The organism is Klebsiella sp. JN_Kp127, from assembly GCF_040062505.1.
Classification (GTDB): Bacteria; Pseudomonadota; Gammaproteobacteria; order Enterobacterales; family Enterobacteriaceae; genus Klebsiella; species Klebsiella quasipneumoniae.
This window is the reverse complement of sequence record NZ_JBEAHS010000049.1, coordinates 1-57,442: the sequence shown is the minus strand read 5'-3', so window position 1 is coordinate 57,442 and position 57,442 is coordinate 1. Positions and strand designations below refer to the sequence as shown.

Below are 57,442 nucleotides of genomic sequence, written 5' to 3'. Positions count from 1 at the left end.
CCATTATGCTCTGCTGCCTGCCGCTGGTGTCGGCTTTCCCGCCGCGCTTTCAACCGTTGTCCGTCTCGCGCCAGCAGCCGCCGACGGCGCTGTGGCGTCAGGCGCTGGCGGTCCTCGCGGTGCTGACCTTCTATATCAGCCTTAGCGCGGTGTGGACTTTTATCGGCACCCTCGGCGCGGCGGCGGGCCTGAGCCCGACGCAGGTCGGCCTGGTGCTGGCGGCGGCGACGGTGTGCGGCATTATCGGCGCGGGGGGCGCGGCCCTGCGCGGCACCCGGCGGGCCGATCGTTTGCCGGTGTGGCTGGGCTACGGCCTGCTGATCGTCAGCGTCGGGCTGCTGATCGGCCAGCCGCTGCTGGCGCGCTACGCCATCGCGGCGCTGCTGTTTAAGTTCACCTGGACCTTCGTGCTGCCCTTTATTCTCGCCCGCGTCGCCGGGCTCGATAACAACGGCCGGCTGATGAACAGCATTAATCTGGTGATCGGCGGCGGCATGGCGGCCGGTCCGGCATTAGCCGGGGCTTTACTGCAGCATTTTGCCAGCGCCGATCCGCTGCTGCTGGCGGCAGGGGGCTGCGCGCTGCTGTCACTGATTTTGATTGCGGCGGCGTCGGCCGCCGGCAAAGGCTTAGCCAACGGGAGGATAGAGTGAAAAGAAAAACCGGTTTCTTCTTTGATGAACGTTGTTTCTGGCACAGTACCGGTCTGCACGCGGTGACGCTGCCGGTGGGCGGGTGGGTGCAACCGCCTGCCGGCGGCGGTCATGCCGAATCGCCGGAGACCAAACGGCGGATGAAAAACCTGATGGACGTCTCCGGGCTGACGCCGCAGCTGGCGCTGCGCAGCGCGGCGCCGGCAAGCCTTGCGGACCTGCGGCGGATCCATCCCGACAGCTATCTTGAGCGCTTCAAGGCGATAAGCGATAACGGCGGCGGCATGCTGGGCAAGGAGGCGCCGTTGGGGCCGGGCAGTTATGAAATCGCCTGTCTCTCCGCCGGACTGGCCTGCGCGGCGGTGGAAGCGGTGCTGAAGGGCGAGCTGGATAATGCCTATTCGCTGTCGCGACCGCCCGGACACCACTGCCTGCCGGACCAGTCGATGGGCTTCTGTTTCCTCGCCAATATTCCGATTGCCGTCGAGCGGGCGAAAGCGCTGCTGGGGCTCGGCAAGGTGGCGATCATTGACTGGGACGTTCATCACGGCAACGGCACCCAGCATATCTACCTGCAGCGCGACGACGTGCTGACCATCTCCTTGCATCAGGACGGTTGCTTCCCACCCGGTTATGCCGGTGAGGACGATCGCGGCGCTGGCGCGGGCGAAGGTTACAACATCAATATTCCGCTGCTGGCCGGGGCGGGGGACGATAGCTGGCGCTATGCGCTGGAAACCATCGTTATTCCGGCGCTGGCGCGTTTTGAGCCGGAGCTGATTATTATCGCCTGCGGCTATGATGCCAACGCCATGGACCCGCTGGCGCGGATGCAGCTGCACAGCGACAGCTTCCGGGCGATGACCGGGCTGGTGCAGCAGGCGGCGGATCGTCTGTGCGGCGGGAAACTGGTGATGGTGCACGAGGGCGGCTACGCCGAATCCTACGTGCCGTTCTGCGGCCTGGCGGTGATGGAAGCCCTGAGCGGCATTCGCACCGCGGTCCAGGATCCGCTGCTGGACTTTATTCAGCAGCAGCAGCCGCGGGCGGAGTTTGCGCAGTTCCAGAGGCAGGCCATCGATCGGCTGGCGCAACGGTTTGGCCTGCAGTAAACCGGCTCAGCTTCCCCGCTGTGATGGCGGGGAAGAAAATGCTTTCTCATCTACGATTTCACCGCGCATCCACTGACTGACTGCCTGATCGATCATCGCCAGCACGCTGAGCAGCAGCATCCGCTGCTGCGCTTCCAGCCGCAGATAGCGGCGCAGCGGCGGCATTTTACAGACCACTTCGCTGGCGGCCCAGGGTTCAATACTGCAGCGCCAGCCGTTACCGTCAAAGGTCAACGAAAAGCGGCGGTAGTCCAGCTCGCTTAGGGTCTGCTGGAGATTAGGAAACCCGTTGAGATAGCCGGCGAGTTCCTCGCTGCCTTTGCCGCCGATAAAGCGGATCGGCTGGCGTTTCCACCAGCCGGATTGATGGGCGCGAATGTGACCGCGCACGGGCCGGGTGACCGGCCCTGCGACGACAAATTCGCAGCTGTGAATGCTGGCCATAAACAGCCGCTTCTGACGCACGCTGAAGGTGACGGCGGTGGCGTCGTTCAATCGCAGCAGCGCGCTGCGCTCGCTCAGCTTTTCGCAGGGCCAGCCGGCCAGATCGCGCTGCACCGCGTTCATTAACGGCGTCTCAAACCAGGGGACGGAGGACATCTGGCGTCATCTCCCCGCGGGTCTGTTTTTCGTAGTTGCTGATGGCGCGGTCGACCACCTCTTCCACCACCAGCGGCTTGAACGGATTGACGCGCTGTACGCACACCGTCCAGAACAGGGCGTAGGCGGCGGTCAGGCCGAGCATAATGCCGAACGGCACCAGCACCTGGCGGCTGTCCATCCCCGGCGGGGTGATATTGACGATAGCGATGATAATTCCGACGCTGGAGATAATCTGCGGCAGCGGGAACCACGGCGAGCGGTAGGCGCGCGGCAGGTCCGGGCGGCGAATGCGCAGCATCACCACCGACAGAGTAACCAGCAGATAGGCGACGCCCCAGGCGCAGACCGCGGCGAGGATCAGCGGCACAATGCGGTCCAGATCGCCGTTCAGATACCAGGCGTGCAGGCAGGGGATCGCCACCCCGATGGCGATGGCGATCACCGGCGTTTTAAAGCGCGGATGCAGCCAGGTCAGGAAGCGGGGCAGCGCGCCGTCCAGCGCCATACCGTAAATAATGCGCGGTACCGCGGCCATCAGCGTATTGATGGTGGCGCAGCCCGCCAGCAGCAGCCCAACCCCCAGCCAGTACTGGCCGGCGTGGCCCATCACCCGCTCGGCGAAGGCCGGGATCGCCATCGGCGTATCCAGCAGATGGACGTTGTTGGCCGCGTCGAGCACGGTGTTCTCCACCTGGCGGTTGATCGCCGCCCCGTAGATAAACATGCAGCTGGCGACCCCCAGCAGGCCCAGCGCCATCGCTCGCGGAATGGTACGGTGAGCCTGTTTGATCTCCGGCGCCATCGGCGTCACCAGTTCGCAACCGACGAACATAAACATCGCCATGCCGATATAGCCGAACAGGCCATGGATATCGCTGACGTTCAGCGGCGTGCCGAACCAGCCGGAAAGGTGGGTGACCGGCGCCATAAAAATGCCGCACAGGCCGAAAATGGTCAGCGTGGTCCACATGCCGAAGGTCAGCACCACTTCGACCTTGCCGAAGATTTCCACGCCGATGGCGTTCAGCAGGCCGAAAACCACCACCATGCCGACGCCCACCATCCAGGTGTTCTGGTGAGCGGCCATCTGGGCGTTGATCGATTCGAAGTTCACCAGCGCCATAATGCCGGCCAGGATCGTCTCCGCCGTCCCGGCGAAAATATGCACGATCAGATAGGCGCATAGCGCGCCGGTGATGGCGAAGAAGCGTCCCATGCCGCAGGAGATATAGTCGTACACCGAACCGGTGGTAGGAATGAGCGTCGCCGCCTCGGCAAAGGTGGTGACCTGCGCCTGCATCATAATAAAGGCCAGCAGCACCGCCAGCGCGAAGGTATCACCGCCCATGCCGAAGCCGCTGGTGACCGTCAGGATCACCGGGCTGGCCATAATCAGCCCGACGGAGCTGGCGAGAGTGGTCGGGAAGCCGACGACCCCGCGCTCAAGATGGCTGGCAAGTCTGTTACTAAACATAGTCAACCTCTGCACAATAGTGGGGGAGGGCAGGGAATAGCCAGCGCCACTCCCGGATAGTCATAATTTAGGCGGGCATCCTGCTCAACGAATATCGTCCGGAAGGTGGAGGGCGGCGCATGATTCTGTGACGCCGTCGATGAATGTGAGGTTGGAAAAACAACATGACCCCGAAAACAGGGGCCATCCGTCTTGCTACATTGCGCCTGTTTCTGCCGGGTGGCGGCTGGCGCCTGACCCGGCCTGGCGACGGCATTCGTCCCCCCGGCCCGGGCAAGCGCAGTGCCGCCGGGCATGATCAGCGCATTAGCGCGTCTCGACGTTCGCCAGGTAGTGCTTCACAAAGCGCGGCGTCAGGATTTTCCACTCCACTTCGGTACCCTGTTTAACAAACCAGCTGTCGCCCGGCGCAAAGCGCTGCGGCTCGCCGCCGGCGACGGTCAGCTCCACTTCGCCTTCCAGCACGGTGGCGTGTTCGGTAAACGGATAGGTCATGGTAAAGCTCCCCTCAGTGGACGAAAACAGTCCGCAGGTAAAGGCATCCTGCGGCTCGCCGTAGATCATCGCCCCGGCCACCTGCGGGTCGCCGGCGGTCGGCGTCGCGCCGAGCAGGCTGACGCTGCCGATCGGCTGCAGGTCGGGCACCGGGTGTTTAAGTTTAAAAGCGTGCATAGCGTTCTCCTGGTTAACTCCGGCCTTTCCAGAAACCGGCGGTTTGATGCATCAGTTTTCCGGCTGTGACTAATAGCAAGCGCAGGCTGTCACGGCCGTGGATGGTCGCGTGGGGGATGCTGCTCAGCAGACGATAGCGGTCGGAACCGCCGTTGATCCCTTCGGCGAGGATTTTGCACACGATGTGCGACGGGGTGACGCCGAAGCCGGAGTACCCCTGGACGTAAAAGACGTTGTTGTGATCGCGTAGGGTACCGATCTGCGGGAACAGATTGGCGCTACAGGCCATCGGCCCGCCCCAGGCGAAATCGATCTTCACATCCTTCAAATAGGGGAAGACCTCCGCCAGCAGGGTGCGGTTCCAGGCGGCGAAATCGTTCGGCGTATACTCCACAAAACGGGTGGCGCTGCCGAACAGCAGGCGGTTTTCCCGGGTGACGCGGTAGTAGTTAATCACCGGGCGAATATCGCTGAAGGCGCCGCGCAGCGGGCTGATGCGCTCGATCAGTTCATCGGAGAGCGGCTCGGTCGATACCTGGTAGGAGTAGGTGACCAGCGTTTTGTTGTAGATCTCCGGCTCCATATTGTTGAGGAAGCTGTCGCAGGCCCACAGCAGTTTGGCGGCTTTGACGCTGCCCATCGCGGTCCGTACCCGCACCTGTTTGCCGTAATTCACCTCCACCACCGGCGAGGATTCGAAGATCTTCACCCCCAGCGAATGGGCGGCCTGCGCCGAGCCGAGGAGCATATTGAGCGAATGGATCTGCCCGCCGCCCATATGTTTCAGCGCGCCGCAGTAGACCTCGGAGCCGACCACCTGCTGCACCTCTTTCCCGGTATACAGTTCGATATCTTCATCCGGGGTGGCGGCCTTAAACTCTTTCTCCCACTGGCGCAGCGTTTTGAGCTGCCGCTGGTTATAGGCGAGGTAGCCGTAGCCGGGGACGAAATCGGCGTCGATGTTGTATTTGCGGATGCGCTCGCGAATGATGCCTGCGCCGAGGTTGGCGATTTTAAACAGCGTCTCCAGCCCCTCTTTGCCGACGTGCTTTTTTACCGCTTCGATATCGTGACCGATACCGGCCATCACCTGGCCGCCGTTGCGCCCGGTGCCGCCGTAGCCGAGATGGCGCGCTTCCAGCACCACCACGTTGGTGATGCCCTGTTCCGCCAGCTCAAGGGCGGTGTTAATGCCGGAGAAGCCGCCGCCGATAATCACCACGTCGGCTTCAATATCTTCCCGCAGCGCCGGAAAATGGAGGTGGTATTTCTTCGTCGCGCCGTAGTAGTTCAGCGCATCGATTTTGATGTTCATCGCGTTACCCTGTGGTCTTGCCTCGCTCAAGTTCCTCATCACAGCACGCCGCGCGGGCGTTGAATATCGTCCGGAAGAATGACGTTCTTTAGAACGATGGGCGGCGGCGGGAAGCCGTGCTGTGATGGGCCAACGTTGCTGAAAAAACGGGTACTGACGATGAGCGAGATAACCTTACTGGCGGAAGTGACCGCCTTTTTACGCCAGCCGCACGGGCAGTTTATCGCCGGTGAGCGAGAGGCGGGCCGCGGCGCGCCGTTTGCGGTGATCAACCCGGCCACCGGGCGGGCGATCGCCGAGGTCACCGCGGCGGATAGCGACCAGGCGGACCGCGCGGTAGAGAGCGCCCGCCAGGCGTTTAGTCAGTGGCGCGAAATGCCGACGCTGGCGCGCGGAACCTTGCTGCTGAAGCTGGCGGATGCCCTGGCTGAGCATCGCGAAGCGCTGGCGCAGCTGGAAAGTCTCTGCTCCGGTAAGACCATCACGCTGGCGCGCATGTTAGAGCTGGATCAATCGGTCGCGTTCCTGCGCTACTTCGCCGGCTGGGCGGGAAAAGTGACCGGCGAAACGCTGGATGTGTCGCTGCCGTCGATGGCCGGGGAGAAATATACCGCCTTCACCCGCCGCCAGCCGCTGGGGGTGGTGGTGGGCATCGTGCCGTGGAACTTCTCCATTATGATTGCCGTCTGGAAGCTGGCGGCGGCCCTGGTCTGCGGCTGCACCATCGTCCTCAAGCCGAGCGAGTATACGCCGCTGACGCTGCTGCGCGTGGCGGAGCTGGCGAAAGCGGTGGGTATTCCGGACGGGGTGATTAACGTGGTCAACGGCGCCGGCGGCGAGATTGCTCAGCGGCTGATTACTCATCCGGCCTGCGCCAAGGTGAGCTTCACCGGCTCGGTGGCTACCGGCGAGAAAGTCCAGCAGTCGGCTGGCGCTTTCGGTAAACGGGTCACCCTTGAGCTGGGGGGCAAAAACGCCGCGCTGTTTCTTGACGACCTGACGCCGGAGGCGATGGTCAACGGCATTCTTGAAGCCGGCTACCTGAACCAGGGGCAGATTTGCGCCGCCGCGGAGCGCTTTTATCTGCCGCAGGGCAAACTGGATGCGGTGCTGGCGCTGCTGAAAGAAAGACTCAGCGCCTTCGCGCCGGGATCGCCGCTGGATGAGCGCACGCTGATGGGGCCGCTGGCCAACCGCCAGCAGCATGAAAAAGTATTGCGGCTCATTCAGACCGCACGCGACGAGGGCGATACCATCGTCTGCGGCGGCGAAGCCCTGCCGGGGGAGGGCTATTTCCTGCAGCCGACGGCGGTCAAAGTGCGCAGTGAAGAGAGCACCCTGATGCGCGAGGAGACCTTCGGCCCGGTGTGCAGCTTTATCGGCTATCACAGTGAAGACGAGGCGCTGGCGCGGATGAATGCCTCGCCGTATGGCCTGGCGGCCAGCGTCTGGTCGGATAATATTCGCCTGGCGCTGCGCTACTCGGAGGCGATAGACGCCGGCATCGTGTGGGTCAATATGCATACCTTCCTCGACCCGGCGGTGCCGTTCGGCGGCATGAAGGGCTCGGGCATCGGTCGCGAATTCGGCAGCGCGTTTATCGATGACTACACGGAGCTGAAGTCGGTGATGGTGCGATATTAAGTTTTCCTGACCGGGATACAGGCGTCTGCGTAGGGCCGGTAAGCTCAGCGCCAGCGGGCAAAGAGAGCGGGTAGTCAGCCGCGTATGTGCCGGACGACGACGCCTTGCCCGGCCTGGGATCGTGCAAGCGTGGGGGGGAATCTAGCCGCCACCATAGCCCCACGCAACTTGCGACAATCCCCCCTAAGTGATAAAAGGTGCCCCTTCGCAAAAACACACAGGGGAACGACGTGAAAGACGCGTCAACGTCGTCGGATGCCGTAGAAGAGAGCGGCCCGACGCTTCATCGCGGTTTACAGAACCGACACATTCAACTTATCGCCCTTGGCGGCGCGATTGGCACCGGCCTGTTTCTCGGCATTGGTCCGGCGATTCAAATGGCTGGCCCGGCGGTCTTGCTGGGCTACGCGGTGGCCGGGATTGTCGCTTTTCTGATCATGCGCCAGCTGGGCGAGATGGTGGTGGAAGAGCCGGTATCCGGCTCCTTTGCCCACTTTGCCTACAAATACTGGGGCCCGTTCGCCGGCTTCCTGTCCGGCTGGAACTACTGGGTGATGTTCGTGCTGGTGGGAATGGCGGAGCTGACCGCCGCCGGGATCTACATGCAGTACTGGCTGCCCGACGTTCCGACCTGGATCTGGGCGGCGGCCTTCTTCCTCATTATTAACGCCGTCAACCTGGTCAACGTGCGCCTGTATGGCGAAGCGGAGTTCTGGTTCGCGCTGATAAAAGTGCTGGCGATTATCGGCATGATTGCCTTTGGCCTGTGGATGCTGTTTGGCGGCCACGGCGGCAGCAAGGCGGGTTTCGACAACCTGTGGAAGCACGGCGGTTTCTTCGCCACCGGCTGGCACGGTCTTATCCTGTCGCTGGCGGTGATCATGTTCTCCTTCGGCGGGCTGGAGCTTATCGGCATCACCGCCGCGGAAGCGCAAAATCCGGAAAAGAGCATTCCGAAAGCGGTCAACCAGGTGGTTTATCGTATCCTGCTGTTCTATATCGGTTCGCTGGTGGTGCTGCTGGCGCTCTACCCGTGGGTGGAGATCAAATCCGACAGCAGCCCGTTTGTGATGATTTTCCATCATCTCGACAGCAACCTGGTGGCGTCCGCGCTGAACTTCGTCATTCTGGTGGCTTCGCTGTCGGTGTATAACAGCGGCGTGTACTCCAACAGCCGGATGCTGTTCGGCCTGTCGGTGCAGGGCAATGCGCCGACCTTCCTCGCCCGCGTCAGCAAGCGCGGCGTACCGGTGAACTCTCTGCTGCTCTCGGGGATTATCACCTCGCTGGTGGTGGTGCTGAACTACCTGCTGCCGCATGAAGCGCTGGGACTGCTGATGGCCCTGGTGGTGGCGACGCTGCTGCTGAACTGGATCATGATCTGTATGGCGCATCTGAAGTTCCGCGCCGCCCAGCGCCGCAAAGGGCGTGAGTCGAAGTTTAAAGCGCTGCTGGCGCCCGCCAGCAACTACTTCTGCATTGCTTTCCTTGGGCTGATTCTGGCGCTGATGTGCACGATCGACGGGATGCGCCTGTCGGCGATCCTGCTGCCGGTGTGGATCCTGTTCCTGTTTATCGCCTTCAAACTGCTGCGCCGCCCGGCGTAAGCGAGATGCCCCGCCGTCCGGCGGGGCTGCCTGCCTTTTTATTGTGATCCTCTTCGCAGGTGGCGCATTTGCCTGGCGATCTTCTTTTTGTAATCGATTACTTTTGTTTTGAGCGATTTTGTAATCGATTACTTTTCTGAGGGCGAGCAACATGGTCACAACAACAGAAGGTCGGGAAAGTGTCCGCGTGAGCCACCGTTTTCTGGTGCCGCGGCTGTCGTTAATGATGTTTATGCAGTTCTTTATCTGGGGCAGCTGGTCGGTGACCCTGGGGCTGGTCATGACCCGCTATGAGATGTCATTGCTGATCGGCGATGCGTTCTCCGCCGGGCCGATCGCCTCCATCCTGTCTCCCTTTGTGCTGGGGATGCTGGTGGATCGCTTTTTCGCCTCGCAGAAGGTGATGGCGGTGATGCACCTGGCCGGGGCGGCGATCCTGTGGTTTGTCCCCCAGGCGCTGGTGGCGCAGAACGGCGCGCTGCTGATTGGCCTGCTGTTCGGCTATACGCTGTGCTACATGCCGACCCTGGCGCTGAGCAACAATATCGCCTTCCACAGCCTGGCTAACGTCGATAAAACCTTCCCGGTGGTCCGCGTGTTCGGCACCATCGGCTGGATTATCGCCGGGATCTGCATCGGGGTGACCGGCATCTCTGACACCACCGGCATCTTCACCCTGGCGGCGCTCTGTTCGGTGGCGCTGGCGATCTACAGCCTGACGCTGCCCCACACCCCGGCGCCGGCCAAAGGCATGCCGGTTCAGTTTCGCGATCTGCTGTGCGCGGACGCCTTCGCGCTGCTGAAAACGCGCCATTTCCTGATTTTCTCCCTCTGCGCCACCTTAATTTCCGTGCCGTTAGGTACCTATTACGCCTATACCGCGTCGTATCTGGCGGATGCCGGCGTTAAGGATGTCAGCACCGCGATGTCCTTCGGCCAGATGTCAGAGATCGTCTTTATGCTGGTGATCCCGCTGCTGTTCCGTCGCCTCGGGGTGAAATACATGCTGCTTATCGGCATGGCGGCGTGGTTTGTGCGCTATGCCTTTTTCGCCCTCGGCGTCAGCGAAGAGGGGCGCTTCCTGCTCTATCTCGGCATTTTGCTGCATGGCGTGTGCTATGACTTTTTCTTTGTCGTCGGCTTTATCTATACCGACCGCGTGGCGGGCGAGAAGGTCAAAGGCCAGGCGCAGAGCATGATTGTGATGTTCACCTACGGGATCGGCATGCTGCTGGGTTCGCAGATCTCCGGCGCGCTGTATAACCATCTGGTGGCCGGGCAGAGCGTGCCGCAGGCCTGGGTGACCTTCTGGTGGATCCCGGCGGTGGCCGCTGCGGTTATCGCGCTGATTTTCCTTTTCTCTTTCCAGTACAACGAGAAAGAGCCGCACTAATTTTTCAGGAGGGGGTATGAAAACGATTAAGGGACCGGGCATTTTTCTGGCGCAGTTTATCGGCCCGCAGGCGCCGTTCAACACGCTGGAGGGGGTGGCGCAGTGGGCCGCCGGCCTGGGGTACAAGGCATTGCAGATCCCCTGCAACCACCCGGCGATTTTCGATGTCGAGCGGGCGGCGGCGAGCCAGACCTACTGCGACGAGGTCAGCGGTGTCCTGGCGGAGCATGGGCTGGCGATCAGCGAGCTGTCCACCCACCTTGAAGGACAGCTGGTGGCGGTGCATCCGGCGTATGACGCAGCGTTTGACGCCTTTGCTCCGGCGGCGCTGCATGGCGATCCGCAGGCGCGCCAGCGCTGGGCGGTGGAGAAGGTCAAGCAGGCGGCGGTGGCCTCCGGTCGCCTGGGGCTGAAGGCCCATGCGACCTTTTCCGGGGCGCTGGCATGGCCCTTTTTTTATCCATGGCCGCCGCATAATCAGCCGCTTCTGGATGAGGCCTTTGCCGAGCTGGCCCGGCGCTGGCGGCCGCTGCTGGACCTCTTCGACGAGCAGGGCGTTGATGTCTGCTATGAGATCCACCCTGGCGAAGACCTGCATGATGGCGTGACCTTTGAGCGTTTTCTCGCGCGGGTGGATAACCATCCGCGCTGCAATATGCTCTATGACCCGAGCCACCTGCATCTGCAGCAGATGGACTACCTGACCTATATCGATATCTATCATTCGCGAATTAAAGCGTTTCACGTCAAGGACGCCGAATTTCGCCGCAACGGGCGCAATGGCGTCTACGGCGGCTATCAGCCCTGGCAGCAGCGGGCTGGCCGTTTCCGCTCTCCCGGCGACGGGCAGATCGACTTCAAAGGGGTGTTCAGTAAGCTGACCGAATATGATTTTGACGGCTGGGCGGTGCTGGAGTGGGAGTGCTGCCTGAAGGACGCCGAGACCGGCGCGCGCGAGGGCAGCGAGTTTATTCGTCGCCATATCATTCCCGTTGCCGGGCGGGCCTTCGATGACTTTGCCGCCGGCGGGAGGGAATAATATGATTCAGGTCGCGATTATTGGGGCAGGGTTTATTGGTCCGGCGCATCTGGAGGCGCTGCGGCGGCTGGGGGATATCGAGGTGGTGGCGCTGTGCGACAGCAGCCTTGAGGCGGCGCAGCGCAAGGCGCGTGCGCTGAATATAGCCCATGCCTACGACAGCGTGGAGGCGCTGCTGGCCCATCCGGGGCTGCAGGTGGTGCATAACTGTACGCCGAACCATCTGCATGCCCAGATTAACCGGCAGATCCTCGCCGCCGGGCTGCACGTCTTCTCCGAAAAACCGCTGTGTATGACGGCGGAGGAGGCGCGGGAGCTGGTGACGCTTGCCGCCCGGGCCGGCGTGGTGCATGGCGTCAGCTTTGTCTATCGCCAGTTCGCCATGGTCCAGCAGGCGGCGGCGATGATCCGCCATGGCGATGTCGGCAGAATCTTCGCGGCGCACGGCGGCTATTTACAGGACTGGATGCTGCTGGAGACCGACTACAACTGGCGGGTTGATTCGGCGCAGGGCGGCGCGTCGCGGACGGTGGCCGACATCGGCTCCCACTGGTGCGATACCGTGCAGTTTATGACCGGTCGGCGGATTGTCGAGGTGATGGCGGATCTGTCTATCGTCTGGCCGACGCGTAAAGCGCCAGTGAATGGCAAAGCGACCTTCAGCGCCGTTCACGAGGCGCAGGGATATGAAACCCGGCCTGTCGATACCGAGGACTTTGGCTCGGTGCTGTTGCGTTTTGACGATGGCAGCAAAGGCAGCTTTATGGTCTCTCAGGTGAGCGCTGGGCGGAAAAACCGTCTGGCGGTGGAGATTAACGGCAGCCGCTGTTCTCTGGCCTGGGATCAGGAAGTGCCCCAGCGGCTGTGGATTGGCCACCGCGAGCAGCCGGATCGGCGGCTCAGCGACGACCCCAGCCTGCTGCGGCCGGAGATCGCTGACAGCGCCCATTACCCCGGCGGCCATATTGAGGGCTGGCCGGACGCCTTTAAGAATATGATGGGCCATTTTTATCAGGCGGTGCGCGCCGGGAAGATGCCGGAGGCCGGGGCCCGGCGCTTCGCCGCTTTCGACGACGGCGCCGATGTGATGTACATCATCGAGGCGATCGTCAAAAGCCATCAGCAGCAGCGCTGGGTGAGCGTCGAACGCTGAATTCTGGCGGGGCGCAGGACGCGCGCCGCCGGGTTATTTCACCCCAAGATAGCCGTCGAGATAGGCCCCGGAGAGCTCATTGCCGAACAGGACGGCATCTTTATTTTCCATTGCATTATCCCATTTGTCGCTGGCGTTGCCGGTAAAGGCGTGCTCGGTGCGGGTGCCCTGCGCCGCCTGCTGTTTGATGGCCTCGGCGGTGCGGCGGGCGTCGCTTTCGCTCATGCCAGCGGCTTTATCCTGCTGGCCGCGGGCGTACATCGCCGTGAAGGTCGGCAGGTTTAAACGGTAATTTTCCTGACGGTTGACGGTGAAGTTGCCGCCGACAAAATCGGAGCGGTGGGCGACGAACGCATAGGCGTGGCGTTCCGGTGACGATTTTGACGAGGTGCAGCCGGTGATCGTTACCAGGGCACAGCTGAGGGCGAGAATCGCGGTGGAGAGCCTCATGGGGATATCATCCTTAATCATAAAAGCACAAATGGGGCGCAGGCGGTCTGTTGCGCCTCCTGCGCTTATAAGCATATGAAACGGCAAAAGGATGCGCGTTAACGGGGCGGGAGAGAAGCCCTGATTATTAATAGTTTCCCGAGACACCGTCTTACTGAGTCGCGCTTGCGCGCCAGGCTGGCAGGCCAACCAGAGGTCATTTATGATAGCCTGCAGGATCCACCTCTATCGCAGGAAGTGCAGGGTTTATGTCTATTCAGAAAATTGCTCGTCTGGCCGGCGTTTCGGTGGCCACGGTGTCGCGGGTGCTGAACAACAGCGATACGGTAAAAGCCAAAAACCGTGAGCGCGTGCTGCAGGCGATCAAAGAGAGCAACTATCAGCCGAACCTGCTGGCGCGACAGCTGCGAACCGCCCGCAGCAATATGATCCTGGTGATGGTCTCCAATATCGCTAACCCCTTTTGCGCCGAGGTGGTGAAAGGGATAGAAGAAGAGGCGGAAAAGAACGGCTACCGCATTCTGCTGTGTAACTCCGGGTCGGATCTGGCCCGCTCGACCTCCGGCCTGCAGCTGCTCTCCGGCAAAATGGTCGATGGCATTATCACCATGAACGCGCTCTCCAGCCTGCCGGAACTGACCACCATGATTGGCGATGCGCCCTGGGTACAGTGTGCGGAGTATGCCGACACCGGCAGCATCTCCTGCGTCGGGATTAACGACGTCGAGGCGGCCCAGGGGGCGGTGTCCCGGCTGGCCGACGGCGGCCGCCGGCGCATCGCGCTCATTAATCACGACCTCAGCTATCGCTACGCTCGTCTGCGCGAGCGCGGCTATAAAAGCGTGCTGCACGTGCACGGTCTGGCGTATCAGCAGGTAACCTACGCGCAGGATCTTAGCGCGGCGGCCGGTAAACGGGCGATGGAGCAGTTGCTGTCGCAAGACGAGAAGCCCGACGCGGTATTTGCCGTATCGGACTCCCTTGCCGCCGGGGCGCTGCGGGCGATTGACCAGGCCGGGCTGCGGGTGCCGGAGGATATCGCGGTGATCGGCTTCGACGGCACCGAGCTGGCGGAAGTGGTCTCCCCGCAGCTGACCACCGTTGAACAGCCCTCCCGGGCGATCGGCCGCACGGCGGTGGATCTGTTAATGAAACGCATCGACGATCCCGACGCCGCCGTCGAGCGGGTGATGATGGACTGGCGCGTGATCGCCCGCGCCAGCGCCTGAGGTTAGCGGGAGAAGGCCCCCGCCAGCGCGCGAATGTCGTTGCCGGTGGGCGTTTGATGAATGCGTAAGCCAAACTCCTCCACCACGGCGAAGACATGGTCGAAAATATCCGCCTGGATCCCCTCATATTCCGCCCACACCACGGTGTTGGTGAAGCAGTAGATCTCGATCGGCAAGCCGTTGGCATCCGGCGCCAGCTGGCGCACCATCAGGGTCATATCCTGGCGGATGCGCGGATGATGACGTAAATACTCCTGCAGATAGGCGCGGAAGGTGCCGACATTGGTCATTCGGCGCTCGTTGAGGACCGATTGCTCCCCGGCATACTGCTGGTTCCAGGCGCTAATCTCCTCGTGGCGCGAATCCATATAGGGTTTAAGCAACTTCGCCCGGATCAAGCGCTGCTGCTCCTGTTCATCGAGGAAATGAATGCTGGTGGTGTCGATGTTGAGGCTGCGCTTAATGCGGCGGCCGCCGGAGGCCGACATCCCGCTCCAGTTTTTAAATGAGTCGGAGACCAGCGACCAGGTCGGAATGGTGGTGATGGTGTTATCCCAGTTGCGTACCTTGACCGTGGTGAGGCCGATATCGATCACCGCGCCGTCGGCGCCGTACTTCGGCATCTCCAGCCAGTCGCCAAGCTTGAGCATATCGTTGGCCGAGAGCTGAATACCGGCCACCAGACCAAGGATCGGATCTTTAAATACCAGCATCAGTACCGCGGCCATCGCGCCGAGCCCGCTAATCAGGATCGCTGGCGACTGGCCTATCAGCAGGGAAATAATCAGGATGCCGATAATAATCGCCGTCACCAGCTTAATTCCCTGGAATATCCCCTTCAGCGGTAGCTGAGAGGCGGCGGGAAATTTCTGCGCCAGCTTTAAGATCACATCCAGCAGCGAGAAGAAGGACAGCATGGCATATATCATCACCCATAGCTGAGCCACGGTGGTTAATATTTCCGCGGCCTCGCTGCCTTTTTGCAGCCACAGCACCGCCTGCACGTTAACGATGATCCCCTGCAGGGTAAAGGCCAGTCGGTGAAAGAGTTTATTCTGCGTGATGATTTGCAACCACAGATGGCTGCTGGCCAACGCCCGTTTTTCAAAAGCGCGCAGGACCACTTTGTGCAATATCAGATGCACGACGACGGCGGTGAACAAGATAATGCCGAAGATAATCATCAGCGAGCGGGTGGGGGTTATTTCGATTCCTAAGGCGGCAATTTGCGATATTAATTCCTGCATAACGTCTCCTGAATATCCAGCGGGTATGATGACCGCTGGATAACGATTATGCAAATTACCGCCGCCGGTATTACGACGCCGCCGTCGCCGGCTGTCGGTTGAGATGATGGCGCAGCCACAGCGCGATGGCCCCCAGCAACAGCATCATGGCCACCTCGACCAGCAGAAAATCAATCAGCGCCTGCGGATAGTTTCCGCCGCCGCGGCGGGCCAGCGCCAGAAACAGCGAACCGAGGATAGCCGGCCCGAGACCGAGGGTCGCCTGCTGCAGGGTGCTGAGGATGGCGCTCCCGGCCCCGGCGTCGCTGGCGCTGATATCGCGCATGCCAATCCGGTAAAAGCTGTTAACGATCAGCGCCTGACCGTAGCCGATCAGCGCCGTGGCGGGGACCAGCGTCAGGGCGGTGGTGGCGATGCCGAAGCGGGAGAAGGTGGCGCACAGCAGCAGTAGCCCGGCGATCTGCACCGTCAGACCGGTCAACAGGATCCGCCCCATGCTGTAGCGGGCGATAAGCCGCGGGGCATACAGCGCCGAAATAAAATAGGCCACGCCGAGGGCGATAAAGCTATTGCCGGACTGCCACGGCGCCATCCCCAGCCCCTCCTGCATGGTCAGCGCCATGCAGAACATAAAGCCGGACCAGGCGCTGAAGAACAGCAGGGCGATGGCCATCCCGAAGCGGATGCTGGTCAACTGCAGCAGACGCGGCGGCAGCAGGGGATGGTCGCCGCGCTGCTGCTGGCGCAGGGCGCTCTGACGCATGGCGAACAGCAGCGGCAGGACCGCCACCAGCATCAGCTGCAGCCACAGCGGCCAGTGCAGCTCCGGACCGAGGGCCATCGGGAACAGCAGGCAGCAGAGAATGAGGGCGAGGTACAGGGTACCCTGCCAGTCAATCCGCGACGGCGTCTCACGACGGGTTTCCGGCACATAGCGGCGGCTCAGGGCCAGCACCAGCAGGCAGATCGGCACATTGATAAAAAAGGCGTTGCGCCAGCCCAGCCCGGCGATATCCGCCGATACCAGCCAGCCGCCGCCCATCTGACCGACGATAAACGCGATCCCGCCGATCCCGCCATACAGGCTGATGGCCCGGGCGTGGGCCGGGCCTTTGAGGGTGACGTGCAGGGTGGCGAGGATCTGCGGCACAATCAGCGCCGCCCCGGCGCCCTGCAGGGTGCGGGCGGCCAGCAGGGCGCTGATGCTGTTCGCCATGCCGCACAACAGGGAAGCGATGCCAAAGAGAGCGACGCCCCACATAAACAGACGACGGCGGCCATAGTTATCGCCAAGCTTACTGCCCATCGCCAGGCAGACGGCAAAGGCGACGCCGTAGAGCGCGACGATAAGCTCCAGCTGCGTGGCGCTGGCCGCCAGGGTGTGGGTGATGGCGTCCAGCGCCACATTAGTGATCGAGGTATCAATAAGCGGCAGCATCTGGCCGCCCAGCAGCAGCCACAGACCGGCGCGGCCGGGTGAAACAGCAGACGTTTTCATGGGGTTCTCCATTGCGTCATTCAGCAGACCGACGTAGCATTACCGATAAATTAAACGGGTACCAGTTCCTGTCTATACTGGTACTGGAACTACCATGCTGGAGGGGTGATGACCACGATGCCGCAACGAGAGTCGACGTTCGCCGTGCCGGACGATCGGCGCAAACAGCTGGGGGCGTTTCTGCGCGCCCGGCGTGAGAGCCTCGATCCGCAGCGCCTGGGGTTGCCCCGGGTGGGCCGCCGGCGCACGCCGGGTCTGCGCCGGGAGGAGGTGGCGATGCTCGCCGATGTCGGCGTCACCTGGTACACCTGGCTGGAGCAGGGGCGGGAGGTGAATCCGTCGGAAGCGGTGCTGGTGGGGGTAGCGAATGCCCTGCAGTGCAGCCCGCTGGAGACCCGGCACCTGTTCGTACTCGCCGGGCTGACCCCGCCGGAAGCGACCCAGGTGACGGTATGTGAAGGCATCAGCCCCGGCACCCGGCGAATGCTCGACAGCCTGATGCCGCAGCCGGCCAGTATTCAAAAACCGAACTTTGATATTGTGGCCTGGAACGACAGCTTCTGCCGCCTGATGGGCATCGATTTCGCCACCCTCCCGGAAGAAGATCGCAACTGCATTTATCTGTATCTGACCCATGAGACCTGGCGCAGCCGGATCGAAAATCGCGATGTGCTGCCGACCTTCGTCTCCTATTTCCGCGCCGCGATGGCCGAGCACCGCGGCGATCCGGCATGGGAAAACAAACTGGCGCGCTTTTTCGCCGCCTCGTCGGAGTTTGAAGCGCTGTGGCATCAGCGCTACGAGGTGCGCGGCGTGGAAAACCAGATTAAACATTTTAACCACCCGCAGCTCGGGCGATTCAGCCTGCAGCAGATGTACTGGTATTCGGCGCCGCGCAACGGTTCGCGCCTGCTGGTCTACCTGCCGATGGACGAGGCGGGCGAGCAGGCGCTGGCGTGGCTGGACCAACATTAATCACAAGGAATCAGATGGCTGGCAATGTGCCATCTTCGGGTATTGCCCGGCCGGCCGGGAACGTCTCAGCGATGTTGAGGCCGCAACACCGGCAGTTTCAGCAGCCCCAGGCCCGGCGGTGATTTGGGACCGTAGGCCGGGTCAGGCGCAGCCGCCACCCGGCAATATGACGGGTATCGAGCCTGATATCATGCCCGGCGGCGCTGCGCTTACGCGGGCCTAAGTTGCGGGGTAACAATCTGATATATAAATGGTTAGGTAGGCCGGGTCAGGCGCAACTGCCACCCGCAGAAAGGCGAGTACATTAGCGAAAACAGGTTTGTCATCAGTCTCAAGGAATGCCTATGAACGTAACCCGAAAAGAGCAGCGCATTATTCAGCGCGCGCTGAACGCCTGGCAGGCCAGCGGGGAGTTAACCCCGGCAGACAGCCAGCGGCTGGCGCAAACGCTGCGCGTCTCCCCCTTCGACTGGCGGCGTCTGAGCCGCTATGCCTTCTGGACCGCGCTGGCCTGCGTGCTGATTGCTCTGGGCAGTCTGTTCGCCGACAATGAACTGGTGGCGTGGCTGCTGAGCCTGTTCAGCCGCTCGGCGCTGACGCGGATCCTGCTGCCTGCGCTGCTGGCTGTCGCCTGCTACGCCTGGGGTTTTCGCCGCCAGCGGCGGGAAACGCAGTGGCACTACAGCACCGAGGCGATTTTGTTTCTGGGCGTTGTCTTTACCGCGGTGGCGCTATGGCAGCTTGGCGAACGGCTGGATAACGGCAGCGGCCATATCGCGCCGCTGTTTCTGGCCGGATGCGTGATTTACGGCGCTATCGGCTATGCTGCCCGCTCCGGGCTGGTGTGGCTCTTTTTCCTGCTGGCGCTGGGCAACTGGTTTGGCGCGGAAACCGGCTACGTCTCGGGGTGGGGCGCCTACTGGCTGGGCATGAACTACCCGATTCGCTTCGTCCTGTTCGGCGGCGCGCTGCTGGCGCTCTGCTACGGCGCGCAGTCCCTGCTTCGCCAGCGGCAGCTGTTTACCGTCAGCAAGGCGATGGGCCTCACGTATCTGTTTATTGCGCTGTGGATCCTGTCGATTTTCGGCAATTACGACGCTGACAGCTGGTACAACGTAAGCCAGGCGCGACTCCTGCCGTGGGGGCTGCTGTTTGCCGCGGCGGCCGGCGTCTGCATTTTTATCAGTCTGAAAACCGATGACGCAATGCTGCGCGGCTTCGGGTTAACCTTCCTGGCGATCAATCTCTATACCCGCTTCTTTGAGTTTTTCTGGAACGGGATGCACAAGGTGCTGTTTTTCCTGATCCTTGCCGTCTCGCTGGCGGTGATTGGCCGTTATGCCGAGCGCATCTGGCATGCGGGGAACGTTAAACCATGAAAAATTAAGCGCTTTTAAAGAAGTGTGGCTGGCGGCAGCGACGTCCTGCGCGAATTGTCGTATAAGCGAATTTTACGCTTTTGACAGGGGAGCGAGATGAACAAGGAGTCGATTTTTCGCCAGCTAGAACAACGGATCGCCGGGCGAGCGCTGACGGCGGAAGCGCTGGGCGAGTTTAACGCTATGGCCATCGCCGATAGCTTGAAGCAAAAACGCAGCATCATCAGCCATCATCTGAATAATCTTCATCGCGAGCAGCGGGTGGTCAAAGTGAACGGTCGCCCGGTGCTGTTTTTACCCGTTACCGTTCTGCGCGATCATCACCGGCTGGCGGTTCGGCACGGCGAATACGCCTCCATTCAGGCGCTGTGCGCGGAGCGTCAGGATAGTCTGGCGCAGCTGATTGGCGCGCAGGGCAGCCTGCAGGAAGCATTGCGCCAGTGCAAGGCTGCCATCAGCTACCCTGGCGCAGGTCTGCCGCTTCTGCTGCGCGGTCCCACCGGCACCGGGAAAAGTTTTCTAGCTCGCCAGCTCTGGCACTACGCAATAGATGAAGGTATTTTACCTGCCGATGCGCCTTTTACCGTATTTAACTGCGCCGAGTACGCGAATAATCCAGAACTACTGACCTCGAAGTTATTTGGTCATGCGAAGGGGGCCTTTACCGGCGCCGATAAAGCCGTTCCTGGTCTTATCGAGACCAGCAACGGCGGGGTGTTGTTTATCGATGAGGTTCATCGGCTGCCGCCCGAAGGTCAGGAAAAGCTGTTTCATTTTATGGATAACGGTAGCTGGCGCCGGCTGGGGGAGAGCACCGACGAGCGCAGCGCGACGGTGCGGCTAATTTTTGCTTCAACCGAGGATCTGGAAAAACACTTCCTGGCGACCTTTATTCGCCGTATTCCGGTGATTGTAAAAATTCTGCCGATCGCTGAACGCGGCCAATTCGAGCGGCTGGCGTTTATCCACCACTTTTTCCGCCGTGAAGCCCAGCGTTTGAACCACGATCTTGCGCTGGATGGCGAAATCGTCAGCCAGCTAATGCGTGAAACGCTTGAAGGAAATGTCGGTGGGCTGGAAAATTTGATTCGCAATATTTGCGCCAGCGCCTGGACATTCGGCGAACGTGATAACGGTCTTTTACACATAAAAGCGGGTTTGCTGCCCGACCGATTACTGGCGGATGCGCCTTTTTCCCTTCAGCAAAATAGCGAGCGGGTGATGATTTACCGCGATGGCGATGCGCAGCCTCTTTTTTCTGGTCGTCACCATGAATACCAACGGCTAACGGAAAATATTTGTAGCCTGTGCGAGGAGTTGGCTCAGGATAATATTAGCGTGCGGACCTTTGAAAAGCTCATTTATCAAAACGTGACGCTCTATCTCGATGCGTTGATGAATCAGGAGAGCGCGGTCTCTCTTCAGGACAAGCGGCTGCGCTTTATTGAGGATGTGGGCAAGGCGATCGCCGCCAATTACGATCTCCAGCTGAATGCCGAATTCGCCTATCTTACTGGCCGCTACCTGACCAGCCTTCCTCTGGCGCCGCGCAGCGTTGCCGAGCCCGCGCGTCTGGTGATGCAGCGCTGGCTGGAGTCCTCAGCGGGGCTGGCGCAGCGTATCGCGGGGAAACTACTGGATGTCGTCAATAACAAATACGATCTGCTCATCGATACGCTTGACCGTCTGGCGATTACCGCCATTGTCAGTAATGCTATCGATGCGACCAGCGGCGGAAAAGTGAAAGCGCTGATAATCGCCCACGGTTATTCGACCGCCAGCAGCATTGCCGGCGTTGCCAACCGCCTGATTGGCGAGAAGATCTACCAGGCCATGGATATGCCGATGGAGGTGGCGTTCAGCGACGTCAGTCGCGCCGTGGTTGATTATCTCCAGCATACGGACACGCGTGCGGGTGTGATGGTGCTTATTGATATGGGCTACACAAAGGAGATTGCCGATGCGCTTTTGTCGGTGATTAACGGCCCGCTGGTGGTGGTGGATAACGTCACGACCCGCATGGCGCTGAATGTTGCCAGCGAGATCGCGCTGGAAAAAAACATCGAACAAATCGCCGAAGAGATCGTGCCGCTTAATCAGTCGCGTTGGGATGTGTTCTGGCCCGCAGAAAAAAAAGAGCGTGCGCTGCTGGTGACCTGTATTACAGGTATCGGTACCGCATTTAAATTTAAAAATCTGATGGAGAAGAGCCTGCTCAACGATTTTGATATTAACATCATCGCCTGCGAGTATACGCGCTTAAAAAACAGTCGTACGGCGGTATCGTTGCTCCACCAGTATGAAGTTATTGCGGTCGTGGGTACCCACGACCCGCAGCTGGCCGGAGTGCCCTGGGTTGGCATTGAGGAACTACTTGGCGAGCAGGGGCATCGACATCTGAGTCAGCTCTTAAGCGGCTATCTTAATGAAAAGCAAATTGCGCTGATTAATAAAAATATGGTTCGTGAGTTTTCGCTGCATAACGTTGTCAACTCTCTGACGATACTGAATGCCGGAAAAACCATGGGTCATATCGAAACCATTATCGCTGAGTGGCAAAATACGCTTGGTTTTCATTTTAATAATAACTTAATTATCAGTTTATATGTGCATCTCAGCTGTATGATTGAGCGTCTGGTAATGCGTAATGAAATTAGCCATTATAAAGATCTTGAGCAATTTACCCGCCAGCATGGCGAATTTATTGCCATGGTCAATCACTCGTTCCAGCGCCTGAAAATACTCTATAACGTGGCGCTGCCGGTAGCGGAAATTGGCTATATTCACGATATTTTTGAATTACGTATTGAAGGTTTTAGCTGGTAATCCTCAACGCAGCCCCGGAGAATTACGCCGGGGCTGGCAGGCGGTTAGCGAATCAATATTCGACTTTCCACATATAGCGGCGGGTGGTCAGCGGGTGGTTGCGGGCGGTGGCCAGCGCCAGGTTGTAAACATCCAGTACGCAGTTGTGCAGCAGGCCGCAGAAATATTCGCGCACGCTGGCGTGCAGTGTGTCGATTCCCACCTTTTCCACGTCAATAATCTGCAGTTTTCCCTGGTAACGTTCGATAAAGCGGATCGCGCGGTCATCCAGCGGGCGGGTGCGGCCGCTGCTTTTTAATAAAATAAACGGCGTTCCCGCTTCGGTAATCTCAAAGGGGCCGTGGAAATACTCGCCGCTGTGGATGCTGGCGGAGTTAATCCACTGCATCTCCAGCAGAATACAGATGGATTCCTGATGCGCGGCGCCGAATGAGGGGCCGCTGCCCATCATGTAGATGACCTTTTCGCTCTTCCAGGCTTCGGCAAAATGGCGCGCATCCGCTTGCACCTGCTGCTGAGCGCCGCGTACCACGGATTCAAAACTGGCAAAGGCGCTGACCATCTCATCGTAATGGGCGTATCCCTCAGTTTGCGCAAGCACTTCCAGCGCCAGCCACAGGCTGTATGCCGCTTTTTGCTGCGTCGGATCGACGGTTTCGGGATAGCGCGCCCAGCAGTATTCAATAGTGTAATCGCTGTGTTCGCACAGCGGCGTGCCGGGGGTATATACCAGTCCAATAGTGGCGGCGCCTTTCTGACGCGCGATGCGGGCGGCTTCCACCGTTTCAGCGGTGTTGCCCTGCTGCGAGGCTAGGATCACTACGCTGTTTTTACCTAACGCGTTCGGCGTCGCGTGGACAAATTCATTACTGGTCACATAGCCGACGGCCAGCTTTTTCGCTTCACAATCGAGAAAATATTTCCCCGGCCAGAAACCGGTTAATGAACCACCGCAGCCGACAAACCATACCCGCTCAATGTGCTGCTTAGATAAAATATCGCGAATAATAGTATGTGCGTTTTTATGAGCTATAGACATATTGGTCTCCTTGGGATGTAACGGGTCCTCCGCTGAATAGCGGATAACTTTTACTATGCGTCAATTAATTGGGTTGTTTACTTTTCATTTTCTGGTGGAACTGCGGATCCTTCGGTATTGCGGGATCGATGCCCTTCACTGGCGGCAGTCGGGCACAAACCATTTGTAACGGAATAATATATTCAAAGATCGCAAAGTCGGGATCGTTAATAAATGCGAAGGGCATATTTTTGCCGTTATTTTCGACTTGTGGACCAATGCGATAAATATGCTGGGTCCAGCCGCCAAGTATTTCCGCCAGGCGATCCTGACGCTCATCGGGAAACGGATCGAGCATGATCAGGGTAGAGCGTTCGTCGAAGGCGTTATAGATCCCGTGGATGAACTCCTCAAATTCGTAACCGGCAACCGGACAGCGTAGCGTTTCAAGCATCTTTAGCGCACCTTCCTGAACGGTGCCAAACAGCCCTGCCGGACCGGTCAGGCGAATGTCCGCGCTGTCGATAAGCGGCCGGGCGTGATTGAGAACCCACGCCTGCGAGGCCTCAATGAGCGTCGGCAAATGATTGAACGTCCTCTCCATGCGGACGAGTAGCGCCTTGCGCTCCTCATCGCTCAGGCGCTGCTGGCGACTGGCGACGGCAAGCGCAAGCAGTATCAGGTTGAGTATGGTGCAGTGATACCCTTTGGTTTTGGCGCCGGCGCGCTCTTCTCCACAGGGGACCGTCAGGATCAAATCTGCCGCCTGGTCGATGGCAGCTGGTGCTTCCCCGGCCATGGAAGCGGTAAGGTGCCCGGCTGCCCGGGCGCGCTCCATTGCGGCGAGAGTAGAGAGGCTACCGCCTCCCTGAGAAATGCCGATGACCAGCGCTTTGTCGCTGAGGGATAGAGCCGTCTCGTCCAGCAGGAAGGGCCAGTACACATCGACCGGGATGCCGCACCACTGCTGCATAAACGACCGCGCGGTCAGCGCGCCGTGGTAAGACGTACCGGAACCGGTCAGGATGATTCGAGAGATCCCGCGATCCGCCAGCGCTTTCGCCGCTTGCCAGAGATCTTCCCGCGTCTGCGTTAGCATAGCGAGCAGGCGAGCGGGGGTTTCATTCATATAGTCTTCTACGTGCATGGGTAATATTCCTCTTTTTAAAGCAGGCCTAACGCGCTGGCCGCCATGCCAAACGCGATGGTGCCTAACAGGATCCAGTTGATGTTGACTCCCTTACGGATCAGCTTGTACATCCCAAGGGTGAAAAGCAGAGGCAGCAGAGAAGGAAGTATTTTGTCGATAAACTCCTGCGCCTTCATGGTCGTCTGCCCGGCAGTGAAGCTGAGCGGGGTGGTGATATCTATCATACTGGCGGTCATCGCGCCGACGACCATCAGGCCAACGATTGACGCGATATAGGTGACCCGATCCATGAGTCCGCTTTGGTAAATCCGCATCAGCCAGGTGGTGCCAGCCCGATAGCCGAGCTTCAGCCCATACCAGCGGCACAACAGATGCGGTAGGTTATAAACTAACAACGCCATTATCGGTCCCAGGAGGCTGCCCTGCTGGGCGAAATAAATCCCCATCCCGGCGGCAATCACCTTCAATGACCCCCAGAATATGGAGTCACCGATACCCGCCAGCGGCCCCATCAGGCTGGTTTTAATCGCGTTTATTGATTCTTCATTAAATTCCGGATTGCGCTGATTCTCCTCTTCCATAGCGATCGACAAGCCGAAGATAAAGGTGGAGAGGTGCGGCGTGGTGTTAAACAGCACCAGATGGCGCTGCAGGGCGCGCCCCAGTTCCGTCGGGTCCTGATAGATACGCTTCAGGGCCGGCGACATTGCGAAGGCGTAGCCCATATGCTGCTGGCGCTCGTAGTTCCACGAGCCCTGCAGCGTAAAGGAGCGCCAGAACACGCTGCGTAAATCCCGAGCGGTGACCCGGCTTGCGTCATCGCTTTGCGGCTGGGCGGCGCCTGACAGGGTCTGCGTCATTTCACTCATGATTAGCTCTCCTGCTGCTTAAGATTAAGAAACTGGCTGATGATAAAAGCCAACACCACGGCGAATAGCGCGATGGCGATGATATCCAGTTTGGTATATGCCGCTATCAGAAATCCCAGACCGAGGTACGGCATCAGTTTGCTGCTGAGCATCATGCTGATCAGCAGGGCGAAGCCGAGCGCCGGCAGGATCTTACTGGCGACGATCAATCCGTTGGTGATCACCGGCGGAATCGCCTCCAGGAACCAGCTTACCGCCGAAGAGCCAAGCAGGATGGCGAAAAAAACCGGTAGAAATCCGTTTAAAAAATAGAGTAGCGTCGGACCGGCGAGGTGCATCAGGCCGACCATTCGGGTATTGCCCTGTGCCGCATAGCGATCCGCCAGATGACCGAAGCGGGCGTTCACCACGCGCACCAGGATGCCCAGCGTCTGCGCCAGCATTGAAACAGGAATGGCGATGGTGAGCGCAGCCTCCGGACCGCGGCCGGACATGATCGAAAACGCGGTCGCCAGTACGGAGCCGGTCACGATATCTGGCGGGTGCGCGGCGCCGATGGCGACGTTGCCGAGGAAAATAAGCTCCAGCGTAGCGCCAATCAGAATCCCCTCATGCAGATTGCCGCAGACCAGACCGGTGAGGGCGCACATCACCAGCGGCCGGTCGATCATCGATACCCCAAGCAGGCGGCCATCGAGGATCCCCAGGGCGGCAATCAGTCCGAGTAACGTTGCGGTGAGCAACATAGTGACCTCCGAAGTTAAAGTTGGTCGTTAAGGAGTTCAGCCGAGTGGGCGGGTACCTGACGCATCTCCAGCCGAATGCCTTTTTCTTTTAGCGCTCTGCTATGGGCGATTTCCTCTTCGGTCAGATAGATGGCCTTGCCGAATTGCCTTGCCCCTTCCTTCTGTGGCAGACCGCCGTAATTAATTGCGCTAATTCCCGGGACTTTTTCTACCAGCGCGAGGGTTTCAGCAGTATTGCCAAGGACCACCATGACTTTTTTATGATCCAACTTGCCGCCGTTAAGCTTTTCCGCCGCCTGTTCAACGGTGGCGATGTCCAGCGTGACGCCCGCCGGCTTGGCCAGGTTAAGCGACATCGTAATGAAGGCATCCGCCGCGGCTTTGGCGTTAGCGACGATGATATGATCGATATCCAGCGCTCGGGTCCAGGCAAAAACCACCTGGCCGTGCAGCAGCCGATAATCAATGCGCACGAGTTTAATCATGAGATTCTCCCTGTGGGTCAGAGGATGGTTGTGTTAGTAGAGGGTTGATGAAAACAATGGATTCACGCGCCGCGCTGGTGGCGTAGACAATCGCGGCCTCGGTAGTGGCTTCTTCGCACAGCAGAAACTCCAGCAGCAGAGTCAGATTGATGCCGGCGACCACGAAAACGTTACGATGACGCATCAAGACGCTCACGGCGCTATTGTTGATACTGCCGCCAAGCAGGTCGGTAAAGATCACCACTTCATCACCATTCGCCTGGACGATGAGATGCTCCAGGGTTTGCTCCAGCTGTTCGGTGGTCACGATATCTTCGTCATAGGCGCAGACCGGGATAACGCCATGTTCGTCGCCAATCAGCAGCGACAAACTGTTCACCAGTCCGCGAGCAAAATGGCCGTGGCTGGCCACATAGATATGTTTCACCCGGTTTCTCCTTCATCCAGATAGCGGTATCTGTTAAGAGCAAAGGGCGTGCCAGAAATAAAAAATATTATTTATCAATTAATTAAAGCGGCTGGTTCACACTAAAGGCGTTATTCCTGGCACAAGCGGGCTTATTAGCGCCAGAAACCTGGCACAAACGGCAGAAAAAGAAGGGGAAAGAGTGGGGGAAGAAAGTCCCGGGCGAGACGCTGCTGCGCCATGGCCCGGGCGTTCCCGGCAGAAGGGAATTAAATCTCGGTAATCGTCGTCGACTGCGGCAGACGCGACTTCGGCAGGGAGGCGTTAAAGTCTTCAACGCTATGATGGCCGACCGGGACCACCACCAGGCTGGTGTAGCCCTGGGCTTTCAGGTCAAATTCCTCATCGAGGATCGCAAAATCAACCCCTTCAATCGGCACGGCGTCGAGACCCATCGCCGCTACGCCCAGCAGGAAATTGCCGACGTTGAGATACACCTGCTTCGCCATCCACTGATCGTCATCCTTCAGCTCTTTGCGGTGCATATCGGCAAAGAAAGTGCGACCCTTGTGGTTAGCGGCTTTTGCGTCCGGGGTGGCGAAACGGCCATCGGCCTCTTCCTGATCCACGACGCGCTGCAGCCAAGCGTCGTCCATCGCGGTTTTCGCGCAGAACACCACCACGTGCGAGGCGTCGAGAATTTTACGTTCGTTGAACACGTAGGTACCGCTGGCGGCTTTCGCCACGCGGGCTTTCCCTTCATCGGTGCTGGCGACGATAAAGTGCCACGGCTGGGAGTTGGTGCTAGACGGGCTGTACTGCAGCAGCGTTTTCAGCTGTTCCGCTTCCCCGGCAGTCAGCTTTTTCGTGGCGTCAAAGGCCTTGGTGGAATAGCGCTTCAAAGCGACCGATACGATATCCATAACTCTTCCTCACAGTTTACAGCACCTTACCGGTGCGTTCAGGAGAGGAAGAGTACAGCGAAGATCGCCAAATGATAAGGGTGAAAAATGCGATAACACTTATCGCGTTTGGCTGAAAATCAGCGCGGACGCAGGCGCTGCTGGGCCTTTTTGCTCAGCTTGTTCACCACCTGATGCCATGAGTCGTCAATCAGCTCGGCCAGCAGATCCTCGCTGATATCGTCCCCCGGCACCACCGTGATCCAGTGTTTCTTGTTCATATGGTAGCCCGGTTCGATACTGCGATAAATTTCCTGATTGAGCAGCGACTTCTGCGGCTCGGCCTTGAGGTTGACCAGCGCCCGGCCGCGAATGGTCATGGTGATCATAAAGATGCGGCCGTCGACCTTAAACACGTCGTACTCCGGCCCAAAGGGCCAGCAGTGCTCGGTAAACGGGTAGGTCAGGGCGATACGGTGGGCGCAGGGGTGCAGCGTTTCCGGCGTCATTTGGCGTCCGCCTCATGCAGGGCGTTCCACATGGCTTCAAAACCGAGGGCGATAATCTCCCGGGCGCGCTGCGGATCGTGGCTGGCGAATTCGATAGTGGTTTCCGCCAGCGACAGAAACAGGGCATCGCCAAAGGCGCGATACGCTTCGCTGAGGAATATCTCTTTCACCGACAGCTGGCACATTTCGTTGAGCTCCGGAAAACTCTCTTTCACCTGGCGGCGGGTTTCGTCCGTGATGCGCTCGCTGAGCGCCATCCGGCGGATCGCCTTGTGCTCCATCGGGTTGCGCACGCCCCAGTCGATATAGCTGTTCCAGATATTGCGCGCGTTCTCTTTCGGGCGCTTTTCGTCCGGATCCAGCCCGGCGATCATCATCCGCACCAGGCGCAGCTTAATGGCGAGGTACAGTTCGTTGAGCAACTCATCCTTGGTGGCGAAATAGCGAAACAGCGTCCCCTCGGCAACCCCGGCGCTGCGGGCGATGGCCGACGTCGAGGCGGCGATGCCGGACTGGGCGAAAGCCGCGGCGGCAGCTTCCAGTAACGCTTGCTTTTTATCTTCACTCTTTGGACGAGCCACTACATTTTTCCTCACGCAGGTTTAAACAAACCGCCGATCTTTGCACGTCTGACCAGGTCGCTGCAACGGCGGAACGCAAAAATTGAAAATCGTCTTGACGACTTTCATCACATTCCTAATAATGAGTGCGTACTCACTCATAATCAAGTTATATCATAAAGCCTCCGGGATGGGGGCTTTTGTCTGGTCAGGATATGAACCGTGTCACTTTCAGCGTGGTCGCCATCATGTTACTCGCAGCAGCAACGACATTGCCGTTTGTCCTCAATGCCGGTTTTGGTAAGGCGCCGCAGGGGGCACAGCTTAGCCAGGTGGAAGCGTCTCCCCACTACCGGGACGGCCAGTTCCATAACCAACTGCCCACGCCGGGATTCACCGGGCAGAAAAATATGCTGGCGGCGTGGTGGGATTTTTTGATGACCAAACGGGAAAACGCCCGTCCCGCGCAGCCGCTGCCGCTGGTGAAAACCGATCTGGCGACGCTGCCCCTCGGGCAGGACGTAATGGTCTGGCTCGGCCACTCTTCCTGGTATCTGCAGCTGGCGGGAAAACGCATCCTGATCGACCCGGTGTTCAGCGATTACGCGGCGCCGTTCTCCTTTATCAATAAAGCCTTCCCCGGCGATTATCCGTGGCGAGCGGAAGGGATGCCGGCGATCGATCTGCTGATCGTCTCCCACGATCACTACGACCATCTGGATTACGCCACCATCCGCGCTCTGCTGCCGAAAATTAAGCGGGTCATTACGCCGCTGGGGGTTGGGTCGCACCTGCGCTACTGGGGAATGGACGGGGCGCTGATTACCGAAGCGGACTGGCAGCAGGCGATTCCGGTTAGCGATGAGCTCAGCGTCCACGTCCTGCCGGCGCGGCACTTTTCCGGCCGTGGGCTGAAGCGCAACCAGACGCTGTGGGCCAGTTTTCTGTTCGTTACCCCGCAGCAAAAGATTTATTACAGCGGCGACAGCGGGTATGGGCCGCACTTTAAAGCGATAGGCGATGAGTTCGGTCCGATCGATCTGGCGATCATGGAGAACGGACAGTATGACCAGGACTGGAAATATATCCACATGATGCCGGATGAAACGGCTCAGGCTGCTGACGACCTGCGCGCTCGCGCGGTGCTGCCTGGGCATGCAGGACGATTCGTTTTGGCGAAACACAGCTGGGATGAACCGTATCAACGGCTGGCGGCTGCCAGCGAAGGAAGGGCCTGGCGTCTGCTGACGCCTGTGCAGGGCGAGCCGGTGTGGGTCGCCGATAAGACGCAATCATTTAACGCCTGGTGGCGCTAAGCGCCAGTGCAGCATCAGAGGAGAGAGCATATGACGATTTCCGCTCAGGTGATTGACACTATCGTCGAGTGGATTGATGACAACCTGCATCAACCGCTGCGTATTGATGATATCGCTCGCCATGCCGGGTATTCGAAATGGCATCTGCAACGGCTGTTTTTACAGTATAAAGGGGAGAGCCTGGGGCGCTATATACGCGAAAGGAAGCTGCTGCTGGCCGCCCGCGATCTGCGCGACACCGATCAGCGGGTCTACGATATCTGCCTGAAGTATGGCTTCGATTCACAACAGACCTTTACCCGCGTCTTCACCCGGACCTTCAATCTGCCGCCGGGCGCCTACCGTAAAGAGAACCACAGCCGCGCCCACTGAGGCGCGCCCTTCCTGATTTAGCGTTCGAGGGAAAACCAGCGACGCCACACCCAGCGCAGCACCAGATACTCAATGGCGCCCAGCGCCAGGAACCACAGACAAAACAGCACGGTTTAAAGCTGGTTGAGATCCATCATATGGAATGTCTCAACCAGCTTTTGCGCCAGCGTCAGGCCCAGCGACGGCGCGGGCAACAGCAGACAGGAGAGCAGGGCCAGCAGTAAGATCCCGGCGGCGGAGAGGAGCGTTTCCAGCGGATGTTTCATGTCATGTTAATCATCAGTTAAAAAACATATTGTCCGGCAAAATAACACCTAACGCAATATGCTTTGTATTTTACTCGCCTTAATGCGCCTCTTTTTAATATTATTGCCTGCGTTGTCTTCGCATGTTAATTAATCTGAAATAATTTGTAATTAAATTAAATCCCGTTACTTGTAAATTAACGTCATTATTATGCCAGCGCTTTTACAAAACTATAAGTGCTATACCCCACCAGCGTGGCAGCGATGATGGCCAGCAGGATGTACAGCGCCAGACGGCGTCCGCGGTAGATTCCAAACATATTTGACCTCGTTTAGTTTTGGTTTATTAATATTCTGTAATAGTTGGTTTGTGGAATTAACTTACCACATATTTTTTATTTTGCGAAAAATTTAGGCTTGTAATGGTTCACATTTTTATCGGCTTTTTCGCCACCTTTTATTGCATTGGCCAGGAATGATTTCAGGCTTTCCGACTCACGGAATTTATAAGGAAAATGTAATTTGACCAAGATGAATAACCCAAAGTTTACGACGCCCTCGGGCGACACCGCGCCACGGCAGGTCTGGCAGCAGACCGTTGACGCAGTGCTGGCGCAGACCAAAAGCCAGGCCGCTGGGTTAAGTTCCGCAGACGCCGCCGAGCGCCTGAATACCTGCGGGCCGAACGCGCTGCCGGAAAAGAAGGGAAAACCGGCCTGGCTGCGCTTTCTCGCCCACTTTAACGACGTACTGATTTATGTGCTGCTGGCCGCCGCGGCGCTCACCGCCATCATGGGTCACTGGGTCGATACCCTGGTGATCCTTGGCGTGACGGTGATTAACGCCCTGATCGGCCATATCCAGGAGAGCAACGCCGAAAAATCCCTGCAGGGGATCCGCAACATGCTCTCCAGCGATGCCCGCGTCCAGCGTAACGGCAAACATGAGACTATCCCGACGCGCGACCTGGTTCCGGGGGATATCGTTATCCTGCGCGCCGGCGACCGCGTGCCGGCGGACATGCGGCTGATTGAAACGCACAACCTGCGGGTGGAAGAGGCGATCCTCACCGGCGAGTCGACGGTGGTGGATAAAATCACCGACGCGCTGGAGGGCGACCTGCCGCTGGGCGACCGGGTGAACATGGTCTTCTCCGGGACCACCGTCAGCGCCGGCGGCGGCGTCGGCGTGGTGACCGCCACCGGCGCGCAGACCGAACTCGGCCATATCAACCAGATGATGGCGGGCATTGAGAAGCACCGCACCCCGCTGCTGGTGCAGATGGATAAGCTCGGCAAAGCGATTTTCGTCATTATCCTCGCCATGATGGTGGCGCTGTTTATTTTCAGCCTCGCGTTGCGGGACATCCCGATGGGCGAACTGCTGCTGTCGCTGATTAGCCTGGCGGTGGCTGCGGTACCGGAGGGGCTGCCGGCGATCATCTCGATTATTCTGTCGCTCGGCGTGCAGACGATGGCGCGCAAGCGGGCGATTATCCGTAAGCTGCCGACCGTGGAAACCCTCGGCGCCATGACCGTGGTCTGCTCGGATAAAACCGGCACCCTGACGATGAACGAAATGACCGTCAAGGCGATCATCACCGCCGACTGCTGCTACCGGGTGGAAGGCGACAGCTATGAGCCGCAGGGGCGGATCTTCCTTGAGGGGAGCGATGAGCCCGTGCAGGTTCAGCCGGGTACCGTGCTGGAGACCTGGCTGCGCACCATCGACCTGTGCAACGACAGCCAGCTTACCCAGGATGAGCGCGGCCTGTGGGGGATCACCGGCGGGCCAACCGAAGGGGCGCTGAAGGTGCTGGCGGCGAAAGCGCAGCTCCCGGCGGTGGAGGCCCGTCTGGTGGCCAAGATCCCCTTTGACTCGCAGTACAAATATATGTCCACGCTGCAGCACATCGATGGCGACGCCCGGGTGCTGATCACCGGTGCGCCGGACGTCATCTTCGCCATGTGCCGCGAGCAGATGACCCGCCAGGGCGCGGTGCCCTTCGAGGCGCAGTACTGGGAAGAGGAGATGGCGCGCTTCGCCCGTCAGGGGCTGCGCATGGTGGCGGCGGCCTGTAAACCGGCCAGCGTTGATGCCACCACGCTGAACCATGAGGACCTGCAGGAGGGACTGATTTTCCTCGGCATCGCCGGGATGATGGATCCCCCGCGTCCGGAAGCGATTGACGCTATCCACGCCTGCCAGACCGCCGGCATCCGCGTGAAGATGATCACCGGCGACCACCCGCAGACGGCGATGAGCATCGGCCAGATGCTGGGGATCACCAACAGCAGCCAGGCCATGACCGGCTACCAGCTGGAGCACATGGACGATGTGGCGCTGGCGAAGGCGGCGGTGGAGTACGACATCTTTGCCCGCACCAGCCCGGAGCATAAGCTGCGCCTGGTGAAAGCCCTGCAGGATAACGGCGAAGTGGTCGGCATGACCGGCGACGGCGTCAACGACGCGCCGGCGCTGCGCCAGGCCGACGTGGGTATCGCCATGGGCATCAAAGGCACCGAAGTCACCAAAGAGGCGGCTGACATGGTGCTGACCGATGATAACTTCGCCACCATCGCCAGCTCGGTGAAAGAGGGCCGTCGGGTCTATGACAACCTGAAGAAGACCATCCTCTTCATCATGCCGACCAACCTGGCGCAGGGGCTGCTGATCATCATCGCCCTGCTGGCGGGGAACATGATTCCGTTGACCCCGGTGCTGATCCTGTGGATGAACATGGCGACGTCGGCGACGCTCTCCTTCGGCCTGGCCTTTGAGGCCGCGGAGCGCAACGTGATGAACCGCCCGCCGCGTAAAACCGGCCAGCACGTGATGGATGGTTTCGCCGTGTGGCGGGTGGCTTTCGTCGGGTCGATGATTGCGATTGCCGCCTTTATCCTTGAGGCCTGGCTGGCGCCGCGCGGCCACAGTCCGGAGTTTATCCGCACCGTGCTGCTGCAGATGCTGGTGACGGCGCAGTGGGTCTACATGATCAACTGCCGCAGCAGCGACAGCTTCTCCCTGAGCATGGGCCTGCTGCGCAATAAAGGCATCTGGCTGGTGACCGGTGTCCTGCTGCTGATGCAGCTGGTGATTATCTATGTCCCGCTGATGCAGAGCATGTTTGGCACGGAAGCGCTGCCGCTGCGCTACTGGTTTGTCACCCTGGTCATCGGCATCGCCATGTTCCTGGTGGTGGAAGTCGAGAAGCGTCTGACGCGCCGGTTCCGCAAAACGGCCTGATCGATCTCGCGCGCCTGGCTGCAGGCGCGCGTTACTTTCGCAAGGATCCTCTATGATTAACACCTTTCGCTTTGCGCTGCTGGCCTGCGTCCTGGGCGGCAGCGCCCTGACGGCGACCGCCGCGCCGGCGGTGCCGGTCCGCGTCGCCACGGTAGAACGGGCTCCTCACGCTGAAGAACGCGCCATCCCCGGGCGGGTCGAGGCGATCCGCGCCGTCGACATTCGCGCGCGCACCGAAGGGGTGATTGTTCAGCGCCACTTCCAGGACGGGCAGTATGTGACCGAGGGCGACCTGCTGTTTACCCTCGACGACGCGCAGCCCCGCGCGGCGCTGGCCCTGGCGCAGGCCGAGCTGAAAAGCGCCGAAGCCTCGCTACGCCAGTCGCAGCAGCTGCTCACTCGCTATGAGCGGCTCATCAACAACCACTCCATCAGCCGCAACGACCTCGACACGGCCCGGATGCAGCGCGACGTCGCCGCCGCCGCTGTGCAGCAGGCGAAAGCCCGCGTCGAGGCTCAGCAGATTGTGCTCGGTTATACCCGGATTGCGGCGCCGGTGACCGGGCGGGTGGGCCACAGCGCCTTTCACGTCGGGACGCTGGTCAACCCGTCCAGCGGGGTGCTGGCGGACATCGTGCAGCTCGATCCGGTACGGGTGTCGTTTGCCCTCGACGAAGCCGCGTTTTTCAGCAAAACCGGCCAGCATGCCGACATCCACGCCCTGAAGCAGGCATGGCTGGCGCAAATTGACGTGGATGGCAAACGGCGCGACGGCGTGTTGACCTCCATCGATAACCGGATCGACGCCCGCACCGGCAGCGTGGCGGTGCGGGCGGAGTTTGCCAATCCGCAGCACCGTCTGCTGCCGGGCGGCAGCGTGACGATCCTGTTCCGTCCGCAAGCGCTGTCGTCGCGGGTGATGATCCCGGCTGCCGCCGTGCAGCAGGATCCGCAGGGCTTTTTCAGCTGGGTGCTGAAGTCGGACCACACCGCCGGGCAGCGTCGTCTGACCCTTGCGGGGCAACAGGGGCAGCAGTTTGCGGTCGAGAAAGGGCTGCAGGCGGGCGAGCAGGTGATCACTGACGGCGCGCAGCGGCTGCGCGAAGGCGCCGCGGTGCAGGTGCTGAACTAGCTAAGGAGAGGGGATGCTGACCTTTTTTATCCGTCGTCCGCGATTTGCGATGGTGATCGCGCTGCTGCTGACCTTTGTCGGCGCGGTATCGCTGAAGCTGATCCCGGTGGAGCAATACCCGGCGATCACGCCCCCGGTGGTGAACGTCACCGCCAGCTGGCCGGGCGCCAGCGCGTCAGACGTGGCGGAGGCCATCGCCGCCCCGCTGGAGACCCAGCTCAACGGCGTCGATCATATGCTGTATATGGAGTCCACCAGCTCGGACGAGGGGACGTACCGCCTGAGTATCACCTTCGCGGCAGGCACCGATGCCGATCTGGCGGCGATCGACGTGCAAAACCGGGTGGCGCAGGCGCTGGCGCAGCTTCCGGCGGAAGTGCAGCAGAATGGCGTCCAGGTGCGCAAGCGCGCCAGCAACCTGCTGATGGGGGTAAGCCTTTACTCGCCGCTGGGCACGCTGTCGCCGCTGTTTGTCAGCAATTACGCCAGCACCCAGGTGCGCGAGGCGCTGGCCCGCCTGCCCGGCGTCGGCGAGGTGCAGATGTTTGGCGCCCGGGATTACAGCATGCGCATCTGGCTGCGCCCGGACCGCATGAACGCCCTCAACATCACCACGGATGACGTTGCCCAGGCGCTGCGCGAGCAGAATGTGCAGGGGGCGGCGGGGCAGGTGGGCACCCCGCCGGTGTTCAACGGCCAGCAGCAGACGCTGACCATCAACGGACTGGGGCGTCTGAACGAGGCGGCCAGCTTTGGCGAGATTATCCTCCGCCGCGGCGCGCAGGGGCAGCTGGTGCGCCTCGCCGACGTGGCGACCATCGAGCTGGGCGCCCGCAGCTACAGCTCCGGCGCGCAGCTGAACGGTAAAGCGTCGGCCTATCTGGGGATCTATCCGACGCCTACCGCCAACGCCCTGCAGGTCGCCAGCGCGGTGCGCGCGGAGCTTAACCGCCTGCACACTCGCTTTCCGGCGGATCTCACCTGGGAGGTGAAGTTCGATACCACCCGCTTTGTGGCGGCGACGATCAAAGAGATCGGCGTTTCGCTGGCGCTGACCCTGCTGGCGGTGGTGGTGGTGGTGTCGCTGTTCCTGCAGAGCTGGCGGGCGACGCTGATCGTGGCCCTGGCGATCCCGGTGTCACTGATCGGCACCTTTGCGGTGCTCTATCTGCTGGGCTACAGCGCCAACACCCTCAGCCTGTTCGCGATTATTCTTGCCCTGACGATGGTGGTGGATGACGCCATTGTGGTGGTGGAGAATGTCGAAACCAAAATGGCGGAAGGACTGGATCGCCTGCAGGCCACCGCCCAGGCGCTGCGGCAGATCGCCGGGCCGGTGATCGCCACGACCCTGGTGCTGTTGGCGGTGTTTGTGCCGGTGGCGCTGCTCCCGGGGATCGTCGGCGAGCTGTATCGGCAGTTTGCCGTGACGCTCTCCACCGCGGTGGCCCTGTCGAGCCTGGTGGCGTTAACCCTGACCCCGGCCCTCTGCGCGCTGCTGCTGCGCCCGCGACCCGCCCGGCCGGCGGCAGTGTGGCGGGCGTTTAACCGTCTTCTCGACGGCACCCGCGACGGCTATGGCCGGCTGGTGGGGTGGATGAACCGCCGCCCGTGGCTGGCGCTGGCGGCGACGGTGGCGGCGGGCGCGCTGGTGGCGTTCAGCTTCACCTCAATGCCGAAAGGCTTCCTGCCGCAGGAAGATCAGGGCTACCTGTTTGCCAGTGTGCAGCTGCCGGAGGCGGCGTCGCTGGAGCGCACCGAAGCGGTGATGGCCCAGGCGCGCAAGCTGCTGACGGCTAACCCGGCGGTGGAGGATGTGATTCAGGTGTCCGGCTTTAACATTCTCAACGGCACCAGCGCCGCTAACGGCGGGTTTATCTCGGTGATGCTCAAGGACTGGCATCAGCGGCCGCCGCTGGATACGGTGATGGCGGATATTCAGCGCCAGCTGCTGTCGCTGCCGGAGGCGACGATCATGACCTTCGCGCCGCCGACCCTGCCGGGCCTGGGCAATGCCTCGGGGTTTGATCTGCGCATTCTGGCGCAGGCCGGTCAGTCGTCGGCAGAGCTGGAACAGGTGACGCGGGAGATCCTTCAGCTGGCGAACCAGCATCCGCAGCTGAGCCGGGTATTTACCACCTGGAGCAGCAACGTGCCGCAGCTGACCCTGACGGTCGACCGCGATCGGGCGGCGCTGCTGGATGTGCCGGTGGCGCAGATCTTCAGCAGCCTGCAGACGGCGTTCGGAGGCACGCGCGCCGGCGATTTCAGTCTTAACAACCGTGTCTATCATGTGGTGATGCAAAATGAGATGCAGTGGCGCGAGCGGGCTGAGCAGATTAGCGAGCTGTACGTCCGCAGCCGCGACGGCGAGCGGGTGCGGTTGAGCAATCTGGTCACCATTACGCCGACGGTGGGGGCGCCGTTTATTCAGCAGTACAACCAGTTCCCGTCCGTGTCGGTGAGCGGTTCAGCGGCCGAGGGGGTCAGCAGCCGCACGGCGATGGCGGCCATGGAGCAGATTTTGCAGGCCCATCTGCCGCCGGGGTATGACTACGCCTGGAGCGGGATCTCCTGGCAGGAGCAGCAGACCGGCAATCAGGCGGTGTGGATCGTGCTGGCGGCAGTGGCGATGGCGTGGCTGTTCCTGGTGGCGCAGTATGAAAGCTGGACGCTGCCGGCGAGCGTCATGCTCTCGGTGCTGTTCGCCATCGGCGGAGCGCTGGTCTGGCTGTGGACGGCGGGCTATGCCAACGATGTGTATGTCCAGATAGGGCTGGTGCTGCTGATCGCCCTGGCGGCGAAGAATGCGATTCTGATCGTTGAGTTCGCCCGCAGCCGGCGCGAGGAGGGGATGTCGATAGTCGACGCCGCGCGCGAGGGCGCCACCCGCCGCTTCCGCGCGGTGATGATGACCGCGGTGTCGTTTATTATCGGCATCATGCCGATGATGCTCGCCACCGGCGCCGGGGCGCAGAGCCGGCGGATCATCGGCACCACGGTGTTCAGCGGGATGCTGGTGGCGACGATGGTTGGCATCCTGTTTATTCCTTCGCTGTATGTGCTGTTTCAGCGTATGCGCGAGTGGGCGCATCGGCGGGGGTAAGCGCGGCGCCACAACGACTACCGGGCTCTCCCCTCTCCTCTGGGGGAGAGCCGGGGTCAGGGGGAATCGGCCCCGCTGCAAGCCCGTAGTTTTCAGGGGCCATACCATAGCGAGCAGACTTTGTAGGCCCGGTAAGCGCAGCGCCACCGGGCAAGGACATCGGGCACGGCGGCAATCCCTTGCCCGGCCTGTCGTTAATTTATTCACTCTCCTGGCTGGAATGGCCGCCCCCAAACGCGCCCGCTATTTCCTCTCCACCGTTATCATGGTCACGAACGGATGATACTGCCACGGCACGCTGCCGCCTTTGCGGTACATCTTCGACAGGGTGCCGTCGAGATAAAGCATCTGCCGCACCCCAAGCTTTGACTGCGCATAGCAGGCAAAATCATAGAAGTTGGTTTCCCGATCGCTGAGCATAAACACCACCCGGCCCTGCTTATCGATGCCAACGCCGTTGCGCAGTTTGCGGGAGCTGGCGGAGGGCTTCAGCCGCCAGTTGATAGCGCCATTTTCAATCAGCATCGGGCCGGACTGCACCGCATAGCGGATGGCGGGAGAGCGTTTAAACGCCGGCAGCGGCACGATTTTCGCCCGGCCGTTCTCCACCAGGAATACGCCGCCGGGGCGGATAAAGAAGTTCCCGCCGCCGGCGGAGCGGTTTACCGGCGTCAGGCGCTTGCCGTCTTCGATATACAGCCCCAGCGGCGCGTAGGCCTTATCGTAAATGCCGCCGTTCATCGCCATCTGCACCCGGCCATCGCCATCGATACCCGCCAGCAGCGAACGCAGGGAACCCCAGGCTTTGCCGTGCCGATCCTGCCAGTACATCGCAATGCGCTCTTTCTGCGCATCCACCCGATAGCTCTGCAGGGTCAGCGTCGGGTCGGTGAGGGTACAGGCGGCGCTGGCGAGGGTGGCCAGGGGCAGCAGCGCCAGGGGGAGCAGGCAGCGTAATAACATGGGCGGTCCTTTCTATGGTCTGCGCCGAGTATACCCGCCTCGCTGCCTTATGCCGCCCAAATCTCACAGTGTTTTTGCACCAGCCCGGAAAGCGAACCGCCGTTGGCGATAAACTCGCGCATCTGCTGCGCCTCGCTGTGCGGCGATTTCGCCTGGCGAACCACCGCCTCCAGCGCCGCCGTCGCCTTCAACTGATGGGCGAAAGGAGCCAGCCGGTCGGCGAGCTGCAGGATCTCCTGGCGGATGCTGCGCTGCTCCCCGCCGCGCACATCGGTGAGAGTCCCGTCCAGCCCGTAGCGACAGGCCTGATAGCGGTTAAAAGGGTACAGCAGATAATCGTCAGGCTGGTGCTTAAAAGGACGCTCCGTCAACAGCCAGCAGGCCAGGGTCTGAATAAAGCCGGCGATGTGGATCGCCTGGGCAAGGGTCAGGGGGGTGTCCATCACCCGCACCTCGACGGTCCCAAACTGCGGGCTGGGGCGAATATCCCAGTGCAGATCCTTCATGCTGTCGATCATGCTGGTGTAGCTCAGCTGGCGGAACAGGCGACGAAACCCCTGCCAGTCGGCCACCCACGGCATCGGGCCGTTGTCGGGATAAGAGGAGAAGCGGTTGAGGCGCGAACAGGCGAAGCGGCTGTCGGTGCTGTCGAACCACGGCGAGGCGGCGTTAAGGGCGATGAAATGCGGTACAAAGCGCGACAGGCCGTGCAGCAGATAGATGGCGTCGTCGCCGCTCTGGCAGCCGACGTGCACATGCTGGCCAAAGACCGTCGCCTGCTGCGCCAGATAGCCAAAATGCTCGACGGTTTTGACATAGCGCGGATTGTCGCTGATCTGCTGGCGCTGCCAGGCATGAAAAGGGTGCGAACCGCCGCCGCAGATCTGCAGATGATGATGCAGCGCCGCGCGCTGGACCGCCTGCTGGATGGCGCTGAGCTGGGCTTGCGCATGGCTGATGTCGCGACACACCCCGGTGGCGATCTCCAGCATGCTCTCGGTGATATCGTGCTTGGCTTCTCCCACGGTCAGTTCATGCTGGACGTCGGCAATCAGAGTCGAGGCATCCTGGCTGAGGTCGTAACCCGGCGGGTTCACCACCTGCAGCTCCAGTTCGATACCGAGGGTAAACGGATCGGAGCGGTGAAAATCGGCTAAAGGCATAGTCTCTCCCGGTCGATGTGTTCTCTGAAGTATAGAAGGGATTGTTCCCGGCGGAGAATACGCCGCGGCGGGGGAGGGGGAAGCATAAAAAAGTGACGCGACGTGATTATTTATATTTTGCGATATAGCGACTGGTGCAATTCTGCAACATATTTCCCGCTGGCGGTGCGGCAGAATAAGGTTGAATTATTTTCCCATAATTATCATGGTGATAATATAAGTCCTTCTTATTTTATCGGTCGGTTTCGGCCTATTTCCGCCCGCACCAGAGCTGGTACGCATTTTGCCTGTTAATCAGTGACACTTTATTTAACAGGGATCATGTGATGCACAAAACGACGTTATTTTCGCGTGCCGGTCGTCTCGCCGTGGCGGTGAGCGGCGCACTGGCCCTGGCGGGCGCCGCCTTACCTGCCAACGCCTCCACGCTGCGGATCGCCATGACCGCCGCGGATATTCCGTTGACCCTCGGCCAGCCGGATCAGGGCTATGAGGGCAACCGCTTTACCGGCATCCCGCTGTACGACGCGCTGGTGGAGTGGGATCTGTCGCAAGGGGAAAAGCCCAGCGGTCTGGTGCCGGGGCTGGCGACCGAGTGGCACATCGATCCGCAGAACACCCGCCGCTGGATTTTCACCCTGCGTCCGGGGGTGAAATTTCATGATGGGAGCGAGGTGAACGCCGACGCCATCGTCTGGAACGTGGATAAGGTGCTCAATAAAGCAGCGCCACAGTACGCCCCGGGTCAGATCGGCAACACCCTGTCGCGGATGCCGACCCTCGCCGGCGCGGAGAAAATTGACGATCACACCGTGGCGCTGACCACCTCGGAACCGGACGCGCTGCTGCCGTACAACATCACCAACCTGTTTATTGTCTCGCCCACGGCGTGGCAGAAGCAGTATGACGCGGTGCCGGCCAGCGCGGGCGATAGCGCCGCGCGCAGCAAACAGGCGTGGACCGCCTTCGCCGCCCATGCGGTGGGCAGCGGCCCGTTCAAACTGGAGAAGCTGGTGCCGCGTCAGCAGCTGATCCTCGCGAAAAACCCCGACTACTGGAATAAAGATCGCATTCCCCGGGTGGATAAGGTGGTGCTGATCCCCTTGCCGGAGGCTAACGCCCGCACCGCGGCGCTGCTGTCGAAGCAGGTGGACTGGATTGAAGCCCCGGCGCCAGACGCCATCGATCAGATCAAGTCTCAGGGTTTTCACCTCTACGCCAACACCCAGCCGCACCTGTGGCCCTGGCAGTTCTCCTTTGAAAAAGGATCCCCGTGGCAGGACATTCGGGTGCGCAAAGCGGCCAACCTGTGTCTGAACCGCGCCGAGCTGAAGAGCTACCTCGGCGGCTATATGACCGAGGCCACCGGGGTCTACGAGGCCGACAGCCCGTGGCATGGCAAACCCACCTTCCAGATCAAATATGACCCGGACGCCGCCCGTCAGCTGATGACCGAGGCCGGATACAGCGCCGGCAAGCCGCTGCACGTCACGGTGGCGACCTCGGCTTCCGGCTCCGGGCAGATGCAGCCCTTGCCGATGAACGAGTATATCCAGCAGAGCCTGAAGAGCTGCTTCTTCAATGTGGATATCAAAGTGGTGGAATGGAACACCCTGTTCACCAACTGGCGTCTGGGCGCCCGGGATCCCTCGGCAAAAGGGATCGACGCGATCAACGTCAGCGCCGCGGTCAACGATCCCTATTTTGGCCTGATCCGCTTCTCCACCGCCAAAGCGTTTCCGCCGGTGGCGACCAACTGGGGCTACTTCTCCACCCCGGAGACGGAAAAACTGGCCGCCGCCGTCAAGCACGCCTTTACCCCGGAAGCGATGAATAAAGCCGCCGGCGAGCTGCACGCCGCGCTGGTGGATCAGGTGCCGTTCCTGTTTGTCGCCCACGACGTCGGGCCGCGCGCGATTTCGCCCGCGGTGACCGGGGTGGTGCAACCGCAGAGCTGGTTTATCGACCTCAGTCTGGTGAGCAAAAAAGAGTAATCGCGAAAGGGGCGACCGATGATCAATACGCTGCTATACCGCATTCTGCTGGCTATCCCCACCATGCTTGGGGTGGCGGTGATCTGTTTCATGCTGGTGCAGATAGCGCCTGGCGACCCGCTGGTGTCGGTAATGCCGCCGGACGCCTCGGAGGCGCTGCGCCAGACGTTGATGCAGGCCTACGGCTTTGATAAGCCGCTGCCCCTGCAGTTTATCCACTGGCTGTGGCGGGCGCTGCACGGCGACCTCGGTATGTCGGTCGCCACCGGCCGCCCGGTGATAGACGAGGTGATGACCGCGGTAAGCTACTCCCTGCGCCTGGCGCTGCTGGCGACGGCGATCGGTTTCGTCCTCGGCAGTCTGTTCGGCTTTGTCGCCGGCTATTTTCGCAACAGCGTCATTGACCGTCTGGCCTCGGTGTTGTCGGTGTTTGGCGTCAGCGTGCCGCACTACTGGCTGGGGATGCTGCTGGTGATCCTCTGCAGCGTCAAGTTCGCGCTGCTGCCGGCCACCGGCGGCGGGCCGATAGGCGAGGTGGGCTGGCAATGGGACTGGGCGCACCTGCAGTTCATGCTGCTGCCGGCCATCACGCTGTCGGTGATCCCGACCGGGATTATCGCCCGCACCGTGCGCTCGCAGGTCGCCGATATCCTCAGCCAGGAGTTCATCGTTGGCCTGCGCGCTCGCGGGCTCAACGAGTCGCGCATCTTTGTCCACGTAATGAAAAATGCCGCGCCAACCGCGCTGGCGGTGATGGGGCTGCAGGTGGGCTATCTGATGGGCGGCTCGATCCTCGTGGAGACCGTCTTCTCCTGGCCGGGAACCGGACTGCTGCTCAACACCGCCATTTTTCAGCGCGACCTGCCCCTGCTGCAGGGCACCATCTGGGTGCTGGCGCTGTTTTTCGTATTGCTTAACCTGTTGGTGGATATTCTTCAGACCACCCTCGACCCGCGCATTAAGAGGAGCTGACCATGGTGGATACGGCAACGACGAAAGCGGTCCCGGCCGCGCCGGCCAACGCTTCCCGGCAAGGTTACTGGCGCGGCGTGCTGCGCCGCTTGCTGCGCGATCCGGGCGGGGTATTCGTCGGCGCGATCATTCTCGTTCTGCTGGCCCTGGCGCTGTTCGGGCCGTGGCTTATCGTCAAAGACCCCTATCAAACGTCGATGTTCCTGCGCCTGAAGCCCATCGGCAGCGACGGCTTCCCGCTGGGCTCTGATGAGCTGGGGCGCGACATGCTGTCGCGACTGATCCTCGGCACCCGGCTGTCGCTGTTTATGGGGATTGTCCCGGTGGTGTTCGCCTTTTTTATCGGCGGCGCCATCGGGATCATCGCTGGCTACATGGGCGGCAAAATCAATACCCTGATCATGCGCACCGTGGATGTGTTCTATGCCTTTCCCTCGGTTCTGCTGGCGATTGCGCTGTCGGGGGCGCTGGGGGCGGGCATCGGCAATGCGCTGCTGTCGCTGACCCTGGTGTTTGTCCCGCAGGTGGCGCGGATTGCCGAGAGCGTGACCGCCCAGGTACGGCATATGGACTATATCGATGCCGCCCGGGCCACCGGCGCCAGCGCGTTGACCATTATCCGCGTCCAGGTGCTGGGTAACGTGCTCGGGCCGATCTTCGTCTTCTCCACCGGGCTGATTTCGGTGTGCATGATCCTCGCCTCCGGCCTGTCGTTTCTCGGCCTCGGCGTGCGGCCGCCGGAGCCAGAGTGGGGGCTGATGCTCAATACGCTGCGCACGGCAATCTATACCCAGCCGTGGGTGGCCGCCCTGCCGGGCCTGATGATTTTTATCACCTCCATTTCGTTCAATATCCTCGCGGACCGCCTGCGTGCGGCAATGGCGATTAAGGAGTAAGCGATGCAACCCTTTACCAATATCGACCTCGGCGGGCCGGCGCAGCCGCTGCTGAAGGTCAATCACCTGCTGAAGTACTTCCGCGGCGGCAAAGGCCGGGAGGTGGTCCAGGCGGTGGACGATATCACCTTCACGGTGATGAAAGGCGAAACCCTGGGGGTGGTCGGCGAGTCGGGCTGCGGCAAATCGACCACCGCCCGGCTGCTGATGCAGCTGCTCACCCAGGACAGCGGCGAACTGATCTTCGACGGGCTGGGGGTCGGCTCGTCGCGCCTGCCGCTGAAAGCCTACCGTCGCCAGGTGCAGATGGTTTTCCAGGACAGCTATGCCTCGCTCAATCCGCGCCTGACCATGGAGGAGAGCATCGCCTTCGGCCAGCGGGTCCACGGCGTCAGCGCCAGAGAGGCCAGCGAATACGCCCGCTATCTGCTGGCGCACGTTGGCCTTGAGCCGGCGCGCTTTGCCGACCGCTATCCCCATGCGCTCTCCGGCGGCCAGCGGCAGCGGGTGAATATCGCCCGCGCGCTGGCGATGAAGCCGCGGCTGGTGATTCTTGATGAAGCGGTGTCGGCGCTGGATAAATCGGTGGAAGCTCAGGTGCTGCAGCTGCTGCAGGAGCTGAAGCGGACCCTCGAGCTGACCTATGTGTTTATCAGCCACGATCTGCACGTGGTGCGCTGGCTGTCGGATCGGATCCTCGTCATGTACCTTGGCGAAGTGGTGGAGATCGGCCCGGCGGAGCAGCTGTTTACCGCCTCCGCCCATCCCTATACCCGGGCGCTGTTAAGCTCGATGCCCTCCATGGATCCGCAAAACCGCACCCTGACCTCGCCGCTGAGCGGCGATCCCCCCAGCCCCATCGCGCCGCCGAGCGGCTGCCGCTTTCACACCCGCTGCCCGCACGCGAAGGCGGTCTGCGCCGAGGTGAAACCGCGGCTGGAGGCGGTCGGGGAGGGGCACCAGAGCGCCTGCCTGATGGCGCAGCCGGCCTCGCCCTGGCATCAGAGCATCCCTCTTAAGGAGGTCAGCCATGTCGCATAACGCCTTTGTCCATGTGCGCGACCTGCGGGTCGTCTTTCGCCGCGACGGACAGACCATCAACGCGGTCAACGGGGTCTCCTTTGACGTACAAAAGGGGGAGGTGATGGCGTTGATTGGCGAGTCGGGTTCCGGCAAGAGCGTGACCCTGCGGGCGCTGATGCGCCTGCACCCGCCGGGGAGCAGTGAGCTCTCCGGCACCCTGCGGGTGGGGGACGACGCGGTGCTGACGATGAACGCCAGCCAGCTGCGGCGCTATCGCGGCGGGCGCTGCGCGATGATTTTTCAGGAGCCGCTGCTGGCCTTCGATCCGGTCTACACCGTCGGGCAGCAGATTATAGAAGGGCTGCGCCGCCACGAAGGGCTGTCGCGCCAGGCGGCCCGGGACAGGGCGCTGGAGGCCCTGCGCCAGGTGCGCATTCCCAGCCCCGAACGGCGGCTGGAGGCTTACCCGCACGAGATGTCCGGCGGGATGCGCCAGCGGGCGATGATCGCCCTTGCGCTCTCCTGTAACCCGCAGCTGCTGCTGGCGGATGAGCCAACCACCGCCCTCGACGCCACGGTGCAAATCCAGATCCTGATCCTGCTGCGCGAGCAGCAAAAGCAGCGCGGGCTGTCGATCGTGTTTGTGACCCACGATATCGGCGCCGCGGTGGAGATTGCCGACCGGGTGGCGGTGATGTACGCCGGGCGGATCGTCGAGGAGGCCGCCATGAGCGAGATCCTGCGCCACCCGCGCCATCCTTATACCCGGGTGCTGCTGGGCAGCCGGCCGAAAGAGGGGCTCAAGAAAGGCGATGCCCTGCACTGCATTCCCGGCGCGCCGCCGGATCTGGCGCGCTTGCCCCCCGGCTGCGCCTTTGCCGAGCGCTGCCCGCACCGTCGCCCGGTCTGCGAGCAGAGCCTGCCGCCGACGGAGGCTGCAGCGGAGCGCCACACGGTGAGTTGCCACCGCTGGCGCGAGCTGGCGATTGACGCCCACGCGCAGGCCCTGGCCGTCTGACCGACGGCAACACACTCTACAGATGAAGGCCAGGCGCTGATGCCTTATTTCCCACCGCCGGTTGCGCTGGCGGCGACCTTGATGTCAGGAGACCACCATGAGCAGTGATGTACTTTTTACCCCCGCCACCGACACCACCCGCTGGCGCATCAATGGCGACCGCCTGTGGGCGTCGTTAATGGACCTTGCTCAGATCGGCGCCACGCCGAAGGGCGGCTGCCGCCGTCTGACCCTCACCGACCTCGACCGCCAGGGGCGGGACCGGGTGATTAGCTGGGCGCGGGAGGCCGGGCTGAGCGTCACCATCGATAAAATCGGCAATGTGTTTATGCGCCGGGAAGGGCGCAACCCCAGCCTGCCGCCCATCGTCTCCGGCAGCCATATCGACACCCAGCCCTCCGGCGGCAAATTTGACGGCAACTTCGGCGTGCTGGCGGCGCTGGAGGTGGTGCGCACGCTCAACGATCGGCAGATTGCCACCGAGGCGCCGATTGAGGTGGTGTTCTGGACCAACGAAGAGGGGTCGCGCTTCGTGCCGGTGATGATGGGCTCCGGGGTCTTTGCCGGGGTCTTCCCGCTGGAGGAGACCTGGGCCGTCACGGATAAAGAGGGCGTCAGCGTCGGCGAGGCGCTGGCGCAGATCGGCTATATCGGCGAGCAGACCCCGGGAGAGCATCCCATCGGCGCCTATTTTGAGGCGCACATTGAGCAGGGACCGATTCTCGAAGATGAAGCGAAAACCATCGGTATCGTGCAGGGCGTGCTGGGGATCCGCTGGTACGACTGCGTGGTGACCGGCCAGGCGTCGCACGCCGGACCCACGCCGATGCGCCTGCGTCAGGATGCCCTGCAGGTGGCGACCCGCATTATGCAGGAGGTGGTCGCCATTGCCGGGCGCAGCGAAGAGGGACGCGGCACCGTCGGCAGCGTGCAGGTGTGGCCCAACAGTCGCAACGTGGTGCCCGGGGAGGTCACCTTCTCCATTGATATGCGCAATCTCAGCGATGCGCTGGTGGATGAAATGGATCGCCAGCTGCGGGCGTTTATCACGGAGGTTGAGCGGGAGAGCGGTCTGCAGGTGGCCCTGAAGCAGGTGAGCCACTATCCGGCGGCGCCGTTCGATGGCGAATGCCAGCAGGCCATTGCCGATGCCGCGCAGCGGCTGGGCTATCCGGCGCGGCCGATTGTCTCCGGCGCCGGGCATGACGCCGTGTATATGAGCTACCTGGCGCCGACCGGGATGATTTTTATTCCCTGCAAGGACGGGATCAGCCATAACGAAATGGAGTATGCCTCGCCGGAGCACGTCGCCGCCGGGGCCAACGTGCTGCTGCAGGTGATGCTCCAGTACGCCCGGCCGGTGTAGGCGCTCCTCCTCCCCGGCGACGCGTCAGGTCAGGCGCGGCTCCCGCTCCCTGCGCCAACCCGCTGGCGGCCAAATTTGCGCGAGCCCACCACGCACAGCACCACCCCGAGGGTGACCGCCAGCATCAAGGGGCTGACGGTTTCGTGCAACAGCGCCGCCGACAGGCCAAGCCCAAAGAACGGCTGCAATAGCTGGAGCTGGCCGACGGCGGCGATCCCGCCCGCGGCCAGCCCTTTGTACCAGAAGATAAAACCAATCAGCATGCTGAAGAGCGACACATAGCCCAGCGCGGCCCAGGAGGAGGTCGTTATGGCGCGCCAGGAGGCGGGCTGAACCATCAGCGAGGCGGGGAGCATCAACGGCAGGGCAATGAGCAGCGCCCAGCAGATCACCTGCCAGCCGCCGAGCTCCCGGGTCAGCTTTGCCCCTTCCGCATAGCCGAGGCCGCAGGCGATCACCGCCGCCAGCATCAGCAGATCGCCGCTGAGCGACGCCGCCGCACTTTGCGTCAGGGCGAATCCCATCACCAGCAGGCTGCCCAGCAGCGAAAAGATCCAGAAAGCCCGCCGCGGACGTTCGCCGCCGCGCAGTACGCCGAAGAGGGCGGTCATCAGCGGCAGCAGGCCAATAAACACAATCGAATGCGCCGAAGTGATGCGCTGCAGGGCCAGCGCCGTGAGCAGGGGAAAGCCGATCACCACCCCGGATGAGACGATGATCAGGGGCACAAGCTGCGCCAGGCGCGGGCGTTTCTGACGAAAGCCGACCAGCAGCGCGACGGCAAGCAGCCCGGCGATGGAGGCGCGCAGAAAGGTCAATAACAACGGATCCATATCCTGCACCGCCAGCCGCGTCGCGGGCAGCGAACCGCTGAAAATGATCACCCCCAGTAAACCATGAATCCATCCGGACCAGGGGCCGGGCGCCGATTTATCCAGTGTTGAATCTACCACGTTAACCTCGCGTTATCTGATTGGGCTGCGCCCGCTTGAGCATCGTCAGCGGCGATGGTAATGTGGCTAATCTGATACAATCAAATTATTGTCATAGATACATTTCACGATGAAAGCCCGATACAAAGCCGTTGTCGACCGATACGCGCAGGCGATCCGCAGCGGGCAGCTGCCCGCCGGCAGCCGTCTGCCGACGCACCGTACCCTGGCCGCCGAGGAACGCCTCTCGCTGGCCACCGCCACGCGCGTCTACCGTGAACTGGAGGAGATGGGGCTGGTCAGTGGCGAAACCGGGCGCGGCACCTTCGTGCGGGACCTCTCGCTGCCGCCGGGGCATGGGGTCGACCAGCAGGCGGTGGCCGCCGACGTCGTGGATCTTAACTTCAACTACCCTTCGCTGCCGGCGCAGGGCGATGCGCTGCGCGAGGCGCTCAGGCAGCTGGCGATGGCGGGCGATATTGACTCGCATCTGCGCTATCAGCCTCACGCCGGGCGGCTCGCCGAGCGGGAAATCATCGCCCGCCATTTGACCTGCCGGCACTTTGCGCCGGACGCGGAAAATGTCCTGATCGTCAACGGCGCGCAGCACGGGCTGGCGGTGACCGTTATGGGGCTGTTACGTCCGGGAGATGTGGTGGCGGTGGATGCGCTGACCTATTCGGGCTTCAAGGTGCTGGCGGCGCTCTATCATCTGGAGCTGGCGGCGATCCCCTGTCGGGCCGAAGGGCCGGACCTGCAGGCGCTTCACACGCTGTGCCAGCAGCGGCGGGTGCGGGCGGTGTATACCATGCCGACGCTGCACAATCCGCTGGGCTGGGTGCTCAACGCCGGGCAGCGGCAGGCGCTGGCCGACCTCGCGCGCCAGCACGATTTGCTGATTATCGAAGATGCCGCCTACGCCCGGCTGGTGAGCCGCCCGCCGCCGCCGGTGGTCAGCTATGCGCCGGAAAGAACGGTGTATGTCACCGGATTTTCGAAAAATATCGCCACCGGACTGCGCGTGGGGGTGGTGATTTCTCCGCCGCGCTATCGGCCGGAGATTGAGCGCGCCATCCGGGCCACGACGTGGAATACGCCGACGCTGATAAGCTCGCTGATCTGCGCCTGGATTGAAGATGGCACGGTGGCCCGCTTTGAAACGCAGAAACGCCAGGATGCGCGACAGCGGCAGCAGGTGGCCCGCGAGGTGCTCTGCGGCCTTCCCGTCGTGAGTCATCCCGATTCGTACTTCGTCTGGCTGCCGCTGGGCGAAGAGAGCCGGGCCGACCGGCTGGCGAATGCGCTGATGGAACGCCGTATTTCGGTGTCGACCGCCGAGCCGTTCTGCGTCTCCGCCACGATCCCACAGGCGCTGCGCATCGCGCTCGGTTCGGTGCCTTTCGACAGCCTGCGCCCGGCGCTGCTCAACGTGCGCGATGCCGTCGAGTATGAGCAATCCCGCTAACCCATCTGCTCCAGCTGGCCGCGCAGGACTTCCACCCCCCGGGCGATGGCGTCGGGGTTAATGGCGTGGAATCCCATGCGAAAGTAGTTATCCGGCGGCGCGGCGTTGAGAAAATGGCGCGCCCCGGGCTCAATCAGCACGCCGGCGTGGGCGGCGCGCCAGGTAAGCTGTTGGGTGTTGATCTGCGCCGGGGTCTGCAGCCAGAAGGCGTTAGCGTGTTCGCTCCCCGCCAGCGCGCGGCACGACGGCAGGTAGCGCTGCAGGGCGGCGTGCAGGCGCTCCCAGCGCTGGGCGGAGTCGTAATGGTAGCGCCGCAGATGGGTTTCATAATGGCCCTGGGCGAGGAAGTGGGCCATCTGGTACTGAATGTTGGTCGGCGGATGGCGATAGACCAGCCGGCGCAGGGCGCGCGCCTCGTCGATCAGGTCCGGGTCGGCGACCATAAACCCCAGCCGCAGCCCCGGCGACAGCGCCTTTGACAGGCTGCTGACATACACCACCCGGCCGCTGCGATCGCTGGCCTTCAGCGCCGGCAGCGGGTTTTGGGTAAAGTTACTCTCCGAGTCATAATCATCTTCAATGATCACCGCGTCATGGCGAGCGGCATGCTCCAGCAGCTGGCGGCGGCGCGCGCTGCTCATCGCCACTCCGGTGGGCACCTGGTGGCCGGGGGTGACATAGTAGTAATCGCAGGGACGCTCATTAAGCACGATCCCCTCTTCATCCACCGGGTGCGGCGCTACCTCGGCGTCGGCGAGCAGAAAGGTGTTGATGGCTTCGCGAAAGCAGGGGTTTTCGACGCCAATGCGGGTGGTGGAAGAGAGCAGCAGCCGTGTCAGCAGGTAGAGGGCGTTTTGCGAGCCCAGGGTGATGAGAATTTCGTCCGGGGCGGCGACAATGCCGCGCTTGGGCAGCACCCGGGTGCGGATCTGCTCGATGAGCATCGGCACATCCTGGTCAATATGGTCGACCACCCACGCCGGATCGCGCACCCCGCCGTGCAGCCAGTTGGCCGCCGAGCGCCAGGTAGCCAGCGGGAACTGTCGGGTATCGGGCTGGCCGTAGATAAACGGGTAGCGGTAGTGCATCCAGCCCGCCGGTTTGAGGATCGACTCCTGCTGGCTGGGGGTCATTTGCAGCCGGTCGCCCCAGCGTGGTGCAGCCGCTTCGCGCTGCGGTGCACTCTCGACCGCGGGAGGCGAAGCGTCGTGATAGTCGGGATGCAGGTAGTAACCGCTTCGCGGACGGCTTATCAGATAGCCCTCGTTGACCAGGCTTTCGAACACCAGGGCGGTGGTATTGCGCGAGACGTGCAGCTGGCTGGCCAGCTGGCGGCAGGAGGGCAGCGGGGTGTCGGCGGCGAAGATCCCGCTGAGAATGGCATTCACCAGCGTCTCTCGCACCTGCTCCTGCAAACCGCGGCCAGGCTCAAAATCAACGTGTAACAGGTGACGGATCATACGGGGCTCCTCTGGCAATAACGCATCGCGACCACCCCATAAGCTCAGCAAATTCCATACCACCCTTCCGCCATCTGACACAGCGATGCGGCCCATCTGGCTCTATACGGAATTGCAAAACGCTCCCACATTAAAAACGCATTCAGCCGCCGCGGACCGGAACCTCCCGGCCTCTATTTTGCATAAACCTTTTCGCGTTCTGGAATGAACCCGTCTGGCAAATCCATCAGGGGTGAAATAATGAAAAAATCATTGGCATCAATGTGTCTGAGCGCTGTATTAACGGTTGCTTTTTCTTATCACGCCGTCGCGGCCGATCTGCCGGAAATAGAAAAATCCGGCACCCTGAAAGTGGCGACGGAAGATGATTATGCGCCATTTAACTTTATGAATAATGGTCAGGCCGATGGCTTTAACAAAGATATGCTTGAGGAGTTACGTAAATACGCCAAATTTCATGTCGACCAGAGCATATTACCGTGGACCGGATTATTAGCGGCCGTCTCCACCGGACAATACGATATGGCCTTGACCGGGGCGGTTATTACCGATGAGCGGCTGAAGGTCTTTGATTTCACCCCGCCGTGGGCCTCCGCGCAGCACTATTTCGTCAAACGCGCTGGCGATACCTCGCTAAACACCATTGCCGATCTCAGCGGCAAAAAAGTGGGCGTGCAGGCGGGCAGCGCGCTGCTGGCGCGTTTGCCGGAGCTGAAGGCGATGCTGGAGAAGACCGGCGGCAAGCTGGGGCCGGTGGTGGAGTACCCCTCCTATCCGGAAGCCTACGCCGACCTGGCGAATAAGCGGCTGGATTACGTGATTAACGTGGTGATCTCGGTAAACGACCTGGCGAAAGCCAAACCGAAGGTCTTCGCCAAAGGGCTGGCCGTCTCCGGACCGGGCTATATGGCGTGGCCGATCCCGAAAAACTCGCCGCAGCTGCTGGCCTATATGACCAAGTTTATGAACCACATGAAGGAGACCGGCAAGCTCGCCGAGCTGCAGAAAAAGTGGTTTGGCGAAACCTATGACAACCTGCCCACCGAGGCGATCACCAGCCCGGAACAGTTTCATAAGCTTGCCGGTCTGTAATGTTCCGCGGCGGGCGACCGCCGCCTGTTGCTGAGAAGGAGGGCCTCATGGATGCAATTTCCTGGCAGTTATTAATCGAAGGCGCATGGACGACCCTCTGGATTTCGGCCATCGCTATCGCCTTCGGGGTGGTGGCGGGGCTGCTGATCGCCCTGGTGCGGATGCTACGCCTGCCGGTTATCGACCAGCTGCTGGTGGTCTATATCAGCCTGGCCCGCGCGACGCCGCTGGTGACGCTGGTGCTGTTTCTGTTCCTTTCCCTGCCCACGATGGGCATTAACCTCGACAAGAACGTGGCCGCCATCGTGGCGCTGACGCTTAACACCTCGGCGTTTAACGCTGAGATCTGGCGCAACGCCTTCCGCACCTTTCCGCGCGAACAGCGGGAGGCGGCGGAATCGGTGGGAATGCGCCGCTGGACCTACTTCCGCTACATCATGCTGCCGCAGATGTGGATCGAGAGCCTGCCGGCGCTGGTCAATGAGATGTCGTTTTTGATCAAAGGTAGCCCGGCGATCGCCGTGATCGGCGTGGTGGATCTCACCCGGGTGACCAACCGTATCTCCTCGGTCACCTACGAGCCGCTGTCGCCGATCCTCGCCGCCGGCCTGCTGTATGTGGCGATCATCGGCTGTTTATTGAAGCTGCAGGGGATTGCGGAACGGAAAGCCAGGCGCCTGGCGCGCTAGCAACGGGAGGTATTATGAATCAGTGGGGCGTTATCTGGTCGGTACGCGATAGCTTTATTGCCGGGTTATTCGCGACCCTCGAACTGTTTATTACCGCCGCCCTCGCGGCCCTTATTATCGGTATTGCGCTGTGTTATTTTAGCGAATATCAAAAGAAAGTCCTTAACCGGGTTATCATTGGTTTCGTCAGCCTGATGCGCGCGATCCCTTTTTTGATCCTCGCCTATCTGCTGTATTACGGACTGCCGCAGCTCGGTATTAGCATGGAGCCGTGGACCGCCGGTTTACTGGCCCTGATTATTTATCATGGCGCCTATTTCTTTGAAATATTGCGCAGCCAGCGGCGGGTATTTTCCGGCGGGTATATTGAAGCCGCCATTGCTCAGGGCTTTTCTCGCTATGCCATTTTTCGGCGGATTATTTTACCCAATATCGTCTCTTCCGCCTTACCGCTGATCGGCAATCAGCTGATTATCTGCCTGAAGGACACCGCTTTCCTGAGCATTATTACCGTTCAGGAGATCACCGCCGCCGCCAACAGCGTCCAGGCGACCTATTTTATTCCGTTTAACGCCTTTATCGTCGCCATTGGGCTTTACTGGGCGATCAGCATTCTGCTGGAGCTGCTGATTAAGCGCCTGACCGCCTGGGGAGCCAAAAGAGGAATGAGCCATGCCTGAGTCTATTGCCGTAAGCGTCAAAAACGTCTCCAAGCAGTTCGATAATGTGGAAGTCCTGCGGGATATTAACCTGACGGTGGAGAAGGGGACCGTGGTGAGTATTCTCGGCTCGTCCGGGTCGGGAAAATCCACCCTGCTGCGCTGTATGAACTGGCTGGAACAGCCGGACCGCGGCGAAATTCATATCAGCGGTCAGCGGCTGGGGATTGATGAGCAGCGCGGCCGGGCGATGTCGCACCGCCAGCTGGCGAAAATTCGCGAACGGGTTGGGATGGTCTTTCAGAGTTTTAACCTGTGGCCGCACCTGACCGTGCAGCAGAACGTCAGCGAGGCGCTGCTGCGCGTTAAGGGCATGAAACGAGACGAGGCGCAGGCCATGGCCATGCAGCAGCTGGAGAAAGTCGGCATGGCGCACAAAGCCGATGTCTACCCGATCACCCTCTCCGGCGGGCAGAAGCAGCGGGTGGCGATCGCCCGTTCGCTGGCGATGTCGCCGGAAGTTATCCTCTTTGACGAACCGACCTCGGCGCTGGATCCGGAGCTGGTGAACGAGGTGTTAGGGGTGATGAAAGCCCTTGCCGCCGAGGGCTACACCATGGTGGTGGTGACCCACGAGATGGATTTTGCCCGCCAGGTGTCCAATGAGGTGGTGTTTCTGGAGAAGGGACTGCTGATTGAGAAGGCGCCGCCGGAGAAGTTTTTCACGCAACCTGACTCCGAACGCGTCAGGCAGTTTCTGCAAAGCAGCCGCTAGACCGGCCTGTGCCCCTGCCGGCAGCGCCGGCAGGGGGAGCGTCGGGTTTCGCTTAATCCCGGTCGATGGCGAACGGCTGCCACGCCTGGCGCACCGGCATCACCTCCACCCGGTTAATGTTCATATGCGCCGGCAGCGTGGCGATATAAAACATCTGCTCGGCGATATCGCGCGCGCTCAGCGGCGTGGTGCCGCGATAGAGCTTATCCGATGCCGCCTGGTCGCCCTTAGTGCGCACCAGGGTAAATTCGGTCTCGGCAATCCCCGGCGCCAGATCGGTGACCCGCACGCCGGTGCCAAGCAGATCGCAGCGTAAGTTATAGCTGAACTGTTTTACAAAGGCCTTGCTGGCGCCATAGACATGGCTGCCGGGATAGGGCCACTGCCCGGCGATCGAGCCGATATTGATAATGCTCGCCCCGGCGCCATGGCGGATCAGCGTCGGCAGCAGGGCGTGGGTCATCGTCACCAGACCGGTGACGTTGGTGTCGATCATCGTTTTCCAGTCCTCCAGCGCCACCTCCTGCGCCGGCAGCGGCGACAGCGCCAGCCCGGCGTTGTTGATCAGGGTGGTGATATCGGCGAAATCGGCGGGCAGCGACGCCACCGCCGCAGCCACCGCCTCGCTGTCGCGAACGTCAAGCTCAATAATATGCACCGGCACCTGGGCGGCGAGTCTGTCCTGCAAGGCCTTCAGTCGCGGATAGCGGCGCCCGCTCAACACCAGCGACCAGCCCGCGTCGGCAAACACCTGCGCTGCCGCTTCGCCAAAACCCGAGGTCGCCCCGGTGATAAACACTACGTTGCTCGTTGCCATCTCATTCTCCTGTGCGGTTGTCCCTTCACTATAAAAACGCCGGACGGCAAGGCACAGGGCCAGACGACGGGCGGGGATGTGACACCGTGTCACATCGTTTTGCGCACACTGGCTCTATCCGATTTGCGCGGCCGCGGCCAATGATGAAGTCAACCACTACGACATGAGAGAGGGCAGGGTATGAAGCTGGCAATTCACAACGAGGTCGCGGTAAGCAATGACGAAGTTCGGCAATTGGATCGCGCCTATGTGTTTCATTCATGGTCGATGCAGGGCAATCTCAACCCGCTGGTCATCGCCGGGGCGCAAGGCTGCGAGCTATGGGATTATGAGGGGAACACCTGGCTCGACTTCAGCAGCCAGCTGGTGAACGTCAACATTGGTTATCAGCATCCCCGGGTGCTGGCGGCCATGAAGGCGCAGCTGGAGACCCTGGTCACCATCGCGCCCGCTACCGCCAACCTTGCCCGCGGCGAAGCGGCGAAGCGCATCGTCGACCTGGCGCCGGCGGGCTTCAGCAAGGTGTTTTTCACCAACGCCGGGGCGGATGCCAATGAGAACGCGATTCGCATGGCGCGGCTCTATACCGGGCGCGACAAGGTGCTCTCGGCCTATCGCTCCTACCATGGCAACACCGGCAGCGCGATCGCCGCCACCGGCGACTGGCGCCGGGTGCCGAATGAGTTCTCCCGCGGCCATGTGCATTTCTTCAATCCTTACCTTTACCGCAGCGAGTTCAACGCCGCGACCGAGGAGGAGGAGTGCCAGCGCGCGCTGGCCCATCTGCGGCGGATCATTGAATGCGAGGGGCCGACGGCTATCGCGGCGATCCTGCTGGAGTCCATCCCCGGCACCGCCGGGATCCTCGTGCCGCCGGCAGGCTATATGCAGGGCGTGCGCGCTCTGGCCGACGAGTTTGGCATCGTGCTGATCCTCGATGAGGTGATGGCCGGCTTTGGTCGTACCGGCAGCTGGTTCGCCTTCGAACAGGATGGCGTGGTGCCGGATCTGGTGACCTTTGCCAAGGGGGTTAACGCCGGCTACGTGCCGGCGGGCGGGGTGCTGATTAGCGAACCGATTGCCCGCTATTTTGACGATCACCTCTTTGCCGGGGGGCTGACCTACTCCGGCCATCCGCTGGCGATGGCGGCGATTGTCGCCACCATCGACGCGATGAAAGAGGAGAAGGTGGTTGAGAACGCGGCCTATATCGGCAACGAGGTGCTGCGCCCCGGTCTCGAGGCGCTGGCGGAGAAGCACGCCATTATCGGCGAGGTGCGCGGTCGCGGCCTGTTCCAGGCACTGGAGCTGGTGAGCAGCCGTGAACAAAAAACGCCGTTGACCGCCGCCGACATGGCCGCGATCAAAGGGGCCCTGACCGAAGCCGGGCTGCTGGCCTTTGTGGTGGAGAACCGCATTCATGTGGTACCGCCGTGCACCATTACTGCTGAGCAGGTGGCGCAGGGGCTGGGGATTTTTGATGCGGTCTTCGCCCGCTTTGCCAGCCTGGCGAAGTAGGGGAGGGTAGCGGAAGCGACCGCCGGACGGTTCCCTCTCCCTCCGGGAGAGGGCCAGGGTGAGGGGAAGGGCTGCCGTGTGGTTTTTTATGTTATCTGTGGCTTCAGCGTAGTTTGCGCTCCCGGCTAATCGTCTGCGTTATGTCAATTCCGGGCAGATTGCGCTCCCGGTTAATTTTCTGCGTTATGTCTCTTACGGCGGAGGGAGCGCACAGGGGGCGGCCAGTCGCCGCCGCCCCCTGTACCCCCGGGCTGCCGGGAACGTCTCAGCGATTTTGAGGCCGCCAGCACCGGCAGTTTCAGCAACAAT

General features: G+C 61.2%; 49 protein-coding genes and 1 pseudogene (1 of these 50 cut by a window edge). 28 read left to right on the top strand and 22 right to left on the bottom strand.

From position 1 onward, the window contains the following. Both ABLV04_RS18775 and ABLV04_RS18770 read left to right on the top strand, forming a co-directional pair. A protein-coding gene (locus ABLV04_RS18775; protein WP_348816041.1) for an MFS transporter crosses the window boundary here: on the top strand, window positions 1-653 show its 3' portion. Its footprint begins 541 nt before the window's first position; 653 of the gene's 1,194 nt are visible here — the last part of the coding sequence; its start codon lies beyond the left edge, outside the window; the stop codon is at window positions 651-653. After that, complete coding sequence (locus tag ABLV04_RS18770) at window positions 650-1,765, top strand: class II histone deacetylase (RefSeq protein ID WP_048334288.1); 1,116 nt, start codon at window positions 650-652, stop codon at window positions 1,763-1,765. Before ABLV04_RS18775 ends, ABLV04_RS18770 begins: the two co-directional genes overlap by 4 nt. 6 nt (window positions 1,766-1,771) lie before the next feature. On the opposite strand, the gene ABLV04_RS18765 is transcribed toward ABLV04_RS18770, so the two are convergent. From ABLV04_RS18765 to ABLV04_RS18750, 4 genes are all read right to left on the bottom strand, one after another. Beyond that, window positions 1,772-2,365: a DUF3156 family protein gene (locus tag ABLV04_RS18765; protein WP_023288713.1), complete on the bottom strand. Its 594-nt coding sequence runs from the start codon at window positions 2,363-2,365 to the stop codon at window positions 1,772-1,774. Continuing rightward, window positions 2,343-3,842 (bottom strand): APC family permease, encoded by a 1,500-nt coding sequence (locus ABLV04_RS18760; protein WP_032454960.1) that lies wholly within the window; start codon window positions 3,840-3,842, stop codon window positions 2,343-2,345. Before ABLV04_RS18760 ends, ABLV04_RS18765 begins: the two co-directional genes overlap by 23 nt. 306 nt (window positions 3,843-4,148) lie before the next feature. After that, a complete protein-coding gene (locus tag ABLV04_RS18755) occupies window positions 4,149-4,514 on the bottom strand; it encodes a cupin domain-containing protein (protein WP_002892824.1) in 366 nt (121 codons plus the stop codon). A 13-nt stretch (window positions 4,515-4,527) separates the two neighbouring features. Beyond that, a complete protein-coding gene (locus ABLV04_RS18750; RefSeq protein WP_023288715.1) occupies window positions 4,528-5,829 on the bottom strand; it encodes an FAD-binding oxidoreductase in 1,302 nt (433 codons plus the stop codon). 159 nt (window positions 5,830-5,988) lie between these two features. Here ABLV04_RS18750 and ABLV04_RS18745 point away from each other — a divergent pair, with 159 nt between their 5' ends. The 5 genes from ABLV04_RS18745 (at window position 5,989) to ABLV04_RS18725 (ending at window position 12,665) form a co-directional block, all read left to right on the top strand. Then, window positions 5,989-7,473 carry an aldehyde dehydrogenase family protein gene (locus ABLV04_RS18745; protein WP_032454961.1) on the top strand — a complete coding sequence of 495 codons (1,485 nt, stop codon included), beginning with the start codon at window positions 5,989-5,991 and terminating at the stop codon, window positions 7,471-7,473. 230 nt (window positions 7,474-7,703) lie between these two features. After that, window positions 7,704-9,080, top strand: a complete 1,377-nt coding sequence (gene pheP / locus ABLV04_RS18740) for a phenylalanine transporter (protein WP_023288717.1) — start codon at window positions 7,704-7,706, stop codon at window positions 9,078-9,080. Between the two features lie 187 nt (window positions 9,081-9,267). Next, the gene (locus tag ABLV04_RS18735) at window positions 9,268-10,473 is read left to right on the top strand and encodes an MFS transporter (protein ID WP_348816039.1); all 1,206 of its coding nucleotides are present in this window, start codon (window positions 9,268-9,270) and stop codon (window positions 10,471-10,473) included. 16 nt (window positions 10,474-10,489) lie between these two features. After that, on the top strand, window positions 10,490-11,512 hold the full coding sequence (locus ABLV04_RS18730; RefSeq protein WP_023288719.1) for a sugar phosphate isomerase/epimerase: 1,023 nt from the start codon (window positions 10,490-10,492) through the stop codon (window positions 11,510-11,512). A gap of 1 nt (window position 11,513) precedes the next feature. Continuing rightward, window positions 11,514-12,665, top strand: a complete 1,152-nt coding sequence (locus ABLV04_RS18725; protein WP_060589580.1) for a Gfo/Idh/MocA family oxidoreductase — start codon at window positions 11,514-11,516, stop codon at window positions 12,663-12,665. Between the two features lie 33 nt (window positions 12,666-12,698). Here ABLV04_RS18725 and ABLV04_RS18720 read toward each other — a convergent pair whose 3' ends face one another. Continuing rightward, complete coding sequence (locus tag ABLV04_RS18720) at window positions 12,699-13,115, bottom strand: Exc2 family lipoprotein (protein ID WP_023288721.1); 417 nt, start codon at window positions 13,113-13,115, stop codon at window positions 12,699-12,701. 248 nt (window positions 13,116-13,363) lie between these two features. Between ABLV04_RS18720 and ABLV04_RS18715 the strand changes: the two genes are divergently transcribed. Further along, complete coding sequence (locus tag ABLV04_RS18715) at window positions 13,364-14,344, top strand: LacI family DNA-binding transcriptional regulator (RefSeq protein ID WP_017900840.1); 981 nt, start codon at window positions 13,364-13,366, stop codon at window positions 14,342-14,344. A gap of 2 nt (window positions 14,345-14,346) precedes the next feature. Here ABLV04_RS18715 and ABLV04_RS18710 read toward each other — a convergent pair whose 3' ends face one another. After that, window positions 14,347-15,591 carry a mechanosensitive ion channel family protein gene (locus ABLV04_RS18710; protein WP_004202471.1) on the bottom strand — a complete coding sequence of 415 codons (1,245 nt, stop codon included), beginning with the start codon at window positions 15,589-15,591 and terminating at the stop codon, window positions 14,347-14,349. A 70-nt stretch (window positions 15,592-15,661) separates the two neighbouring features. Further along, a complete protein-coding gene (locus ABLV04_RS18705; RefSeq protein WP_048296961.1) occupies window positions 15,662-17,089 on the bottom strand; it encodes an MFS transporter in 1,428 nt (475 codons plus the stop codon). Window positions 17,090-17,197: 108 nt separating this feature from the next. Here ABLV04_RS18705 and ABLV04_RS18700 point away from each other — a divergent pair, with 108 nt between their 5' ends. The 3 genes from ABLV04_RS18700 (at window position 17,198) to ABLV04_RS18690 (ending at window position 22,269) form a co-directional block, all read left to right on the top strand. Next, the gene (locus tag ABLV04_RS18700) at window positions 17,198-18,064 is read left to right on the top strand and encodes a helix-turn-helix transcriptional regulator (RefSeq protein WP_023288725.1); all 867 of its coding nucleotides are present in this window, start codon (window positions 17,198-17,200) and stop codon (window positions 18,062-18,064) included. 344 nt (window positions 18,065-18,408) lie between these two features. Next, window positions 18,409-19,443: a DUF2157 domain-containing protein gene (locus ABLV04_RS18695; protein WP_044521467.1), complete on the top strand. Its 1,035-nt coding sequence runs from the start codon at window positions 18,409-18,411 to the stop codon at window positions 19,441-19,443. 96 nt (window positions 19,444-19,539) lie between these two features. Further along, entirely contained in the window at window positions 19,540-22,269 is a 2,730-nt protein-coding gene (locus ABLV04_RS18690; protein ID WP_262963038.1) for a sigma-54-dependent transcriptional regulator, read from the top strand. 52 nt (window positions 22,270-22,321) lie between these two features. Here ABLV04_RS18690 and ABLV04_RS18685 read toward each other — a convergent pair whose 3' ends face one another. The 9 genes from ABLV04_RS18685 to ABLV04_RS18645 form a co-directional block, all read right to left on the bottom strand. After that, window positions 22,322-23,308, bottom strand: coding sequence for an SIS domain-containing protein (locus ABLV04_RS18685; RefSeq protein WP_004202478.1), 987 nt, complete (start codon window positions 23,306-23,308; stop codon window positions 22,322-22,324). Window positions 23,309-23,372: 64 nt separating this feature from the next. Then, the gene (locus ABLV04_RS18680; RefSeq protein WP_044521474.1) at window positions 23,373-24,434 is read right to left on the bottom strand and encodes an SIS domain-containing protein; all 1,062 of its coding nucleotides are present in this window, start codon (window positions 24,432-24,434) and stop codon (window positions 23,373-23,375) included. 17 nt (window positions 24,435-24,451) lie between these two features. Beyond that, window positions 24,452-25,306 carry a PTS system mannose/fructose/sorbose family transporter subunit IID gene (locus ABLV04_RS18675; RefSeq protein ID WP_004099982.1) on the bottom strand — a complete coding sequence of 285 codons (855 nt, stop codon included), beginning with the start codon at window positions 25,304-25,306 and terminating at the stop codon, window positions 24,452-24,454. Between the two features lie 2 nt (window positions 25,307-25,308). After that, window positions 25,309-26,052 carry a PTS mannose/fructose/sorbose/N-acetylgalactosamine transporter subunit IIC gene (locus ABLV04_RS18670; RefSeq protein ID WP_004183295.1) on the bottom strand — a complete coding sequence of 248 codons (744 nt, stop codon included), beginning with the start codon at window positions 26,050-26,052 and terminating at the stop codon, window positions 25,309-25,311. A gap of 14 nt (window positions 26,053-26,066) precedes the next feature. Next, on the bottom strand, window positions 26,067-26,537 hold the full coding sequence (locus tag ABLV04_RS18665) for a PTS sugar transporter subunit IIB (RefSeq protein WP_023288730.1): 471 nt from the start codon (window positions 26,535-26,537) through the stop codon (window positions 26,067-26,069). Continuing rightward, window positions 26,530-26,964: a PTS sugar transporter subunit IIA gene (locus tag ABLV04_RS18660; protein ID WP_004099989.1), complete on the bottom strand. Its 435-nt coding sequence runs from the start codon at window positions 26,962-26,964 to the stop codon at window positions 26,530-26,532. The genes ABLV04_RS18665 and ABLV04_RS18660 overlap by 8 nt, the downstream gene beginning before the upstream one ends. A gap of 248 nt (window positions 26,965-27,212) precedes the next feature. Next, complete coding sequence (gene nfsB / locus ABLV04_RS18655) at window positions 27,213-27,866, bottom strand: oxygen-insensitive NAD(P)H nitroreductase (RefSeq protein WP_023288731.1); 654 nt, start codon at window positions 27,864-27,866, stop codon at window positions 27,213-27,215. Window positions 27,867-27,985: 119 nt separating this feature from the next. Continuing rightward, window positions 27,986-28,354 (bottom strand): MmcQ/YjbR family DNA-binding protein, encoded by a 369-nt coding sequence (locus tag ABLV04_RS18650; protein WP_004202487.1) that lies wholly within the window; start codon window positions 28,352-28,354, stop codon window positions 27,986-27,988. Beyond that, entirely contained in the window at window positions 28,351-28,935 is a 585-nt protein-coding gene (locus ABLV04_RS18645) for a TetR/AcrR family transcriptional regulator (RefSeq protein WP_023288732.1), read from the bottom strand. Before ABLV04_RS18645 ends, ABLV04_RS18650 begins: the two co-directional genes overlap by 4 nt. A gap of 179 nt (window positions 28,936-29,114) precedes the next feature. Here ABLV04_RS18645 and ABLV04_RS18640 point away from each other — a divergent pair, with 179 nt between their 5' ends. Then, window positions 29,115-30,230 carry an MBL fold metallo-hydrolase gene (locus ABLV04_RS18640; protein WP_165453652.1) on the top strand — a complete coding sequence of 372 codons (1,116 nt, stop codon included), beginning with the start codon at window positions 29,115-29,117 and terminating at the stop codon, window positions 30,228-30,230. A 30-nt stretch (window positions 30,231-30,260) separates the two neighbouring features. Next, entirely contained in the window at window positions 30,261-30,602 is a 342-nt protein-coding gene (locus ABLV04_RS18635; protein WP_004202492.1) for a RamA family antibiotic efflux transcriptional regulator, read from the top strand. Between the two features lie 17 nt (window positions 30,603-30,619). Here the strand turns inward: ABLV04_RS18635 and ABLV04_RS18630 are convergent. Beyond that, window positions 30,620-30,868: pseudogene (locus tag ABLV04_RS18630) on the bottom strand (DUF1158 domain-containing protein). A gap of 501 nt (window positions 30,869-31,369) precedes the next feature. Between ABLV04_RS18630 and ABLV04_RS18625 the strand changes: the two are divergent. The 3 genes from ABLV04_RS18625 to ABLV04_RS18615 are packed head-to-tail and all read left to right on the top strand — an operon-like array spanning window position 31,370 to window position 38,331. After that, window positions 31,370-34,093, top strand: a complete 2,724-nt coding sequence (locus tag ABLV04_RS18625; protein ID WP_187142935.1) for a cation-transporting P-type ATPase — start codon at window positions 31,370-31,372, stop codon at window positions 34,091-34,093. Between the two features lie 52 nt (window positions 34,094-34,145). Then, window positions 34,146-35,225, top strand: a complete 1,080-nt coding sequence (locus ABLV04_RS18620) for an efflux RND transporter periplasmic adaptor subunit (RefSeq protein ID WP_147733672.1) — start codon at window positions 34,146-34,148, stop codon at window positions 35,223-35,225. A gap of 13 nt (window positions 35,226-35,238) precedes the next feature. Further along, entirely contained in the window at window positions 35,239-38,331 is a 3,093-nt protein-coding gene (locus ABLV04_RS18615) for an efflux RND transporter permease subunit (RefSeq protein ID WP_147733673.1), read from the top strand. Between the two features lie 243 nt (window positions 38,332-38,574). On the opposite strand, the gene ABLV04_RS18610 is transcribed toward ABLV04_RS18615, so the two are convergent. Both ABLV04_RS18610 and ABLV04_RS18605 read right to left on the bottom strand, forming a co-directional pair. After that, window positions 38,575-39,294, bottom strand: a complete 720-nt coding sequence (locus ABLV04_RS18610; RefSeq protein WP_065882582.1) for a phosphodiester glycosidase family protein — start codon at window positions 39,292-39,294, stop codon at window positions 38,575-38,577. Between the two features lie 47 nt (window positions 39,295-39,341). Continuing rightward, window positions 39,342-40,457 (bottom strand): YbdK family carboxylate-amine ligase, encoded by a 1,116-nt coding sequence (locus ABLV04_RS18605; protein ID WP_048296974.1) that lies wholly within the window; start codon window positions 40,455-40,457, stop codon window positions 39,342-39,344. A gap of 326 nt (window positions 40,458-40,783) precedes the next feature. Here ABLV04_RS18605 and ABLV04_RS18600 point away from each other — a divergent pair, with 326 nt between their 5' ends. The 6 genes from ABLV04_RS18600 (at window position 40,784) to ABLV04_RS18575 (ending at window position 47,726) form a co-directional block, all read left to right on the top strand. Further along, window positions 40,784-42,451, top strand: coding sequence for an ABC transporter substrate-binding protein (locus ABLV04_RS18600; RefSeq protein WP_023288739.1), 1,668 nt, complete (start codon window positions 40,784-40,786; stop codon window positions 42,449-42,451). Between the two features lie 18 nt (window positions 42,452-42,469). Next, complete coding sequence (locus tag ABLV04_RS18595; protein WP_023288740.1) at window positions 42,470-43,423, top strand: ABC transporter permease; 954 nt, start codon at window positions 42,470-42,472, stop codon at window positions 43,421-43,423. A 2-nt stretch (window positions 43,424-43,425) separates the two neighbouring features. Beyond that, complete coding sequence (locus ABLV04_RS18590; RefSeq protein ID WP_023288741.1) at window positions 43,426-44,319, top strand: ABC transporter permease; 894 nt, start codon at window positions 43,426-43,428, stop codon at window positions 44,317-44,319. A gap of 3 nt (window positions 44,320-44,322) precedes the next feature. After that, a complete protein-coding gene (locus ABLV04_RS18585) occupies window positions 44,323-45,360 on the top strand; it encodes an ABC transporter ATP-binding protein (protein ID WP_102004676.1) in 1,038 nt (345 codons plus the stop codon). Further along, entirely contained in the window at window positions 45,350-46,360 is a 1,011-nt protein-coding gene (locus ABLV04_RS18580; RefSeq protein ID WP_044521499.1) for an ABC transporter ATP-binding protein, read from the top strand. The genes ABLV04_RS18585 and ABLV04_RS18580 overlap by 11 nt, the downstream gene beginning before the upstream one ends. Window positions 46,361-46,457: 97 nt before the next feature. After that, window positions 46,458-47,726 (top strand): Zn-dependent hydrolase, encoded by a 1,269-nt coding sequence (locus ABLV04_RS18575; RefSeq protein WP_065804681.1) that lies wholly within the window; start codon window positions 46,458-46,460, stop codon window positions 47,724-47,726. A 29-nt stretch (window positions 47,727-47,755) separates the two neighbouring features. Here the strand turns inward: ABLV04_RS18575 and ABLV04_RS18570 are convergent, their stop codons facing one another. Beyond that, on the bottom strand, window positions 47,756-48,664 hold the full coding sequence (locus tag ABLV04_RS18570) for a DMT family transporter (protein ID WP_102004680.1): 909 nt from the start codon (window positions 48,662-48,664) through the stop codon (window positions 47,756-47,758). Between the two features lie 124 nt (window positions 48,665-48,788). Between ABLV04_RS18570 and ABLV04_RS18565 the strand changes: the two genes are divergently transcribed. Beyond that, window positions 48,789-50,123, top strand: coding sequence for a PLP-dependent aminotransferase family protein (locus ABLV04_RS18565; protein WP_065882579.1), 1,335 nt, complete (start codon window positions 48,789-48,791; stop codon window positions 50,121-50,123). On the opposite strand, the gene ABLV04_RS18560 is transcribed toward ABLV04_RS18565, so the two are convergent. Beyond that, on the bottom strand, window positions 50,120-51,583 hold the full coding sequence (locus tag ABLV04_RS18560; protein ID WP_087824416.1) for a PLP-dependent aminotransferase family protein: 1,464 nt from the start codon (window positions 51,581-51,583) through the stop codon (window positions 50,120-50,122). The genes ABLV04_RS18565 and ABLV04_RS18560 overlap by 4 nt on opposite strands. A gap of 240 nt (window positions 51,584-51,823) precedes the next feature. On the opposite strand from ABLV04_RS18560, the gene ABLV04_RS18555 reads away from it, so the two are divergent. The 4 genes from ABLV04_RS18555 to ABLV04_RS18540 are packed head-to-tail and all read left to right on the top strand — an operon-like array spanning window position 51,824 to window position 54,798. Further along, window positions 51,824-52,675, top strand: coding sequence for a transporter substrate-binding domain-containing protein (locus ABLV04_RS18555; protein ID WP_022631237.1), 852 nt, complete (start codon window positions 51,824-51,826; stop codon window positions 52,673-52,675). 47 nt (window positions 52,676-52,722) lie between these two features. Further along, the gene (locus tag ABLV04_RS18550) at window positions 52,723-53,364 is read left to right on the top strand and encodes an amino acid ABC transporter permease (RefSeq protein WP_002893187.1); all 642 of its coding nucleotides are present in this window, start codon (window positions 52,723-52,725) and stop codon (window positions 53,362-53,364) included. 14 nt (window positions 53,365-53,378) lie between these two features. Further along, complete coding sequence (locus ABLV04_RS18545) at window positions 53,379-54,044, top strand: ABC transporter permease subunit (protein ID WP_048296980.1); 666 nt, start codon at window positions 53,379-53,381, stop codon at window positions 54,042-54,044. Continuing rightward, window positions 54,037-54,798 (top strand): amino acid ABC transporter ATP-binding protein, encoded by a 762-nt coding sequence (locus ABLV04_RS18540; RefSeq protein ID WP_241515618.1) that lies wholly within the window; start codon window positions 54,037-54,039, stop codon window positions 54,796-54,798. Before ABLV04_RS18545 ends, ABLV04_RS18540 begins: the two co-directional genes overlap by 8 nt. A gap of 52 nt (window positions 54,799-54,850) precedes the next feature. Here the strand turns inward: ABLV04_RS18540 and ABLV04_RS18535 are convergent, their stop codons facing one another. Continuing rightward, on the bottom strand, window positions 54,851-55,615 hold the full coding sequence (locus ABLV04_RS18535; protein ID WP_023288749.1) for an SDR family NAD(P)-dependent oxidoreductase: 765 nt from the start codon (window positions 55,613-55,615) through the stop codon (window positions 54,851-54,853). Between the two features lie 180 nt (window positions 55,616-55,795). Here ABLV04_RS18535 and ABLV04_RS18530 point away from each other — a divergent pair, with 180 nt between their 5' ends. Further along, window positions 55,796-57,133, top strand: a complete 1,338-nt coding sequence (locus tag ABLV04_RS18530; RefSeq protein ID WP_348816031.1) for an aspartate aminotransferase family protein — start codon at window positions 55,796-55,798, stop codon at window positions 57,131-57,133. The last annotated feature ends 309 nt before the right edge of the window (window positions 57,134-57,442 follow it).

Excerpts from the sequence above, each read along its gene's own strand:
- ABLV04_RS18730 (WP_023288719.1), top strand. The coding sequence starts at position 10,490 with ATGAAAACGATTAAGGGACCGGGCATTTTTCTGGCGCAGTTTATCGGC.
- ABLV04_RS18690 (WP_262963038.1), top strand. The coding sequence starts at position 19,540 with ATGAACAAGGAGTCGATTTTTCGCCAGCTAGAACAACGGATCGCCGGG.
- ABLV04_RS18615 (WP_147733673.1), top strand. The coding sequence starts at position 35,239 with ATGCTGACCTTTTTTATCCGTCGTCCGCGATTTGCGATGGTGATCGCG.
- ABLV04_RS18705 (WP_048296961.1), bottom strand. The coding sequence starts at position 17,089 with ATGAAAACGTCTGCTGTTTCACCCGGCCGCGCCGGTCTGTGGCTGCTG.
- ABLV04_RS18760 (WP_032454960.1), bottom strand. The coding sequence starts at position 3,842 with ATGTTTAGTAACAGACTTGCCAGCCATCTTGAGCGCGGGGTCGTCGGC.
- ABLV04_RS18675 (WP_004099982.1), bottom strand. The coding sequence starts at position 25,306 with ATGAGTGAAATGACGCAGACCCTGTCAGGCGCCGCCCAGCCGCAAAGC.
- ABLV04_RS18715 (WP_017900840.1), top strand. The coding sequence starts at position 13,364 with ATGTCTATTCAGAAAATTGCTCGTCTGGCCGGCGTTTCGGTGGCCACG.
- ABLV04_RS18590 (WP_023288741.1), top strand. The coding sequence starts at position 43,426 with ATGGTGGATACGGCAACGACGAAAGCGGTCCCGGCCGCGCCGGCCAAC.
- ABLV04_RS18545 (WP_048296980.1), top strand. The coding sequence starts at position 53,379 with ATGAATCAGTGGGGCGTTATCTGGTCGGTACGCGATAGCTTTATTGCC.
- ABLV04_RS18710 (WP_004202471.1), bottom strand. The coding sequence starts at position 15,591 with ATGCAGGAATTAATATCGCAAATTGCCGCCTTAGGAATCGAAATAACC.
- ABLV04_RS18580 (WP_044521499.1), top strand. The coding sequence starts at position 45,350 with ATGTCGCATAACGCCTTTGTCCATGTGCGCGACCTGCGGGTCGTCTTT.
- ABLV04_RS18635 (WP_004202492.1), top strand. The coding sequence starts at position 30,261 with ATGACGATTTCCGCTCAGGTGATTGACACTATCGTCGAGTGGATTGAT.
- ABLV04_RS18620 (WP_147733672.1), top strand. The coding sequence starts at position 34,146 with ATGATTAACACCTTTCGCTTTGCGCTGCTGGCCTGCGTCCTGGGCGGC.
- nfsB (WP_023288731.1), bottom strand. The coding sequence starts at position 27,866 with ATGGATATCGTATCGGTCGCTTTGAAGCGCTATTCCACCAAGGCCTTT.
- ABLV04_RS18605 (WP_048296974.1), bottom strand. The coding sequence starts at position 40,457 with ATGCCTTTAGCCGATTTTCACCGCTCCGATCCGTTTACCCTCGGTATC.
- ABLV04_RS18765 (WP_023288713.1), bottom strand. The coding sequence starts at position 2,365 with ATGTCCTCCGTCCCCTGGTTTGAGACGCCGTTAATGAACGCGGTGCAG.
- ABLV04_RS18565 (WP_065882579.1), top strand. The coding sequence starts at position 48,789 with ATGAAAGCCCGATACAAAGCCGTTGTCGACCGATACGCGCAGGCGATC.
- ABLV04_RS18560 (WP_087824416.1), bottom strand. The coding sequence starts at position 51,583 with ATGATCCGTCACCTGTTACACGTTGATTTTGAGCCTGGCCGCGGTTTG.
- ABLV04_RS18700 (WP_023288725.1), top strand. The coding sequence starts at position 17,198 with ATGACCACGATGCCGCAACGAGAGTCGACGTTCGCCGTGCCGGACGAT.
- ABLV04_RS18650 (WP_004202487.1), bottom strand. The coding sequence starts at position 28,354 with ATGACGCCGGAAACGCTGCACCCCTGCGCCCACCGTATCGCCCTGACC.
- ABLV04_RS18530 (WP_348816031.1), top strand. The coding sequence starts at position 55,796 with ATGAAGCTGGCAATTCACAACGAGGTCGCGGTAAGCAATGACGAAGTT.
- ABLV04_RS18610 (WP_065882582.1), bottom strand. The coding sequence starts at position 39,294 with ATGTTATTACGCTGCCTGCTCCCCCTGGCGCTGCTGCCCCTGGCCACC.
- ABLV04_RS18585 (WP_102004676.1), top strand. The coding sequence starts at position 44,323 with ATGCAACCCTTTACCAATATCGACCTCGGCGGGCCGGCGCAGCCGCTG.
- ABLV04_RS18555 (WP_022631237.1), top strand. The coding sequence starts at position 51,824 with ATGAAAAAATCATTGGCATCAATGTGTCTGAGCGCTGTATTAACGGTT.
- ABLV04_RS18540 (WP_241515618.1), top strand. The coding sequence starts at position 54,037 with ATGCCTGAGTCTATTGCCGTAAGCGTCAAAAACGTCTCCAAGCAGTTC.
- ABLV04_RS18535 (WP_023288749.1), bottom strand. The coding sequence starts at position 55,615 with ATGGCAACGAGCAACGTAGTGTTTATCACCGGGGCGACCTCGGGTTTT.
- ABLV04_RS18550 (WP_002893187.1), top strand. The coding sequence starts at position 52,723 with ATGGATGCAATTTCCTGGCAGTTATTAATCGAAGGCGCATGGACGACC.
- ABLV04_RS18725 (WP_060589580.1), top strand. The coding sequence starts at position 11,514 with ATGATTCAGGTCGCGATTATTGGGGCAGGGTTTATTGGTCCGGCGCAT.
- ABLV04_RS18600 (WP_023288739.1), top strand. The coding sequence starts at position 40,784 with ATGCACAAAACGACGTTATTTTCGCGTGCCGGTCGTCTCGCCGTGGCG.
- ABLV04_RS18595 (WP_023288740.1), top strand. The coding sequence starts at position 42,470 with ATGATCAATACGCTGCTATACCGCATTCTGCTGGCTATCCCCACCATG.
- ABLV04_RS18745 (WP_032454961.1), top strand. The coding sequence starts at position 5,989 with ATGAGCGAGATAACCTTACTGGCGGAAGTGACCGCCTTTTTACGCCAG.
- ABLV04_RS18720 (WP_023288721.1), bottom strand. The coding sequence starts at position 13,115 with ATGAGGCTCTCCACCGCGATTCTCGCCCTCAGCTGTGCCCTGGTAACG.
- ABLV04_RS18685 (WP_004202478.1), bottom strand. The coding sequence starts at position 23,308 with ATGTCTATAGCTCATAAAAACGCACATACTATTATTCGCGATATTTTA.
- ABLV04_RS18575 (WP_065804681.1), top strand. The coding sequence starts at position 46,458 with ATGAGCAGTGATGTACTTTTTACCCCCGCCACCGACACCACCCGCTGG.
- ABLV04_RS18755 (WP_002892824.1), bottom strand. The coding sequence starts at position 4,514 with ATGCACGCTTTTAAACTTAAACACCCGGTGCCCGACCTGCAGCCGATC.
- ABLV04_RS18695 (WP_044521467.1), top strand. The coding sequence starts at position 18,409 with ATGAACGTAACCCGAAAAGAGCAGCGCATTATTCAGCGCGCGCTGAAC.
- ABLV04_RS18665 (WP_023288730.1), bottom strand. The coding sequence starts at position 26,537 with ATGATTAAACTCGTGCGCATTGATTATCGGCTGCTGCACGGCCAGGTG.
- ABLV04_RS18680 (WP_044521474.1), bottom strand. The coding sequence starts at position 24,434 with ATGCACGTAGAAGACTATATGAATGAAACCCCCGCTCGCCTGCTCGCT.
- ABLV04_RS18750 (WP_023288715.1), bottom strand. The coding sequence starts at position 5,829 with ATGAACATCAAAATCGATGCGCTGAACTACTACGGCGCGACGAAGAAA.
- ABLV04_RS18670 (WP_004183295.1), bottom strand. The coding sequence starts at position 26,052 with ATGTTGCTCACCGCAACGTTACTCGGACTGATTGCCGCCCTGGGGATC.